Annotated in this window: 47 protein-coding genes, 4 pseudogenes and 1 riboswitch; of the genes and pseudogenes, 17 read left to right on the forward strand and 34 right to left on the reverse strand. The window is 30.3% G+C overall.

Annotated features, from left to right (window positions below; translation table 11 throughout):
- Both KPL44_RS20750 and KPL44_RS20755 read right to left on the reverse strand, forming a co-directional pair.
- The coding region (locus KPL44_RS20750) for a hypothetical protein (protein WP_216254214.1) at nt 1–342 on the reverse strand (342 nt) is incomplete at its 3' end.
- A 294-nt stretch (nt 343–636) separates the two neighbouring features.
- Nucleotides 637–1,398 carry an IclR family transcriptional regulator gene (locus KPL44_RS20755; RefSeq protein WP_216254216.1) on the reverse strand — a complete coding sequence of 254 codons (762 nt, stop codon included), beginning with the start codon at nt 1,396–1,398 and terminating at the stop codon, nt 637–639.
- Between the two features lie 242 nt (nt 1,399–1,640).
- On the opposite strand from KPL44_RS20755, the gene KPL44_RS20760 reads away from it, so the two are divergent.
- Both KPL44_RS20760 and KPL44_RS20765 read left to right on the forward strand, forming a co-directional pair.
- Nucleotides 1,641–2,210, forward strand: coding sequence for a nitroreductase family protein (locus KPL44_RS20760; RefSeq protein WP_216254218.1), 570 nt, complete (start codon nt 1,641–1,643; stop codon nt 2,208–2,210).
- Nucleotides 2,211–3,131: 921 nt separating this feature from the next.
- Nucleotides 3,132–4,493 (forward strand): homing endonuclease associated repeat-containing protein, encoded by a 1,362-nt coding sequence (locus KPL44_RS20765; protein WP_216254221.1) that lies wholly within the window; start codon nt 3,132–3,134, stop codon nt 4,491–4,493.
- A gap of 68 nt (nt 4,494–4,561) precedes the next feature.
- Here KPL44_RS20765 and KPL44_RS20770 read toward each other — a convergent pair whose 3' ends face one another.
- Nucleotides 4,562–4,993: a helix-turn-helix domain-containing protein gene (locus KPL44_RS20770; protein ID WP_216254223.1), complete on the reverse strand. Its 432-nt coding sequence runs from the start codon at nt 4,991–4,993 to the stop codon at nt 4,562–4,564.
- 154 nt (nt 4,994–5,147) lie between these two features.
- Here KPL44_RS20770 and KPL44_RS20775 point away from each other — a divergent pair, with 154 nt between their 5' ends.
- Nucleotides 5,148–5,543 (forward strand): (deoxy)nucleoside triphosphate pyrophosphohydrolase, encoded by a 396-nt coding sequence (locus KPL44_RS20775; protein WP_216254225.1) that lies wholly within the window; start codon nt 5,148–5,150, stop codon nt 5,541–5,543.
- Nucleotides 5,544–5,550: 7 nt separating this feature from the next.
- A complete protein-coding gene (locus KPL44_RS20780; protein ID WP_216254228.1) occupies nt 5,551–8,529 on the forward strand; it encodes a DUF3427 domain-containing protein in 2,979 nt (992 codons plus the stop codon).
- Nucleotides 8,530–9,114: 585 nt separating this feature from the next.
- Here KPL44_RS20780 and KPL44_RS20785 read toward each other — a convergent pair.
- The 10 genes and pseudogenes from KPL44_RS20785 to KPL44_RS26220 form a co-directional block, all read right to left on the reverse strand.
- Nucleotides 9,115–9,978, reverse strand: coding sequence for a TIR domain-containing protein (locus tag KPL44_RS20785; RefSeq protein ID WP_216254232.1), 864 nt, complete (start codon nt 9,976–9,978; stop codon nt 9,115–9,117).
- Nucleotides 9,923–11,188 carry a hypothetical protein gene (locus tag KPL44_RS20790; protein ID WP_216254234.1) on the reverse strand — a complete coding sequence of 422 codons (1,266 nt, stop codon included), beginning with the start codon at nt 11,186–11,188 and terminating at the stop codon, nt 9,923–9,925. Before KPL44_RS20790 ends, KPL44_RS20785 begins: the two co-directional genes overlap by 56 nt.
- Nucleotides 11,189–11,727: 539 nt before the next feature.
- Complete coding sequence (locus KPL44_RS20795; RefSeq protein ID WP_216254237.1) at nt 11,728–11,997, reverse strand: hypothetical protein; 270 nt, start codon at nt 11,995–11,997, stop codon at nt 11,728–11,730.
- A gap of 159 nt (nt 11,998–12,156) precedes the next feature.
- Nucleotides 12,157–12,444, reverse strand: a complete 288-nt coding sequence (locus KPL44_RS25490) for a hypothetical protein (protein ID WP_253201887.1) — start codon at nt 12,442–12,444, stop codon at nt 12,157–12,159.
- A complete protein-coding gene (locus KPL44_RS20800) occupies nt 12,395–13,318 on the reverse strand; it encodes an McrC family protein (protein ID WP_253201879.1) in 924 nt (307 codons plus the stop codon). The genes KPL44_RS25490 and KPL44_RS20800 overlap by 50 nt, the downstream gene beginning before the upstream one ends.
- Nucleotides 13,315–13,872 carry a hypothetical protein gene (locus KPL44_RS20805; RefSeq protein ID WP_216254240.1) on the reverse strand — a complete coding sequence of 186 codons (558 nt, stop codon included), beginning with the start codon at nt 13,870–13,872 and terminating at the stop codon, nt 13,315–13,317. The genes KPL44_RS20800 and KPL44_RS20805 overlap by 4 nt, the downstream gene beginning before the upstream one ends.
- A gap of 840 nt (nt 13,873–14,712) precedes the next feature.
- Nucleotides 14,713–15,267 (reverse strand): hypothetical protein, encoded by a 555-nt coding sequence (locus KPL44_RS20810; RefSeq protein ID WP_171298207.1) that lies wholly within the window; start codon nt 15,265–15,267, stop codon nt 14,713–14,715.
- Nucleotides 15,268–15,284: 17 nt separating this feature from the next.
- On the reverse strand, nt 15,285–16,511 hold the full coding sequence (locus tag KPL44_RS20815) for an exonuclease domain-containing protein (protein ID WP_216254243.1): 1,227 nt from the start codon (nt 16,509–16,511) through the stop codon (nt 15,285–15,287).
- A gap of 786 nt (nt 16,512–17,297) precedes the next feature.
- On the reverse strand, nt 17,298–18,344 hold the full coding sequence (locus KPL44_RS20820; RefSeq protein WP_216254246.1) for a hypothetical protein: 1,047 nt from the start codon (nt 18,342–18,344) through the stop codon (nt 17,298–17,300).
- A 701-nt stretch (nt 18,345–19,045) separates the two neighbouring features.
- Nucleotides 19,046–19,948, reverse strand: a pseudogene (locus tag KPL44_RS26220) (IS91 family transposase); the annotation flags it as partial.
- Nucleotides 19,949–20,213: 265 nt separating this feature from the next.
- Between KPL44_RS26220 and KPL44_RS20835 the strand changes: the two are divergent.
- Both KPL44_RS20835 and KPL44_RS20840 read left to right on the forward strand, forming a co-directional pair.
- Nucleotides 20,214–21,872 (forward strand): reverse transcriptase domain-containing protein, encoded by a 1,659-nt coding sequence (locus tag KPL44_RS20835; RefSeq protein WP_216254251.1) that lies wholly within the window; start codon nt 20,214–20,216, stop codon nt 21,870–21,872.
- A gap of 5 nt (nt 21,873–21,877) precedes the next feature.
- Nucleotides 21,878–22,006 (forward strand): annotated as a pseudogene (locus KPL44_RS20840) (carboxymuconolactone decarboxylase family protein); the annotation flags it as partial.
- Between the two features lie 97 nt (nt 22,007–22,103).
- On the opposite strand, the gene KPL44_RS20845 reads toward KPL44_RS20840, so the two are convergent.
- Nucleotides 22,104–22,358, reverse strand: coding sequence for a hypothetical protein (locus tag KPL44_RS20845; protein WP_216254254.1), 255 nt, complete (start codon nt 22,356–22,358; stop codon nt 22,104–22,106).
- Nucleotide 22,359: 1 nt separating this feature from the next.
- Complete coding sequence (locus tag KPL44_RS20850) at nt 22,360–22,815, reverse strand: hypothetical protein (RefSeq protein WP_216254257.1); 456 nt, start codon at nt 22,813–22,815, stop codon at nt 22,360–22,362.
- A gap of 594 nt (nt 22,816–23,409) precedes the next feature.
- On the opposite strand from KPL44_RS20850, the gene KPL44_RS20855 reads away from it, so the two are divergent.
- Nucleotides 23,410–23,883 carry a hypothetical protein gene (locus KPL44_RS20855; RefSeq protein WP_216254259.1) on the forward strand — a complete coding sequence of 158 codons (474 nt, stop codon included), beginning with the start codon at nt 23,410–23,412 and terminating at the stop codon, nt 23,881–23,883.
- 553 nt (nt 23,884–24,436) lie between these two features.
- Nucleotides 24,437–24,574, forward strand: coding sequence for a death on curing protein (locus KPL44_RS20860; RefSeq protein ID WP_216254262.1), 138 nt, complete (start codon nt 24,437–24,439; stop codon nt 24,572–24,574).
- A gap of 370 nt (nt 24,575–24,944) precedes the next feature.
- On the opposite strand, the gene KPL44_RS20865 is transcribed toward KPL44_RS20860, so the two are convergent.
- The 4 genes from KPL44_RS20865 to KPL44_RS20880 all read right to left on the reverse strand — a co-directional run bounded on the left by KPL44_RS20865 (nt 24,945) and on the right by KPL44_RS20880 (nt 28,691).
- On the reverse strand, nt 24,945–25,208 hold the full coding sequence (locus tag KPL44_RS20865; RefSeq protein ID WP_216254264.1) for a hypothetical protein: 264 nt from the start codon (nt 25,206–25,208) through the stop codon (nt 24,945–24,947).
- Nucleotides 25,209–25,574: 366 nt separating this feature from the next.
- On the reverse strand, nt 25,575–26,855 hold the full coding sequence (locus KPL44_RS20870) for an McrC family protein (protein WP_216254278.1): 1,281 nt from the start codon (nt 26,853–26,855) through the stop codon (nt 25,575–25,577).
- Entirely contained in the window at nt 26,852–27,388 is a 537-nt protein-coding gene (locus tag KPL44_RS20875; protein ID WP_216254281.1) for a hypothetical protein, read from the reverse strand. The genes KPL44_RS20870 and KPL44_RS20875 overlap by 4 nt, the downstream gene beginning before the upstream one ends.
- 439 nt (nt 27,389–27,827) lie before the next feature.
- Nucleotides 27,828–28,691 carry a glucosaminidase domain-containing protein gene (locus tag KPL44_RS20880; RefSeq protein WP_216254284.1) on the reverse strand — a complete coding sequence of 288 codons (864 nt, stop codon included), beginning with the start codon at nt 28,689–28,691 and terminating at the stop codon, nt 27,828–27,830.
- A 599-nt stretch (nt 28,692–29,290) separates the two neighbouring features.
- Between KPL44_RS20880 and KPL44_RS20885 the strand changes: the two genes are divergently transcribed.
- The 5 genes and pseudogenes from KPL44_RS20885 (at nt 29,291) to KPL44_RS20895 (ending at nt 32,931) form a co-directional block, all read left to right on the forward strand.
- A complete protein-coding gene (locus KPL44_RS20885; RefSeq protein ID WP_216254287.1) occupies nt 29,291–29,491 on the forward strand; it encodes a hypothetical protein in 201 nt (66 codons plus the stop codon).
- A 206-nt stretch (nt 29,492–29,697) separates the two neighbouring features.
- Nucleotides 29,698–29,982: a hypothetical protein gene (locus KPL44_RS25495; protein WP_253201881.1), complete on the forward strand. Its 285-nt coding sequence runs from the start codon at nt 29,698–29,700 to the stop codon at nt 29,980–29,982.
- A gap of 15 nt (nt 29,983–29,997) precedes the next feature.
- Nucleotides 29,998–30,081, forward strand: a pseudogene (locus KPL44_RS26095) (peptidoglycan-binding domain-containing protein); the annotation flags it as partial.
- Nucleotides 30,082–31,956 carry a glycoside hydrolase domain-containing protein gene (locus KPL44_RS20890; protein ID WP_253201882.1) on the forward strand — a complete coding sequence of 625 codons (1,875 nt, stop codon included), beginning with the start codon at nt 30,082–30,084 and terminating at the stop codon, nt 31,954–31,956.
- A gap of 153 nt (nt 31,957–32,109) precedes the next feature.
- Entirely contained in the window at nt 32,110–32,931 is an 822-nt protein-coding gene (locus KPL44_RS20895) for a leucine-rich repeat domain-containing protein (protein ID WP_216254290.1), read from the forward strand.
- A gap of 177 nt (nt 32,932–33,108) precedes the next feature.
- On the opposite strand, the gene KPL44_RS20900 is transcribed toward KPL44_RS20895, so the two are convergent.
- The 8 genes from KPL44_RS20900 to KPL44_RS20930 form a co-directional block, all read right to left on the reverse strand.
- Complete coding sequence (locus KPL44_RS20900) at nt 33,109–33,297, reverse strand: hypothetical protein (protein WP_216254293.1); 189 nt, start codon at nt 33,295–33,297, stop codon at nt 33,109–33,111.
- 41 nt (nt 33,298–33,338) lie between these two features.
- A complete protein-coding gene (locus KPL44_RS20905; RefSeq protein ID WP_216254296.1) occupies nt 33,339–33,779 on the reverse strand; it encodes a hypothetical protein in 441 nt (146 codons plus the stop codon).
- 126 nt (nt 33,780–33,905) lie between these two features.
- Nucleotides 33,906–34,607 (reverse strand): hypothetical protein, encoded by a 702-nt coding sequence (locus KPL44_RS20910; RefSeq protein WP_216254299.1) that lies wholly within the window; start codon nt 34,605–34,607, stop codon nt 33,906–33,908.
- A gap of 9 nt (nt 34,608–34,616) precedes the next feature.
- Nucleotides 34,617–34,850: a hypothetical protein gene (locus KPL44_RS20915; protein ID WP_216254302.1), complete on the reverse strand. Its 234-nt coding sequence runs from the start codon at nt 34,848–34,850 to the stop codon at nt 34,617–34,619.
- A gap of 445 nt (nt 34,851–35,295) precedes the next feature.
- On the reverse strand, nt 35,296–35,793 hold the full coding sequence (locus tag KPL44_RS25500; RefSeq protein WP_253201883.1) for an McrC family protein: 498 nt from the start codon (nt 35,791–35,793) through the stop codon (nt 35,296–35,298).
- 46 nt (nt 35,794–35,839) lie between these two features.
- On the reverse strand, nt 35,840–36,148 hold the full coding sequence (locus tag KPL44_RS25505) for a hypothetical protein (RefSeq protein ID WP_253201884.1): 309 nt from the start codon (nt 36,146–36,148) through the stop codon (nt 35,840–35,842).
- Nucleotides 36,148–36,447: a hypothetical protein gene (locus KPL44_RS20925; RefSeq protein ID WP_216254305.1), complete on the reverse strand. Its 300-nt coding sequence runs from the start codon at nt 36,445–36,447 to the stop codon at nt 36,148–36,150. Before KPL44_RS20925 ends, KPL44_RS25505 begins: the two co-directional genes overlap by 1 nt.
- Nucleotides 36,416–36,754, reverse strand: a complete 339-nt coding sequence (locus tag KPL44_RS20930; protein ID WP_216254308.1) for a hypothetical protein — start codon at nt 36,752–36,754, stop codon at nt 36,416–36,418. Before KPL44_RS20930 ends, KPL44_RS20925 begins: the two co-directional genes overlap by 32 nt.
- A gap of 716 nt (nt 36,755–37,470) precedes the next feature.
- Here KPL44_RS20930 and KPL44_RS20935 point away from each other — a divergent pair.
- Both KPL44_RS20935 and KPL44_RS20940 read left to right on the forward strand, forming a co-directional pair.
- A complete protein-coding gene (locus KPL44_RS20935) occupies nt 37,471–37,752 on the forward strand; it encodes a bacteriocin immunity protein (protein ID WP_216254312.1) in 282 nt (93 codons plus the stop codon).
- Between the two features lie 435 nt (nt 37,753–38,187).
- Entirely contained in the window at nt 38,188–38,724 is a 537-nt protein-coding gene (locus KPL44_RS20940) for a DUF2500 family protein (RefSeq protein WP_216254315.1), read from the forward strand.
- A gap of 346 nt (nt 38,725–39,070) precedes the next feature.
- Here KPL44_RS20940 and KPL44_RS20945 read toward each other — a convergent pair.
- The 4 genes and pseudogenes from KPL44_RS20945 to KPL44_RS20960 all read right to left on the reverse strand — a co-directional run bounded on the left by KPL44_RS20945 (nt 39,071) and on the right by KPL44_RS20960 (nt 43,504).
- Nucleotides 39,071–40,632 (reverse strand): IS3 family transposase gene (locus KPL44_RS20945; protein ID WP_216254317.1). Its coding sequence is split into 2 segments (ribosomal slippage): nt 39,071–39,975 and nt 39,975–40,632, totalling 1,563 coding nucleotides; the frame shifts between segments, so codons are not numbered across the junction.
- 105 nt (nt 40,633–40,737) lie between these two features.
- Nucleotides 40,738–41,324 (reverse strand): annotated as a pseudogene (locus KPL44_RS20950) (tyrosine-type recombinase/integrase).
- A gap of 313 nt (nt 41,325–41,637) precedes the next feature.
- Nucleotides 41,638–42,186, reverse strand: coding sequence for a TetR/AcrR family transcriptional regulator (locus KPL44_RS20955; RefSeq protein WP_216254320.1), 549 nt, complete (start codon nt 42,184–42,186; stop codon nt 41,638–41,640).
- A 151-nt stretch (nt 42,187–42,337) separates the two neighbouring features.
- Nucleotides 42,338–43,504, reverse strand: a complete 1,167-nt coding sequence (locus KPL44_RS20960) for an MFS transporter (protein ID WP_216254322.1) — start codon at nt 43,502–43,504, stop codon at nt 42,338–42,340.
- A 271-nt stretch (nt 43,505–43,775) separates the two neighbouring features.
- On the opposite strand from KPL44_RS20960, the gene KPL44_RS20965 reads away from it, so the two are divergent.
- Together KPL44_RS20965 and KPL44_RS20970 are read left to right on the forward strand one after the other, a co-directional pair.
- Entirely contained in the window at nt 43,776–44,066 is a 291-nt protein-coding gene (locus KPL44_RS20965) for a putative quinol monooxygenase (RefSeq protein ID WP_216254325.1), read from the forward strand.
- Nucleotides 44,067–44,242: 176 nt separating this feature from the next.
- On the forward strand, nt 44,243–45,280 hold the full coding sequence (locus KPL44_RS20970; RefSeq protein WP_216254328.1) for an oxidoreductase: 1,038 nt from the start codon (nt 44,243–44,245) through the stop codon (nt 45,278–45,280).
- 35 nt (nt 45,281–45,315) lie between these two features.
- Nucleotides 45,316–45,405: riboswitch (cyclic di-GMP riboswitch) on the forward strand.
- Nucleotides 45,406–46,174: 769 nt separating this feature from the next.
- On the opposite strand, the gene KPL44_RS20975 is transcribed toward KPL44_RS20970, so the two are convergent.
- From KPL44_RS20975 to KPL44_RS20985, 3 genes are all read right to left on the reverse strand, one after another.
- On the reverse strand, nt 46,175–46,858 hold the full coding sequence (locus KPL44_RS20975; protein WP_216254331.1) for a hypothetical protein: 684 nt from the start codon (nt 46,856–46,858) through the stop codon (nt 46,175–46,177).
- A gap of 4 nt (nt 46,859–46,862) precedes the next feature.
- The gene (locus KPL44_RS20980) at nt 46,863–47,186 is read right to left on the reverse strand and encodes a PadR family transcriptional regulator (protein ID WP_216254333.1); all 324 of its coding nucleotides are present in this window, start codon (nt 47,184–47,186) and stop codon (nt 46,863–46,865) included.
- A 578-nt stretch (nt 47,187–47,764) separates the two neighbouring features.
- The coding region (locus KPL44_RS20985) for a hypothetical protein (protein ID WP_216254336.1) at nt 47,765–48,079 on the reverse strand (315 nt) is incomplete at its 5' end.

The raw sequence follows: 48,079 nt of genomic DNA on the forward strand, positions 1-48,079 counted from the left end.
ACGTGCTGCAACGTGTATTACTGATGGCTTAAGCATACCTGCAATACGATACATTGTAGGTATCATTAAAAGCAAACCTTGTGAAGCTGTATAAGAAGTAGTTAATGCTCCGCCTTCAAGTGAACCGTGCATTGCTCCGGCAGCTCCTCCCTCTGATTGCATCTCAACGAGTTTTACCTTTTGATCAAAAATGTTTTTTTTACCATTAGCTGACCACTGGTCAACATATTCTGCCATTGGTGATGATGGTGTTATTGGATATATAGTAGCCACTTCCGTAAAAGCATACGATACATATGCTGCCGCTTCATTACCATCCATAGTTTTTTTCAATTTACTCATTTATATAAATCCTCCTTTATATCTAATATTGCGTTGTTTATATCAACACATTGTTTCTTATATCAACATTAGTAGTATTGTACAACCTTTTTGTAAACTATGCAATACATTTATTATTAATAATTTGAGCACATTTAAGGTATTATTTAAAATATGTTACAATTATTAACAAATATATCAAAGTTAATCCATTATCAAATTAAATGGATATTATCATTTTGCTTATAAATAAAAATAAAGAGACTGTTGAAATATTAAAATATTTCAACAGTCTCTTTATTAATTAGCTTATTATTAATTGTTGCTACCTATTTGAGTGGAGATTGTTTTTGCAGCAGAAATAATTTCGTATATTAAATCATCTTCATTCTCACTTATTCTGGATACAGGACCTGATATGCTAATAGCACCAACTACTTTTCCTGTAAAATCTTTTATTGGTGCAGCTAAGCATACCATTCCATCTAAAAATTCTTGATTATCCTTTGCGTATCCTTGTTTATTGCAAATTAAAAGTTCCTTTTTCAATTCAATTTTGTCTGATATAGTATATTGGGTTCGTTTTTCAAAATTAATTTTTTCTATTTGTGATTCCATTACTTCATCAGGTAAAAATGACATAAGTACCTTTCCTATTCCAGTGCAATATGCAGGAGCAACATATCCTGCAGGTATACCAACAGAATTAATAGGAAGGTGCATAAGCACAAATATTACCTTGGCATTATTTTGATAAATTCCTACATGCACTTCTAAAGACCATTTTTCAACTAAAGAATCTGCAATTTGGTTTGCATATGGTGTAAATGGTAATTTAAACCTGTACAACGTTCCCAGTTCAAATAATTTAACACCAATAGTATATTTATTTGTTAACTGATCACGTTCAATAAATTCATGTTCCATAAGTGTATTAATTAACCCATAAGCAGTGGTTCTATTTATATCTAATAACACACTTATTTCAATAGCACTTAAAGGAGTAGACGTCTTAGCCAAAATCTCTATTAGCTCTAAAGCTCTATCAACTGACTGAATAAGTCTCTTTTTTTCCATAAGCTATTTTTCCTCCGTATTTTATAAAATTTTTACAATATTCTAATAGAATTCTATCACCAATAAAATATTTAGACAATACTTTATTAAGAAAATCACCATAATCCATTGCATAAATGATTAATATATTGTAAAATACTGATAATGAGTTGTTGCAATACACAACATACTACTTGATAAAGGAGGCCAAATAATTTTCAGGAGATATAAATTTATTTAATTGTTTAAATAGGGGGTATAAAATGTTTAAAGATTTAGTTTTAAAAAATAGATCTTATAGAAGATTCTATCAGCATGAAACAGTAGACTTATGTACTATAAAAGAATTAATTGACCTTGCTAGACTCTCAGCTTCAGCCGGTAATCTTCAACCATTGAAATATATTATATCTAATGAGTCCAGTAAAAATGAAATTATATTTAAAACCCTGGGATGGGCTGGGTATTTAAAAGATTGGGATGGCCCTAGCGAAGGCGAAAAACCAAGTGCGTATATAGTTGTACTTAACGATTTATCTCTTAGTAAAAACCCATCTATTGATATTGGTATATCAGCTCAAAGCATATTACTTGGATCTATAGAAAAAAATTTAGGTGGTTGCTTGCTTGCCAATATAAATAAGAATGAATTAAGAAATGCACTTAACATAGATGCAAACTATGAAATCGTTTTAGTAATAGCTTTAGGAAAACCTAAGGAACAAGTTCTTATTGATCAAATAAATTTATCTACTGATGTCAAGTACTGGCGAGATGAAAAAACAGTTCATCATGTACCTAAGAGAGATTTACAAGAAATAATTTTAGAATAAGTCATGAAAAAAAATTCAAAATAGTACCTTTAAAAAAATTGCCTCTAATTATTTTTATATTTATTTGGTTTCTGGTGTAACCCTCTTGCAGAATATGGAAGCATATTTTACTTGCTACTAAAGCCATCACTCTCAATGAATAAGCAAAGTACTGTAGAAATTAATCTACAGTATTTTATATTGTTTTATTTGAGGGATACTGTATTGCCAAGAAACCTTGGCAATACCTATTAACTTGCTATTGGTGTGCATACCTATAATCTATGCATTAACATTTATATCATCCTCAACTGGTCCTACAACACCTTTATCATCAGTATTATTGGCTTTATTACTAATCATATTTATTAAAAGGAAATTCATTATTGAATTCCCTTTTATCTTGTTAAAAATTAGAACGACAGCTTATGCCTTTTTCTAAAATAGGCCTATCTTCTAGGCGCAATTTAATTTAACAACTTTTTTCATAAAAATCCCTTACCAATCATCTGAGATAGATAGCAGTTCACAATAATGTGTCCACCTTATTTATTCAGTCAATTCAATGCTACAATCTAATTTGCAACATTGAATTGTAACATTGATCAATTCATTACATAACTTAATACTTGTTAAATATTTTTATAAAGTTAATTTTCTTCTAAAAAATAGTAAGAAAATCTCCCCTTGTTTTTAGTTTTTACACCTTGCTCTTCTAACTCTTTCATAAATCTCACAACACTTGACGCAGTGCGTCAACTTTGTCTAATAACAGATAAAATATCTTGTTTTAATAACTAAATTATTCTTTAACATACTTATCACTTTCATTTTGTCAACTTAAAAGTATACTTATTTTAATTAGTACCATATTAACGTATACCAAACAACAAACTGCAAATACTAACCTTAAAGTATTAATAAAAAAGGACTGAGGTTACTATGGATTATAAACAATGTAGACACTGCAAAGAAACCAAGGAACTACCACAGTTTAATTTAAATAAATCTTCTAAGGATGGGCATCAAAAGTACTGTAAAGATTGTAATAAATATCTAAATAGAAAAAATAAAGAAAGAAAGGCCTCTAAAGAAGGCAGAGTTATGCTCCCTTATAAATCCATGAAATATTCAACTGTAAGTGATGAGGAATTACTACAAATTATAAAAGATTTCTTTAATGAATTTAAACGCGCACCAACAACCTGTGACTTTGATAATAATGATAGATATCCCCATTTCAAAACATATTATAGGCACTTTGTTTATTATAAACCAGATACTTTAGTGTCTAGTTGGAATGATATCTTGAGCTTGGCAGGTGTATCTCCTCTTGATTATAGAGACTTCTGGTCTGCATGGCAGTATCTTGTTGAGATATCAGCGTCAATTCTGGAAGGCGACTGTCTCTTTCAATATTGTGGATTTGGTTTAGACTTTAAACCAGACATTTATATTCCACTTAAGCATAAAGTAATTGATGCGGCTACTTCTAATTACGCATGTAAACACAAGGTAAAACAGTATAAAAAAGCTACTGCTAAAGGTGCATCTGTAGAATATTGGTGCTTAAACAAAAATAACAGGCCCGGATTAAACTTACCGAATCTGAAATATGTTTTTGCTGATGAAATTATTTTGAAGTTATCGGAACTAGGTTATCATAAATTATGTTATGATATCAAGAACCTTCATCTAGTATATAAAGACTTTAATGACACATATAAGGATCATAAAAAAGACTATATAATTAAAAAGCTAAAGGAATTTTATCTTAAAAATGGTAGAACTCCCTTTACTAGAGACTTTGTAGGCAACCCAGATTATCCCTCCTCATCAGCTATAACACATTTGTTTGGAACCTTTAATAATGCATTAATTGCATCCGAATTAACTATAAATACTTTTGCTAATTTACCCTTTGATGAAAAAATAGCTAAGGATGATTTAATGAATCTTATTAATAAGCTTGGAAGGTTGCCTAAATGGAGAGAACTACGTCCCCCTAATACTACTTTTACTCAAAAGGTTTATTATAAATATTGGGGTAATATTAAAAATTGTGTTACCGCAATTGGACTTGATTATACTCGCTTGAAAAATTCATCTATCGACCTCAGAGTTAACTCAAGACTAGATTCAATAATAGAATTTAAAACATTATACAATCGTATGCCAGCAATTAGTGAGTTTGGCGCTAAGAATGCCCTTCCTAGCTACCACTGGGTCTGTAATAATTTTGGGACTTATGAAAATTTAATAATACATTTAGAAAATATCATAGATACTTTTCCTAACATTTAAAACCATTTTCTCCACAATATTATGATAAAATAGTATACTTGTCCACAAATTAGGTGTGTACTATTTTATCATTCCTTCTCTGTTTCCCTTTTTACTAAACCATAAATAATATCAATACCATTTATTAATGTTCGCCTTTGCTTAGCATTTATTTCTATATTATTAAGAAGGATTTTTCCGTCTTCTGCTAAATTCTTTATTAATGTTGCTATTTTTTCTAGTTCAATAAATTCAGAATCATTAAGCATATTGTACTTTTGACCTAATTCCTTAACAACATGAATATCATTACACAACAAATAATCCAATGAAACATTAAAATATTTTACAAAATTCCTAATAGCATTCATCTCTGGTACTCTTTTATTATTCTCATATTGGCTAATAGTAGTTTTCGTGAATGCATATCCATATCGCTTATTAAATTCATTAGCAATTTGCTGCTGAGTTAATTTCTTAGACAATCTTATGCTCTTAAATCTTTCTCCAAAAGTATTCAAAATAAATCCCTCCACAATCATAGCTTTATTTATAATTATGGCCAGACATTCACTTATTTACTCGATGATATTATATTTAATGCCTGTAATTAAATATATCCCCTCGCTTTTACACTAACCCATTTTATGCTAAAATTAATTAGAGGTGTTTTATATGAAAAAACTAATAAAAGTTGTAGCAGCTATTATTGAAAATAAAAATAATGAGATCTTATGTGCCCTTCGCTCACCAATAATGTCCCTTCCAAACATGTGGGAGTTTCCTGGTGGTAAAGTAGAAAGTGGTGAAACTTTAAAAAAAGCTATTGAGAGAGAAATAAAAGAAGAACTCCATTGCGATGTTGAATTTATAGATATATTTAATGATAACACTTTTGAATATGATAAATTTATAGTAAATTTAATTACTATAAAGTGCCGCATAACATCTGGTACTCCTACTGCAAATGAGCATTCAAAATTGATATGGTTACATAGAGAAAATTTACTTTCACTAAACTGGGCTCCAGCAGATGTGAATGCGGTAAATCAGCTTTTGAAGGAAGTGTAATGCACGGTTGAAAACTTTAACTGAGATAGAGCAAAATAAAGATTTAAAATCTATTATAGACTTTAAACCAATTGATGAAGGCAATCATGATCAAATTAATATTGCCCAAGATATTTTAAATGCAAGTGAAACAGGATTAATAAATAGCTTCGTAAATTCTAATTTAGCATTGAGACCCAAACTTATTTTAAATGATTATAGTAAAGGCAGTAAAGTATTAAGTGATATTGTTGTAGAACTGATGAACTGCAGCGAATTTATGATATCTGTTGCGTTTATTACAAGTAGCGGTATTACCCCACTACTTGAGACCTTTAAATACTTAGAGGCCAATGGAATCACTGGTGAGATATTAACCACAGATTATCTTAATTTTAGTGAACCTAAGGCGTTAAAGAAACTTTTAGAGTTTTCTAATATTCACATTAAACTATATTCTAAAAATAACTTTCATACTAAAGGATATATTTTTAAACATAGTGATCATTATAAGCTTATTATTGGTAGTTCTAATTTGACTCAAGCAGCATTAACTAAAAATAAAGAATGGAATATAAAACTATCTTCTTTAGAGGAAGGGTCATTAACAAATGAAGTAATAACCGAGTTTAGATCTATGTGGAATGAAGCTGATAATTTAACTTTAGAATGGATCGAAGCTTATGAAAAGATATATTTAAAACAAAGAGAGTTTGCTCGAAAAAGCAAAGTTCCTAGACTTTCTCAATACACACTAAAGCCAAATAAAATGCAGGTATCTGCAATTCAAGCTTTAGACGCATCACGAGACAACGGAGCTAAAAAAGCTTTATTAATTTCAGCTACTGGTACGGGCAAAACTTATTTATCAGCTTTTGATATTAGAAATTTCAATCCGACACGGGCGTTATTTATTATACATAGAGAACAAATTGCAAAACAAGCCTTAAATAGCTTTAAAAATGTATTTGGGGATACTAAAAGTATGGGTATTCTTTCAGGTAACTCAAAAGATATTGATAAAGATTTTATATTTTCAACTGTACAGACTTTATCGAAAGACGAAGTATTATTAAGCTTTCCTAAAAATGAATTTGATTATATTGTTATAGATGAAGTTCATAAAGCCGGTGCCATTAGTTATCAAAAAATTGTGGATTATTTTGAGCCAAAATTTTTATTAGGTATGACAGCTACTCCAGAAAGATCTGATGATTTTGATATTTTTAAAATGTTTGATCATAATGTTGCTTATGAAATTCGTCTGCAACAAGCTTTAGAAGAAGATTTACTTTGTCCATTCCACTATTTTGGGATTACTGATATATCCATAGACGGTAATGGATTAGATGATACTACAGATTTTAAATATTTAGTAGATGACCAAAGGGTTAATCATATTATCAATAAAATTAGCTTTTATGGCTATTGTGGTGATCGAGTAAAAGGACTAATATTTTGTAGTGATAAAAAAGAAGCTAAAGAATTATCGATTAAGTTTAATAAATGTGGCTTAAAAACATTAGCATTAACAGGAGATAATACTCAACTAGAACGTGAAACAGCTATCGAGCGCTTGGAACAAGATGAACTCACTAATTGTTTGGATTATATCTTTACAGTTGATATTTTTAATGAAGGAATAGACATACCCTCAGTTAATCAAGTTGTTATGTTAAGGGCTACTAAATCAGCTATAATTTTTATACAACAATTAGGACGTGGTCTTAGAAAACATAATTATAAAGAATTTGTTGTCATCATAGACTTTGTAGGAAACTATGATAGCAATTTTTTCATTCCTATAGCACTTTCAGGAGATCGAACCTATAATAAAGATACCATTAGGAAATATGTTATGGAAGGAAATAGAATAATTCCTGGTTGCTCTACCGTTAATTTTGATGAAATTTCTAAGAAACGTATTTTTGAATCTATCGATAAAGCCAATTTTAATGATATTAAAATTATTAAAGAGAGTTACAAAAATTTAAAACAAAAACTAGGTAAAATTCCTAGCTTAAATGATTTTGATTTACATGACTCCATTGATCCTATACGGATTTTTGATAATAACAGCTTAGGCTCATATCATAAGTTTTTAACAAAGTATGAAAAAGAATATACTGTAGAGCTTGACGCTGTCCAAGAATCTTTTATAGAATTTATTTCTAAAAAGCTTGCTTCTGGAAAGCGAATCCATGAGTTAGAGATGATTAGATGTGCTATAAATTGTAAAGTTGATTTAATATATAGGCTAAGACATATTTTAAAAGAACGATATAATATAGATTTCAAAGATAGTACAGAGACCTCAATAGTAAATGTGCTTACAAATCAGTTTGCTAGTGGTACTGCTAAAGCAACTTATAAAGATTGTGTTTTTTTAGAAAAAGATGGTTTAGATTATAAAAACTCAGAGGTTTTCATTGAAAATCTAAAAAATGAAGAATTTAAGAATCTAGTTCTAGAACTTATAGAGTTTGGTATAGACAGATATAAAAGATTTTATAGTGACCACTATATGAATACAAATTTTCAATTGTACCAAAAGTATACATATGAGGACGTGTGTAAATTATTAGAATGGGAAAAATGCGAAGTAGCTCTTAATATTGGCGGTTACAGATTTGATAAGAAGACTAAAACCTATCCCGTATTTATTAATTATAACAAATCTCAAGATATTAATGCTTCTATAAATTATGAAGATAGATTTGAGTCCGCATCACAATTAATTGCAATATCTAAATCAGGAAGAACAGAAAAATCTGCAGATGTTGTACAAGCATATAATGCTGAAAAAGATGGTGTAGAAATGAGTTTGTTTGTAAGGAAGAACAAGGATGATAAATTATCAAAAGAGTTTTATTATCTTGGAAAAATTAATGCTGTAGGCACTCTTAACCCAATTATTATGGGAAATACTAATAAGACTGCTGTGGAAATTAGATATCAGTTATATACACCTATAAGAGAAGATCTCTTTGATTATATTATCTCATAGGTTTTTATAGTAGCAGGGGTATTTAATCTTTACATCTGTTCGCCTGTTTTCGAGTTAGGCTATGCACTTTCCATGTAATGTTAGCTAGTACCATTGAATGCAATCTAATCTTGCCTATTCAATGGTTTTAGCCACCTTTCTTTATATCTAATATCATTAAGTATCATATAAAAACATACAGTTTGTCATCAAAATGTTATCAAATTCTTCCCATTCAATAAGTTTAAGCATAATATTCAGTTTCTAATATGAATTATTCTAATTATATTAAAGTTTTTACAAATAATTATCTGTTACAACCTATTTTAAATTATTATATATCTAACCGTAACAAATATGACATGAATTATATCCCAACTCCGCACTAAATTTTAACATATAACTCGATTTATGACATATTTTGCTTTTGTAGCCTTTACCATCTATCTACCGTAAGTTGAAATAAACTTAGTCTATTGGATTGGAATCCAATCCTAAAATTGTTGTACTCTATTTGAATTTTTTATGCTCATAAGTATAAAAAACTTTTGTAATAGCTAGCAATAACAATTCATATCATATAATTATTGCTATATGCGAAATGCATTACTTACGTATTTTACTTAGCCAAGCATTAACATCTCTCTTTAAAGAAAAATCTCCCTTAGCTGCATCAAGATAAGTTACTCCCAGTAAATCAGTAGCTATTTTAGGTTTATTCTTACACATGAAAATTACATTTTCCCTTCCTCTCACCCCTGCAAATAACCCATATTCTAATAACACGTTATCTCTAACAGATTGTACAATATTTCCTCTATACCACGTCTCATCTTCACCATTAAAAACAAATATAGCAGCATCTACTCTATGTGCTACATTTATCAAACTTTCTAATGTAAAATCACCTGCCACACACACCGTTGGATCATCCCATACTATAACACTATTAAGACTTTCCTCTATCATAATAGCTAGCCTTTCCATGTCAACTTTTGCTTCTTTAGAACTTCCAATAAATATTTTCATCTTATTCTCCTTTATCATGTTTAAATCTATAATATTATCTTTAATATGTACAAAATTCTCACAATTCAATGTTCCTTCTATAAGATCAACATCATTTTCAATCTGAATGTTCATCATTTCATTTTTATCAATATTGTAAATCAGCCAGCTTTTTTTTATAATTGTAGCGTTTGAGATTTCATCTCCACAAAAATTGCAACAATACGGCGATTTTTTCAGTTTTCTTTCATAAGCAGTACATTCTTGTACACAATTAGGGCACTTAAACACATATTTATAGCTTAATACTCCTTCATCATGCAAATATTGAACAAATGCTTTAGTAGTAGCCTTATCAGTATGTAATATTGCCATCAATTTTTCTGGTTTAATATTTTTAAGTTCATTAACCGACAGATACTTTGCGAATTTTTGTAAATCTTTTAATAGACTTAGATTCATATTTTTTGTATATCCCCCAAATTTTATTGAAATCAGATTCATCATAATACTTTTGATTTAATATCATAATACTTAACTTATCCTTTTCGGAAGCGTCAAACTTAACCTCTATACTATCATTTTTTCTTTTGTAGGCTATGCTTAATGCTGATACATTTTGGACTGCTTCTATAGATCTTCGCATACTCATAAAAGTTCTTGAACATACTATAGCCTTTGTATTATTTTCGCCTGTAAGCCTTGCTGTATTTCGCTCTGTATCATTAAACTTAATGCTAGTAATTGCAGCAGAGACATTATTTTTACTAAATACATCTACATCTTCATTTAGAAAATAATCCGATACAATTAAATGTTGTAATACCTTTTTTAATTCATCCTTTAAATCTACAACGCCTGGATTAATAGTAACATTACCTTTTAAATCTTCTTCCAGGTTGCTAATAACAATATTTTTAATAGTATCTTTTATAAATATTTCTATAGATTTATCCATTTTATTAACATCGTCATAGTTAGGAATACTTTGATAAAGCTCCCTTAAAAGTCCTTTACTCATATTATAAAGAACCTTCTGATGGTTTTCACCATATTCCTTGGTTTCAAACCCCATCTCCATCTTCAGATTACATACAATCTTGTCTATTGAAGCTCTAGGTCTATGTTCTTTATTCACTATCCCGTACTGATTTCTAATTTTAATAATAAATAATTTATCATCTAAATTAAATTCCACAGCCAAATAGCAACATGAATTACTTTCTTTTCCATTTAAATTTATACATATATGTCTTACTAAAATCATTCTTAATCGTGTAATCTTTCCCTCTTCGTCAAATATGGAATTAATAGCTACAATCTTGACAGGAGTGTCTGAAGTTACCGTTGTAGTCATAATATTATTAAATTGTATAGAGTCAATATTATAAGTTTGAGATAGCCTTTCAAGCCATACCTCTTCATCTCTCAGATCCTTACAACTATTAATTTGAAAAACATTCACCATATTACTTTTTCCATAAAATAATTCTTCAAAAAAAAAGCTATTTAAATCTACTGATTTAACTTTATCATCGTCTAACAAATCACTAATCCAGAAACTTATATCCTTCCCTTTTTCGCCCTCTGTTTGAATACAGTTCTTCCCCCTTAAAAATCGTATCAATTTACTTTCATTTATATTCTTTATTAATGAACCATTAACATACATAGTATTTCTCCCTATTTAACCATATTTTAAATTTTATGTATAAACTTGTTTTATTATATCATTTTTCTTAGAGATACTCCACAAATATTGTTTATTTCTGTGTACATATATGTTAAATAAGGTATATGTATGTATATGTATCAAGTAATATTACTTTTATACTGCTCTCAAAGAAATATTGTAGTTCCTTTGTGATCTCATAAAACCTATTAGACCACATGATACACTTTCACAACCAATTGAGTGGATTTATATAGGTTATTATCAGTCTTTTGGAACGTATCATTTAACTATAGTTTATTGATACATATTAATTTTTTGTAATTATAATAATTTACGTGTAAAATGCCATATGTAAAATAAACTAAAGCAAATTCACTCCGCTCATAAAATCCCCCGGGGTACGTGAACAAATTGTAGCCACAATTTGTTTTGCTATTAATTCTCAAATCTTTTATAATATCCTACCTCATTATTCCTGTCTAATATATTCTCAACATCTCTTAGCCAAAATCATTAATTCTTAAAAAAAGCACCTATTATTTAATAATGTTATTTACCAATTTTGCAAATTCAATTTTATTTAACCCGCAATAATTTTTATAAACTTCCACTGACTGTGCTGATGCATGATCTAATCCTTTACCCTTAGCTATTGATTTAAAGTTTGATATTTTCATTTTTAAACTAGATAAACTCATACCAAGTTTATCTGATATATTTTCTATTTTCTTGTCCAACATATTCTCTTTATACAAATACAAATAAAGTCCTGCAATATCGTCATTTTCTGTCCATTTATGCTTCATATTACTCCTCCTCATACAATATTCTTTAGTAAATAATTTTATAAAGCTACTTACTTATTAATGATAGTCTTTCTTTCAACTTATGATTTTCATTACATAACCCCTTAACGCCTCTAAATCACCAGAAACAAGGTCAGCCATTTTTCCAAGATTTACCGGTCACAATATAACGCTAGCTATATTCCGACATGATATGGGATCATTTATATTTATTTTTGCGGTAGTGGGGATATCTGAAAGTGTAGGATATAAAATAGTTGCAGTCTTGTCCCCTATTCCGCTTACTGCATAAATTGCTAGCTGATATAACATTTTAGCCGGCAAACTTCTTTCCCACAAATCTCTGTATTTAGCATCTAGCAGTTTCACCACCCTGCCTTTCTTCGTAAGTGCAAAGTCAGGTCTTGTTGCAAGGGTTAAACCCTGATGTATAAATGAACATATCATGTAAGCTATACTGGTCTTTTACGGAGTAGCCTTCACTACAGTTCTGCAGCAATCTTCCTATTAGTGTTTCAAAGAATACATTCATATCAAAAAAATACCCTCGTAAATTAATATGTTTAGAACTTCCCTCTAATTGAATACCTTGTGATTCATACAAAATGTTAATGACTTCAATGACCGCAGAGTAACTTCTAGTTAATCTATTAATACTATTTCTTGCACTCTTCAAACTTGCTCTTGTCAAAGTAATATCGCTAATATTTTCATCTAAACTAAAGCATATCTTTTGTAGTTTAATTTTTAGACCAATTTCTAACACTAGTTTTAATCCAAGTTTTAAACCTGCAAGCAAAGTTTTATTCAATATATTATTTTCATCTCTATTAAAATAATTGCACGGCAATGTATCCTTTGTAATTCCGCCTTGACCACAAAGTTTATTAATATCAATTCTGCCTCTAGGTGATGATAAGTTCTCTCCCCGCTTAATATAACTCTTTTGAATTCCTCTATGTAGCAAGTCCTCTGCTTCAACATAAAGCTCATAGATAAGTAAGTCAAAGAACTTAAAATTACCTATATCATGCTCAGCCTCATTAAATAACTTAAGCTCTCTTAATCCATAAGCATACCTTAGCAGTTTATAAAGTGGCATACCATTTATCTTTGGGTGCATGTTTATTTGTAACACTCCTAGTCTAATTCTACCAACATAAGAGTTAGTGCTTATAGATAACCCGCCTTTAAGTTCTATGATTTCTATAATTCCTTTATTATTAAGCGCTTTTGCTATATCACGAGTGTCGTTATCAGGCAACTCTATATCCTTCAACATTATGCTGTCCCACTCTTTTAAATTGACAGTTTGATTCATGATATTTTATCTCCACTATCACTCTCATTGACCTTTTCAGTTTCTTCCTCTATTTCATCATCCTCTGCTACTTTTCCTACTTCGCGTATTGTTGGACATGGCGAAAGCAGTGCCGTTACCAGGTCAGAAATATCTGATGTATTAAACAATTCAAATCTAATAGTTTGTTTTTTCACATCAACAATACCTTCACCCAAAATCTTAGAAATCAAAGCATAGTCACCATAACAATATTCTTCAATAAGAGGAATAATATCTTCCCTAATAATTCTTTTAAACTTTTCATTTTCCATAATAGGTTTCTCTTTTTCTAAAAAATACGAATGGCCAATTTGTAAGTTTCGAGCATCCGTGCCTATGCACTCGCATATTCTAGCGTTTAATTCTTTAAGCCATTTATCTAGTGGCAATCCCTCAAATACAGTCTTATCAAACAAAGCATAATTCATCATTAATTCAATGAACCCAAAACGTCTTCTAAGCGCTACATCTAAAAGAGCAATAGAACGATCATCAGTATTCATGGTTCCTACAATATATACATTTTCAAGCACGTCTGCTTTACAATTTTAATAAGTTGACCTGACATAGTATACAATTCGTTTTCTTGCACAGGTTTACTATTACTGTAAATCAATGCGTGTTTTTGCCACCGAGTAGTATGAAAAGCATCAATTTTATTTGGATATAACCTGTGATAATACTTATGAACCCACCCAAGATTGGACATATTATTTATTAAAATGCTATTAAATTGTTCTTGTAGTTTAGCATGCTCCTGCACACTTGCATCTTCTGATACCTTATCAATTAAATCAGCACCTTCTGTTAGAGAATTTTTAGATCTCTCCCTAAATTAACGGCTACCTCTGTTGTCAAAATCATAGGGTTTTTAGGATTCCTAGTAACCCACTTGCCATCGCTGTCCCTTTTGTACATTATAAATTTAAATGAACTTCCCCCAGCAATACTCCCATAGCTATTAGTGCTAGTCCTAAATTCATCATCATTTTAAACTTACACTTACTTTTATACACATTATATCCTATTTAACTTATTAAAAGGATTAATATCTATTTTGTGTAACAGAATAGATCAAAAAAGCTAATATTAAAATCTAAAGCTATAAATATAAAAGTTGATTATAATCCATATAAAATATTAGTAGAATCGGCTGAATATGCAGAGTTACCTATATCAAACTTTCCTATAAAAACTACAATGTGGATTTCAACTAACCACATAGCCGTGTCTTATGGATATACTGCAAAGACAAAATATTTATGTGCTATAAATAAAGTTAGAGATCAAGCCAATAAATAAATAAATAAATAACCTACAATTTTTCTATAAATCAAACGATAGTTGTAGGGTGAACACAAAAGATGTGAAAATTAAATTTCACATCTTTCTGCTTTTTTCAAACCGTAGAATATTTGGCCTGACTCAAGATTTTTTCTGTAATAACACCCTTTAGCATATAACTTGTTTTCATGTAAGCAGCGTTTTGCATCAGAGCATTCATTATATTTGCTACAACAACCAAAAGTATCACTGAATTCGTAATTATTAATACAATAAATGGTGTGAGCTTTTATATAATTATGCAGTATTTCACTCTCTTTATCAAATACTACATGAGTAAATTCTTTGTCAGAATTGACACCCCTAATAATGGCATCACTTGGAACAGTTATTTCTTTAAATTGTTTATTCTTTATAATCAACTCAATATTATTATTAACTGAAATATTCAGTATGATAGCAGATTTAGTTTGTGTATTGTTGCTATGTGGAATTTGGGGATACTCAGGTTTACTTATACAAAGAGATTTAGAAGTTTCTTTACCCTTTCCTTTATTTGAATGTATATATAATGAATTCGTGGGTAATTCCATTTCTATAATGATGTCTTGAAAAATATGTTCTATTACATTTTCTAAACTCAAGCTTATAGCCTCCTAATTTATTCGTTCTTTAATATTTGGTAAAATGTAGTTTCGGGTATTATTTGAATATCTAAACCATTTAAAATCATATCTTCAGCTTTTTTTTGCTTAGAGCTTTTTCCATCTTTAATTGATGCACAATAAGAGTTGTCACCTAAGATCAAATAATTTGTATCCTTGGTAATACCGTTTTTACATATGCCACCTACATTTGCGACATATTGCATGGCAGTAGTTCTATCAAATTGATCTAACACTCCGGTAAATACACATTTCTTTTGATATAAGGGGTGTGTTTCATCAAAAATATCTGTAGCGGGTACAATATCTTTTGCTGAAACAGGAACCTTACGGTTAGACTTTAGCTTTTCTACAATGTGAATATTTAAAATTTCACATATTTGTTTTTCACTAAATACTTCTAGAGAACCTTCTTTTTGTCGTTTTTTTGCTTTTGATAGCCACGGCTCCCAAATTTCATCAAAAGTATCTTGTGAACAAAAACGGACGTAAGTTCTATCATTAATGATAAGACATTCACTTGTTGAATAAAATGCATTATACACTTTACAATTCATATCTGTAAAAATACATTCCAATAGTCTTGTATTAATGTACTTTAATTTAGTCTTAATTGAAATTTTTTTATTATTAAACTGTTTTCCAAATTCGGTGCTTTTTTGAATCTGTATTTTATATTCTTCACGATAATTATTATGGAGGTGAGATAAACATTTTACGAGTTCATAAGTCATTTGTACATCATTAGTTGCTCTGTGCTGACCAACGTTAGTGATTTTAAAATAATCAACTAATGTCCCAAGCTTGTAATTTGGAATATCAGAAATCAAATTTTTTGCTAAATGAACTGTATCAACTCGTCCATTTTCCATAGTTTTACCCAAATATTTTTCGCTATTATGATTTAGAAAACGATAGTCAAAAGAAATATTATGTCCAACAAGAGACAGTTCTTTTGAAAAATTCAGAAATTGCCTTATCGCAACATCAGCAGATAATCCTAGTGCAACATCATCGTTAGATATTCCTGTTAAGTGCTTAATAAAGGGTGGTATAGGCGTATCTTGCTTTATGAATGTATGAAAGGAATCTCCAATGTTACCATTCTTAATTTTAATAGCCCCAATTTCTATAATATTACAATAATCAACGGAAAAGCCAGTAGTTTCTATATCTACAATAATATATTCATTTGATGCTATGATTGATGTTTGATTGTTCATAAATTATCTTTAGTGACAGAATGTATACTAAGTATCAAATCATCACTAAAATTCATCTCCTTTATATATCTCATTTACAAGCCTAAAGCTCTTGCTGAGTCGCAATTACTGTAGAATCCAATATTACTTATCTTACAGTTAACAGTTACAAGATTAAGATTATTAACTGTAACTTCCACATATATATGTATAATCCTTTAAAATATTCAACAATATTGGTTAATTTTTAAGATAAAAATTGTATAATCTAGTTATCTATTTTGTTCATAAGGATTTTTACACTTCACTAAATTTCCTGAAAACCCTATAATTTCATAATCTAACCTCACTCAATATTAACTAAATTATGCTAGCACCTCAAATAATCCACGCCCAAAAATGAGACCCATATAGACTTTAAATCCATATATATTTTATATTTTATGTGATGTAATTCTACGCACTTTTTTTATTTAAAAAATATTTTAGCTGCAATATAAATTAATAAAATATTAAAATTTTGTATGCACCATATTAGCTAGTACAATATTCACTAAATATACCACGTCCCAAAGTTAGACTTTTAAAATTGTGGTGATAGCACATTTTATGAATTAATATCAGCTGCACAATAATAAGCCACGTCTATATGTGACATCTATAGAAATAATAATATAATTCACACTACATCTCTAGGACATTATCAATGTTCACATTGATAGTATTATTTATAAAAACTTTTCAATTAATTCCCAAAACATGCAATATAACCTTTATTATCTTGAATGAAAAAACTAAGGTATAGATTTAAATATTATTAATTTTATTAATAAATCCTACCCAATTATTTTTGTTTTCATAATATTTTAGATACTGATCAGCCATTGTAGATAAACCTAATGCCCCCGTTGATATAATTGCCATGGGTTTATTTGCGACTGATACGGAGTATAATGACGCAGGTGTAGCCAGAACAGTCGTCAAATTAGTCCACCTTTTCATTTTAGGAAACACCTTTTTAATAAGCTTGTTAATTTTTTTTTGTTTTTCATAAAACTCTCGCTTAACTTCTAATGGGTCTATATCCGTTCCAAATTTTTTCTTTATATCTATTATCTTTTGAACTTCCTCTTTCGCTCGTAAAATTTCATCATATTCTCTCCATTTTAATATTTTGTATAAGTTATCTTCTATTTCTTTCAAGTATATGTCGCTGCAGCTATTTATATTAGTACATGTATTACACTTACAATCATCTACAAAAGCATAATTATGAAAAACTAACTCATTAGGTATAATTACTTTAAATACTTCTTCCATACATTTTATACTATCGTCGTTTGTAATCAATTTTGTGGCTATTCCATATTTATAATACAAATAATTATAATCCGCTCTATTAAATAAGCAGTTAGCATTTATTCCTTCTGCAATTTTCATACTAGCATATATAGCTGAAATATATGGGATGCAATACCCTCTCCCCTTAATTGTAAGTTCGCTAGGATTTTCTTCGTTCGAGAATTCTGGAAACCTCTCTCTTAAAAGATCACTATCATATTCTGCTTCTGCTATTATTTCTTTTGGTATTACATCATTAAAAATTTCTTTTGGATTGATTATTTCGATAATCCCTTCATTGGCGGCAATTTCCAATATTAAGTTAGTAGCTTTATCCATTTTATCGGTAACTTTATTCTTTTGAAAATTCCATGCACCTTCTGTTAAAATAATCTTATCTGACCAAATTAATGTAGAAGGACTATTCCGAAGCCATGAAAAGTCTAAATTACATGCACCACACACACCAATATCATTTCCAACTCCTAACCCAGTAACTAATACTTTATTCATATATATCCCCCCATTGATAGCTTTTGTTATTTTATTTACTAAGACTTTAAAATTCGATAATAATTGATAATTCCCTCTTTTTTATTGATATTTGTGACTTTTATTGAAAATATCAAATATATATTTTACACATTCCTCTAATAAATACTACACAGTATGTAAAGTCCATTATAATCATCAGTTATAGCAAAATTGATATAAAATCAATTGGCAAGTTATTTTTCAGCAAATTTAAAATCTTAATGGTCCCTCAATCATTATTATTTTATTTTTTTATATTATATAAAAGCTGTAAATCATGCATAAATGGAGTGTATATTCTCAATTAGACAGCTTTTATGCAGTAAAATAGAGCTGTGTTGCATATCAAAAGAACATGAATGAAGGTATATGCTATTTATAGGTACATAAACAACGTCGTGAAAGGAATAGGTTTGCTTTCAGATGTTGAGCCGATAAAAGCTATCATCCTAAGTATTTACTTAAACTATGATAGCTACGAAAACTGCTCGATGTCTGAAACGAACTCTTGAACGATGCCGCGTTAGCACTGCTATGGCGATTCAATCTTTCACCTCTTTCTGAAATTAGATTTAAATTTACGACCGTTACTGTAATTTCCATTAATGTATCTATAACCCTCATAAATAATGATTATTTTAAAAAATAGACGTATTTCCCCCCTCTCCTAAATCAAGACTTTATGCTATTTTATTTGTTTCTCTTGGAGGAGAATAGTTTTGGCGATCCAACTTCTCCTTTGTAATCATTTTACCTTTTCCACAGCAAGAACAGATATTTATATCTATTCCTGTCAGCTTAAGAAGAAGCTCGGCCGCACTTAACTTAACATTTGAATTTTCACTTTTACTTTGGACTGCATCTGTAAGTTTTTTGCATTTTTGAAGTCTGGTTGATCTGTTTCTATTGCTTAATATTCCATAGTGTCTAATTTAACAAACTTCCTTGGTAAAACATGCATGAAAAATCTTCTCATAAGTTCAGCTACAGTAAGAGTCATAAATTTTTCTTTATTATGGTCTTTATAATCTCTCCACTTAAATGTTACATATCCATTTTCTAAATTCACAATCCTATGATTGGATATAGCCACTCGGTGAAAATATCTACCAAGGTACTCAAGCACGTGCTCTGTACTCCCGAAAGGGGGTTTACAGTATACAACCCATTCTTTTTTATATAACCTTACCTATAAAGCTTAGAAATATGTGTTTTTCTGTTAATTCTTCAATTCCAGTAGAATATTTGAGAGCATTACTATAATAAGCTTTTTTAAGATAAAATAAGAATTTCGCTCTAAATTTTCTTGATAAAACTTTCACTGGAATAAAAAAATCTTTATTTGAGTTTATCCATCTTGTGCCATCAGAAGTTAATCCACCACTTGGTACTACACAATGTATATGAGGATGATTCATAAGGTTTTGACCAAAAGTGTGAAGAATACTCATAAAACCAATTTGGGCTCCTAAATATTTTTTATCTTTTGAAAGTTCAAGTAATGTTTCTGAAACGGCATTAAAGAGGATAGAATACATCTCCTTTTGGTTTGTAAGAGTTATATAGTTAAGTTCTTGATGTATATTACATAATTTGACTAAATATAAATAAATTTATGATTGCAAGTGGATTTTATACTTATTTGTAAATAATTATGGTAAAATATAAATGTATATAGAAGAATTGCTTTTCGTTAGCGATACGCAACGCAATTATTTCAAGTGAGGGACATATGCTCCTCGTGTTTACTTTTATAAATTATGTTGAAATTTTCTTCATTTTTTATCTGTGAGTTTTTGGCAGAATGTTGAATTCTTCTATATACACATTTTTAAGGACGTGATTTAGATGTTTAAAAAAACTGATCAACAAATAAAAGATTGTTTTTATAAATTAAAAAATAGATCTGATGTGTCGGATCTATTAGAAATAGAAGATAAGAGTTTAAGATATTTTTTGTATGTCAAAAGGCCAGAAAATTTATATGTTACATTTACTGTATTAAAGAAAAATGGTAATAAACGTATTATCAATGCTCCTCAAGCGGAATTAAAAAGTATTCAAAGAAAACTAGCCTATATATTAAACCTAGTTTACAAAATAAAACCTTCTACCCATGGATTTGTAATTGGGAAAAATATTGTTACAAATGCAAATAATCATTGTAAACGAAAAGCTATTTTAAACATAGATCTAAAAGATTTTTTTACACAGATTCATTTTGGAAGAGTATTAGGGATGTTAGTAAAAGGACCTTATGATATAAGTAAAGATGCTGCTATAGTTATTTCGCAAATTGCATGTTGCAATGCTGTTTTACCACAAGGAGCACCCTCATCTCCGATAATAACAAATATGATTTGCAGTCCACTAGATACTAGATTAACTAGACTTGCTAAAAAAAATAATAGTAAATATACACGATATGCTGATGATATAACATTTTCAACCTTTGATAAACAGTTTTCTAGCAATATGATAAATAGTGACATACTTAATTTAAAACTTGGCAAAGATTTAAATAAAGCGATAAAAGATAATGGATTTGTAGTTAATGAAGATAAAATATTTTTAAATACTAAGAATACTAGACAAGAAGTAACGGGATTGGTAGTAAATAAATTTACTAATATAAAAAGAGAATACTTAAAAAATATTCGTGCAATACTACACAATTGTGAAAAAGATAATGTTTATAATACTGCAAAAACATATGTAAAAAAAGGATATTGTAAAAATGGACAAATCAAAGCAAATATAGATGATAAAAATTATGAAACACAAGTGGTCTTATGGTTTAAAGCCGTTATTAAAGGAAAAATTAATTTCATTAAAGACATCCGTGGTAAAAATGATTTTATCTATTTAAAATGTGCTGAAAAAGCTAATATAATATTTAAAGATCAAATTTTTAACATTAGTAAATTAAAGGATTTTAAGGACAAAATAATTAGCAATGTGTTGGTATTGAAAGGCGATAATAACGGCGTTCAGGGTTCTGGTTTCTTGCTTAAAGATTTTGGTTTAGTAACTTCCTTTCATGTTACACAGGATAACGCTTTTTATAAGGCATATCATTATAATGAATATGAAGAAACTAGCCTTTGTGTTATATCTAAAGAAATTAATGAAATCAAATCTGATCTCAATATTGATTATGCAATTTATAAGTTTAATAAAGATAATGAAAATTTTTTAGAAGCAGGTAGTTCTGTAGAAGTTGGTGATAAAGTAAAAATCATAGGATATCCGAATTTTATGAAAGGAAATTCTTACAATGTTCAGACATGTTATATTACAAGCCGTAAGTATTATATGGGAGCGATTTTTTTTACCGTAGGTGGTACTGTTTTTCATGGAGCTAGCGGTGGAGTAGTATTAAATGACCAAAACAAAGTAGTTGGTATTATAAAAGGTGGCGTTGTTAGTAATACAGAGAGCGAAACTAACGAAAATCAGGGGTTCGTTCCACTCGATATAGTATTAACCCATTTTCATCAACAATGATTTTTATAAGAGGTGCAAAGGCACATGCTGTTGCTGCCATAGAAGCAGGCTTAACTATGGAAGAATTAGTAGAAGCTTTTGTAATTGTAACTATTGTTAAAGGTATTAATGTGTTGTGCAAAACGGGTGTTTAAGCAATAAGAGCAGCGGAAATAAGATTTAAAGAAATAAACGTAAGCAAAAAAGAGTAACAATAAAAATTAGACTATGACGGAGTTAGCAAACATAAGCTTACAGTTTATGTAACTGCCTCCGAGGTCGTAGTAAAAACTGTAAGTTTTTACTTTGTATTCTATTTCCAAGCTTTAGCATTTCTGTTAATGTAGTAATTATTTTTTGTGATTCGATAAATGCACTATTAGTATTTGCATATATAGTTAGTTGTTTGCTATTTTGATAGTAAACATTAGATTTATAAGCACCAATTAATGAAAAAATGGTACCGACCGCACTTATAGCACTTATAATATAGTCCCACCACTTCACGTTATATACCCCTTATCTTTTTATAGTAACGAAGAATTACACATGAATTTTCGTACTCGTTACCTAATTCATAAGCCTGGTCTTCATCCCAAGCAAAATCACCCATAACACCATTGAACTCATCCGACTTTTTCCCCAAATAGTTTTCATCTTGCAGGAATTTTGCTAATACAGAGTAATCAAAGGTTTTACCATCATCAACAGTTTGACAAATAAAAGCAAACCATCTTTCTTGATCGAGTGGGTGAGAAGAACCCGTAGATTTATTTGCTGACGAGCAAAACGCTTGTAGCTTTTTTAATGCTTTATCAGAAATTACTGATGTAGAATCAAATATATCCTCACTTGGTTTTGAAATAATTAATTCCGTATCACATTCTTTATATGGCTTTATGACATTATCATAAAACCTAACTAGTACAGCATTATACTCATCAACACTTAGTTCTGTTTTCACCAACGGAACAATATTCCCTACCCTGAGTTCAACTTTTGTTATTTTGTCACCTATATGGATAGAAACACAAGCTTTATCGACAAGTTCTCCATTATAATCAAAAAAAAGATATTCTTTTCATGGTTCCGACTGTTTCCTCAACTTCCAATCACCTACTGCATACTTTCCAATTTGGTTAATAAATTCAGACAACTGATTCACGGTACCTTGAAAATGTAACTCTCTATACGTTTTCACTATTCCCCCCCCTATAATTGTTTAAAAAATTAAGTCCTTTTACGTCCTTTATATGTCATATTTGTACAAGTTTGACATAACCGATTTATTTAATATTACCATTTAATCCTATTAAAATTAATAATAAACATATAGCTGTAATCATATGTTTATTATAAATTTTAAATCAGTATAAGGTGATAAGACAAAGATTTTGTTCATTATATTGCTACCTAGTAATAAGTCTATAGGATATCTTCGCGCAAGAACTCAATATAAGCGTTCAAGAGACTGATGCTTCTCCAAGCCTAAATTCCTTGACTATATGAATAATTGTTATATACTGTTAATGATAATTCTAAAATTTGGGGGATAAAAATGAAAAAGATTAAGAAGAGGAATTTTGTTATACTTGGAATTATTATTGTAGTAGCTTTGGTTATTATGATTAAAAATACAAGTACAGGCACTGCAACTACAAGTTCAACTACAACTACTCCAGACACAAGTACAAGTACAGATACTACAACTACTCCAGATACAAGTACAAGTACAGATACTACAACTACTCCAGACACAAGTACAAGTACAGATACTACAACTACTCCAGACACAAGTACAAGTACAGATACTACAACTACTCCAGACACAAGTACAAGTACAGATGAACAAGTGTGGCAGTATTGCCAAGACAGGTGGGCTTACTACGATAAACTTAATGGTAAATATTCAGCAGACAAATATGATACAGAAGTATTTAATGACGCCTCAGCAAATTTTGGTATAACAGCTAGTGAGGCACAATCAACATGGGATAAAGTTGATATGGTAAAAAAAGGAGTAACTAACTAAAATAGTGCATCAACATAGTAATACAAATAAAGCACCTACAAATAGTAGATGCTTTATTTACATTTTGATCTAATATGATTTATATTTAGTAAATATAAATAGTACAAGTATCAGTGTTTTACTATAAAAGCAAAGTAAGTGTATAAAACGTTTATCTTATTCACTTGTTTAAACCTCTCCAAGCTAGTCATAGAAACATTGTTCAGTGTTTTGTATTTCTAGTCATCATAATTTCTATAAAAACATCCAAAATAAAAGAACAAAAATGTGAAAGATTTACCCCACCTCCCCTACTTATATTCAAATTTGCTTCATAGTATCGCTTCGATAGAGCCGTTGGTATGACTGCGTTTAGCCCGTTTTAGCCACCAATAACGCCCATATAACCCTATCACTAGAGACCACGAATGAGGCTATAACCACACCCTATCGATACAATTTTATTTTTCTCAACAAAACGTAGTCATTAGCAAACATAAATTTACAGTTTATGTAACGGCCTCCGAGGTCGTAGTAAAAACTGTAAATTTTTACTTTGTAAGGAATTAGCTAAATGAAATATATATCAGTTGAATATATTCTGAAGTTACATGAAAAGTTGATAAGTACAACTTGTGGTTCAGATGGAGTAAGAGGTATAGAACTTTTAAAATCGTCAATTGAGAACTCAAAAGTAACATTTGACGAATAAGATTTATACAAAACAATTGAAGAAAAATGATCTAATTTGGGCCTGTTATCATTTCCCTTAACTCGTATAAAGTGCTAACCTGTTAACTTAATGATTAGATGTGACTAGAGTTTACTTGAAGTTACCTTTCTTCTACGATAATTTTTAACAAATTCGCTTCACTCATAAAATCCCCCGGGGGACGTGAACAAATTATAAATACAATTTGTTTTGCTGAAATCCTAATGTATTCGGAATAGCTCATAATATTATTCTTGTTACAACACGAAAATACCGTAAAATTTCATTTCTGAATAATACGGTATTTGAATAAGTTTTATATATTCCAACACTCATAGCCTTCATAATATAATAATGGATAATTTTTGTTTTAGGTTTCACTTAATACATTTTTAATCATATAATCTTTTACTTCATTATATGTATATTCATTAGAATTATATAATACTCCGGAATAATCACGATAACCCGAAAGAGCTATTTCAGCGAGCATTACTTCAGTATATCCAAGTTTTTTAAACTCATCTTCAAAACGTCTAGCAATAGTTCTAACATCAAGAGATCTTACATCTTTTCTTGTAACAATCCCTTGTTTAATATAGAATCTTACTGCTTCTTCAATTTCCTTTAACATATTCTGATACCTCCATATAATAAAATATAAGTTTCATAGTATTACACAATTTTAACCAATTATACAAAATTATATCATATGTTTACTTATCATACCTATATTGTTAGCAAATTCACTTCGCTCATTAGAACCTCCGTTAGTCACGAATAAATTGTCACCAAAATTTGTTTTACTATTAATTCTCAAATATTTATATAATATATTTGCAACATCTCTTAGACCAAGTTATTAATTCTTAAGAAAAGCACCTTTTATTTAATAATGTTATTTACCACCCTTATAAATTTAGTTTTATTTAACTCACAATATTTTTATAAACTTCCACTGATTGTGCTGATGCATGATCTGATCCTTTACCCTTACCTATTAATAATAGCATCTCTTTAGCCTTATCATTTCCATGATATAACCCATTAACTCCCCTAAATCACCAGAAACAAGTTCGGCTACTTTTTCAAGATTTACAGGTTGCAATATAACACTAGCAATATTTCCACATGATATAGGGTCATTTATATTTATTTTTGCATTAGTTGGGATATCTGAAAGTGTCGGATATAATATAGTTGCAGTCTTATTCCCTATTCCGCTTACTGCATAAATTGCTAACTGATATAGCATTTTAGCTGGTAAACTTCTTTCCCACAAATCTCTGTATTTAGCATCCAGTAGTTTCACTACCCTGCCTTCCTTCATAAGGGCAAAGTCAGGTCTTGGAGTAGGTGATTTCCTGTGGCAGGGGTTAAACCCTGATGTATAAATGAACATATCATGTAAGCTATACTGATCTTTTACAGAGTAGCCTTCACTACAGTTCTGCAGCAATCTTCCTATTAGTGTTTCAAAAAATGCATTCATATCAAAAAAATATCCTCGTAAATTAATATGTTTAGAACTTCCCTCTAATTGAATACCTTGTGATTCATACAAAATGTTAATTATTTCAAGTACCGCAGAGTACCTTCTAGTTAATCTATTAATACTATTTCTTGCACTCTTCAAACTTGCTTTTGTCAAAGTAATATCACTAATATTTTCTTCTAAACTAAAACACAGCTTTTGAAGTTTAATTTTAAGACCAGTTTCTAACACTAGTTTTAATCCAAGTTTTAACCCTGCAAGCAAAGTTTTATTCAATATATTATTTTCATCCCTATTAAAGTAATTGCAAGGCAATGTATCCTTTGTAATTCCGCCTTGACCACAAAGTTTATTAATATCAATTCTGCCTCTAGGTGATGATAAGTTCTCTCCTCGCTTAATATAACTCTTTTGAATTCCTCTATGGAGCAAGTCCTCTGCTTCAACATAAAGCTCATAAATAAGTAAGTCAAAGAACTTAAAATTACCTATATCATGCTCAGCCTCATTAAATAACTTAAGCTCTCTTAATCCATAAGCATACCTTAGCAGTTTATAAAGTGGCATACCATTTATCTTTGGGTACACGTTTATTTGTAGTTCTCCTAGTCTAATTCTACCAACATAAGAATTACTACTTATAGATAATCCACCTTTAAGTTCTATGATTTCTATAATTCCTTTATTATTAAGTACTTTTGCTATATCACGAGTGTCGTTATCAGGCAACTCTATATCCTTCAATATTATGCTGTCCCACTCTTTTAAATTGACAGTTTGATTCATGATATTTTATCTCCACCACTACTGCTCTCATTGACCTTTTCAATTTCAATTTCTTCCTCTATTTCATCATCCTCTGCTACTTTTCCTACTTCGCGTATTATTGGACATGGTGAGAGTAGTGCCGTTATGAGGCCCGCGATATTTGATGTATTAAACAACTCAGATCTAATGGTTTGATTTTTCACATCAACAATACCTTCACCCAAAATCTTAGAAATCAAAGCATAGTCACCATAACAATATTCTTCAATAAGAGGAATAATATCTTCTCTAATAATTCTTTTAAACTTTTCATTTTCCATAATAGGTTTCTCTTTTTCTAAAAAATACGAATGGCCAATTTGTAAGTTTCGAGCATCCGCGCCTATGCACTCGCATATTCTAGCATTTAATTCTTTAAGCCATTTATCTAGTGGCAATCCCTCAAATACAGTCTTATCAAACAAAGCATAATTCGGCATTAATTCAATGAACCCAAAACGTCTTCTAAGTGCTACATCTAAAAGAGCAATAGAACGATCAGCAGTATTCATGGTTCCTACAATATATACATTTTCAGGTACTTTAAAAGGTAGATTTGATAATGATAGGATAATCTCTTTTCATAGCTACTAAAATTAGGTTCTTTAATAATTTCCTTTTCCAATAAAATTTTCTCCCCTCAAGCTGCAATGCAAACAAAGCTTTTTCGTTTTTAGCGTACGCTTACTTTTATACACATTATATCCTATTTAACTTATTAAAGGGATTAATATCTATTTTATGTAACAAAATATATCAAAAAAAGCTAAAAGGCTGCATTCCTTTAATTTAAATTAAAAGGAATGTAGCCTTCTCATGTATATGAGGGTAACATCGGAAGTATGAACTATATTATAATTTCATTTCAGGTAGTTATAATTGCATAGGCTCAGGGTCTGGAAAAATCACAACAACATTACTACAAGCTTATTTACATATATTATTGTAGGTTTAAGAGAGTAAGCTTTGCCAAGTACCGTTACCTACAATTCCATCAATCACTAATTTATTGCTTCGTTGATATTGCTTAACAAATCTTATAGTCTCATTTCCATAAATACCATCGATAGCGCTGCCAGTTCTCCATTGAATATATCTTATAGCTGTTTTATCTTCCGTAGAATTAATACTACATAGAGGCTTTTCCATAATAGCTTTAACTCCAGATAATACTTCGGGTCCACATATACCATCGATAGAAAGGTTAAGTATTTGCTGAAGCTTTTTAATAGTACCTATGGTTAATGGTCCACTGGCTCCATCTACAACTAAAACATTATTATTTATATCTCTTATTTTCATAGAGTTTAGGCATTTTTGTAGATATTTAATATCTACAGAAGTTGTGTTTTTAGTAATTTCAGATCTAGGAGCAGAGTCATAAACATAAAGTTTATTTTGTTCAATTATAGCTATTAGTTTTTCAGGGTACTCATCATCAGTACAGTATCCTGAGTTATAGACGTTCTGGCAAGCTTCCTTGTAGTTTTTAGATGTTATTACAGATTTGTACCGGTTAAAGCTTAAAAGCTTTCCATGGTCCAGGATGCTGTCACCCAGCGTATCATACTTTCTAAACATGCATACCATGGGAGTGCTCACTCCATTTATAAATTCATGAGTATTAAATTCTTGAACTTCATATCCGCAACCTTCTGTCCATTTGATTCCAAAGATGTTATTACCTTTAACATATTGCAACCAGCCTGTTTCGAGTATTGCCTGAGCTATGGTTAGGGATGGTAGTATGTTGTATTTTTTATAGGATAGTAAAGCTCCTGGGATTAGGCTTTCTATTATTTGGGTTTTGTCCATTGGTGATTCCTCCTTTAGGGTTTTACTTATATATATGGAGGAATGGAGAGGTTTTTAGATTTGGGGAAGATTATTTTATTAAAGCATTGGTTTATATGGGTTGTTAAGCACTTAGTTAAATTTAACTGAGTGCTTACGCTTTTGAATAGATACTTTTGATACAATATAACATCTTATTATATTGTATGAAACTTAATATTATTATCTTAAAGCGCATTTTCGCTATATATAGACAGGGTTAGCTTTGATACTTTGGCTAACCAACGGTTTAAATGTAAATTTGCTTGTTATTTTATGATAATACTTCTGTTTATGTAGAAAATTGTATGTTTCATGCAAATTATATTACTTTTATTAATAAAAGTAATATAATTTGCATTGTAAGAATTCTTACAATAAGTGATCGCTTATTTGATAAAAAATTAATATTATGTATTAGAGGTGCATCATGTTTTGATACCTACACCTCCGTAATTATTATGATTAAGAGATTTCCATTCAAAAACAAGCACTCTGCCAATTAATATTAGTATTATTAATTGGCAGAGTACTATTGCAGAGACTTCTAGTAAACTCAAAACATTATAGTGGGAATTAATATGAATAAAAAAGCGAAATTAAAATTATGTGCATTGACTTTAGCTACAACACTAGGTGCGTTAACCGCATTAACCTCAGTTCAAGAGGTACAAGCCGCTGTTGTTTCAAACGGAATTTCTTCTACAGCTACAGCAAATACAGAAGATATAAAAATAATAAATGAGGATACTTTTGCACGAAAAGAGAGCACTACCCCTTAATTAACTGTAACATACATTTTTACCTTTAATATCTTTGGCAATCATTAAAAGTAATCTAAATAGGGTAGTTTTTGACCCTCCCCCGAAAACGGGTAATAGGCAAAACTACCCAGATTTTATAATAAATATTTTATACAGGTTTACAATTACAGCTATTTTTTCTTTGTAGTATATGTATATAAAAATAAGGAAAGAGGTTTTATAAAATGGATAAAATGGTTTTGCAAACTCAAAAATGGGCAAATGAAACATACTCGGGAAATAAGTCATATACTAAAATTGCAGAAGATGGAGTTACTGGATGGGGTACGATGAAGGCGTTAATAACAGCTTTACAAATAGAACTCAAGCTCCCATCACCTAATGGTAATTTTGGACCTGGTACAAAAAATGCTTTTACAAATTTGTCTGTTAGTTCACCAGTAACAGATAGTAATAAAATAATTATTCTTCAAAGTGCCTTATTTTGTAAAGGATATAATCCCAACTAATTTACGGGCGTTTTTACATCACTAACTAAAAATGCAATCATAAGATTTCAAACTGATGCAGGATTAACTAATATTGATGGAATTGTAAATGCAACTATAATGAAATCTTTATTAGCTATGGATGCATTTACATTGCTGAATTATGGATGCTATACTGGTGTAGCTAAGATACGTGAAATTCAACAAAGATTTAATCATGACTATATTTCAAATCAATACTTCAATGATAATATTGGATTAATCCCTTGTGATGGCATATACGGACGTTCTACTAATAAAGCACTACTTTATGCTCTACAAATAGAAGAAAAAATTGATGTCCCTAATGGAGTATTTGGACCATCTACAAAAAGTAAATGTCCCATATTATCAGTAGGAAGTACTCAAACTAAATTTATATACTTACTACAATACGCTCTATATTGTAACGGATATGATTCAAATGGATTTAATGGACAATATGGAGATGATGTTAAAATAGCTGTAACTAACTTTCAAACATTCTCATGCTTAACTGCTGATGGTGTTGCAGGTATGCAAACTTGGGCTTCATTATTAGTAAGTACTGGTGATACATCTAGAAAAGGAACTGCCTGTGATTGTTCTACTACTATAACTGATAAAAAAGCACAAACTCTTAAAAATAATGGCTATAAATTAGTAGGAAGATATCTTACTGGTAGATATAAAATGACATCTAATGAATTAAATACTATTTTTGCAGCAGGACTTAATGTATTCCCTATCTTTGAAACTGGAGGAACCCAATTATCATACTTCAATAGAATTCAAGGAAATAAGGATGCAAAAACAGCAATTGCATTAGCAAGTGGTTTTGGATTTGATTCAGAAACTATTATATACTTTTGTGTAGACTTCGATGCTTTAGATGGTGATATAAATGGAACGATTTCTCCTTACTTTAGTGAAATATTTGAGGTTTTTAGAAGAACTAATACAACTTATAAAATTGGAATATACGCACCTAGAAATGTATGTAGTAGTATGCAAAATGCAGGCTATTCATGTAGTAGCTTCGTGTGTGATATGTCATCAGGTTTTAGCGGAAATCTCGGATATCCATTGCCTAAAGATTGGGCCATAGATCAAATATCAACTATTACTATTGGAAGTGGAGATGGAGCAATAGAAATAGATAATAATATTAGTTCTGGTATAGATAAGGGTGTATCAAAAATAAACTTAAGTAATACTGCAGCAGGTATCCCAGATCCATATGTTCCAGCTATACCTGATCCAGATAAACCTCATATTCCTTTAACGAATGGTTTTGAATATATAGTTTTATCCGGAAAAGAAGATGATAAGGATCGTTATAAATACAACTTTATTGAAACTGCTTTAAGAAAGTTACATGAATATATACTTGATCGAGATAAAATGCCAGTAGGTTCAAAAAGACTTATAGATACAATTACTTGGATAATTGATTTAAAGATGTATTCTGAAAAGGATATTGTAAATTTCGAATCAATTTCAGCTATCTATGACTTTATAAATATTATATTTGTGCGTACTAAAAAAGAACTACTCAACTATCTTAATACAGCAACAATAAACGGTACTGGTAAAAGGACCCAAGCAATTAAAGAATTTACCCTATTTGGGCATGGATATAAAGGCTTTTTACAATTTGGTGACGACTATACAATAGATATTATTGATATAAATGGCATACACTCTAATGTTTTTTATATGTGTAACTCTGTATTTTATTCCTGTAATACTGGAACAAACGGTGAGAAAAGCTTTGCTTATGCATGGCAGCATCATTTAGGAGGTAAAGTTAAAGCTTGTGTTAATAAAACTGATTATGAGAAGATTTGTAGTGCAGATGAATTTGAGAAAGTACAGGCAAAAATAGAAAGATTGACGACTGGTTATGTACAGAAAGGTTCTTATAGATATCCTGTTCCAAGTAAGACGGCAAAAGCTTATTGGGTTTATTTCTAAACTATATAAAAAAATCCTCATAGTTTAAAATATGAGGATTTTTTATAATTAATTTAAAACTCTAAATTTTTCAGTTTATATATGCTTGTTTTTGATGTAAATATGTTAGAATTTACAATAGGATAATTGTTTTATAAAAATAATTTATAAGAGGTGTTTTATACGAAAAAAATATTATTATTAGTTTTTGTTATTGTGATTATATTTAGTTCATTAGTTTATTTTAATAATCCTAACGTTGTTGCATCAAGAAAAGTTATTACTTTTCCTGATAAAAATTTAGAAAAAGTAATAAGAGATAGAATCAAAAAACCTACCGGAAATATCTTAAAGGGTGATATAGATAATCTAGAATACCTAGACGTTGATTCTCAACAAATTATTACAAATCTTTCAGGGATAGAAAATTTGACTAATTTGACTCGTTTGTATTTAGGATATACTCAGTTAAGCAACATAGAACCTTTAAAAGGATTGACTAACTTGAAAGATTTATATTTAGATTATAATCAGATCAGTAATATAGGAGCTTTAAAAGGATTGTCTAACTTGACTAGTTTAAAATTAGATCATAATCAGATCAGTAATATAGGAGCTTTAAAAGAATTGTCTAACTTGACTAGTTTAGATTTAGCTAACAATCAAATCAGTAATATAGGAGCTTTAAAAAAGTTGACTAATTTGAGTGAGTTGCATTTAACTGATAATCAGATTAGTAATATAGAACCTTTAAAAGGATTGACTAACTTGACTAGTTTATATTTAACTGATAATCAGATCAGTAATATAGAACCTTTAAAAGGATTGACTAACTTGGCATATTTAAATTTAGATCATAATCAGATTAGTAATATAGAACCTTTAAAAGGATTGACTAACTTGGTTAGTTTGTTTTTAACTGATAATAAGATTAAGGATTACACTCCAGTTACAGTTAATTCTTATTATAATAATCTGCAGACTAAAGATTTTTGATTGCCATAAAAAATTAAAATCATTCAAAAGAATATACATCGGGCACAGCCGACATACATGGTGCGTCCCGACAGGGCGTATATTGGTGGTTGTGTGGTAACGGGACAGAACTAGCAATGAGATTACCATATTTAGGAACTGAGTTTTCAGTACAGAACAGCTATGTTCTTCATGGGCCTAATTTGAAGAATCTAATATATATCCATATTCTTCTGCAACTTCCTTATATTTATTATTAGCAATCATTGTAGGTTCTTTATCATTTTCAACATAAAGATATGAATTCTTAACAACATTATCATTCAGTATGTCCAACCTAATAGCAAATTCGCTTCGCTCATTAGAACCCCCGTTGATCGCTAACAAATTGTAAACACAATTTGTTTTTCCAAAAATCCATGCTCGATTTACTTTGCTATTGGATATCTAGTTCTAAATTCATTAAGCTGAGATGATAAACTAGAATCTAATGTACTAATTTTTTGATTGTAACCTGTAAGCGAACCATTTGGAGACTCAACCATACCTTCAAATTCATTATATGAGTTATATATTTTCATAAGTGATTCATAAGCATCTTTATGCTTCGTTGGTGGATTAATTAGTGTTTCCATTAATGCCTGTATGTCAGTTCTACCTTTAACAATTGCATCCATTTCTCCATTTTTTTTGAATTCTTCATTTTTATATTTAATCGCATCATCAAAAGTATATGCCTGATCTCCATTAACATTAACAGGCGAGTTAAAAATAGCATCATGCCAAACACTTGAAATTGACTGCGCATCTGTTTCAATTTTAAGAGCTTGAATTGAAATTAAAAGCATCCCTTTATTTAACTTCATCATATATGCTACTTCAGCTTTCTCAGCTTTTATGACCTTTTGTTTATTTGAATATATAATACCTCCACCTGCAATAGCGCCTATAAGTATTGTGATAATTATGACTTTAACTGGTGTAAAAAGCTTTTTTTAAACTGCAATTTTAGTTGCCTGATCAATTTCTTCGCGAACTACATTTTCAGGTTCTATCTTTTTTTGATTTTTATAAATTCCTTTAATATTTTTAATGATTTTAATATTTTTAATAACCATAATAATTAATGGACATATCAGAATAAAACTAATAACCGGTATTAAATATCTTAGATAAGAGTAGATTCCCACAAGCTCGTATCCATTATTATTTGTAAATTGTAAACCAATATAATATAAAATAAATAATACAGCCCCCAATATTGGAAAAATAAAAATCTTTTTCATAACAAAATGTGTTTTTCTCTTAATATTAGTTTGGTCGACGATGTTGTCAGTATCACCCTTAACTTCTTTGATAACCTTACTTGAACAATTATCCCAAACTATATTTAAAACTTTTGCATTTTCATTATTCGAATCAATACTTAATACTAAATTAACATCATCTATTGCACCTTGATAATCTAATTTAATAGCTAAATCTTTTGCTTGAAGAAATACATCCCTTGAATATGAATTAAAGCATTCACTAATCTTACCTTTAGCAACAACAAATCTTTTTACATCTTTCGAGCTTACACTTTTAAATGCATTATATGCTCCTAAATAATCTTTATTATTCTGTAGTTCAGTTCCGTTCCTAAAGTCTTTTAATGAAGATTGCAATTCATTACATAACTCTATTTTAGAGTTCACACTGCTATCCTACTTATATGTTAATGCGATTTGATAATCTTTTATTGCTTCACTAAATTTCTCTGCTTTAATATTCTTTTGTGCTTCACTAATATTCATATTATAATTTTTGTTATTACTATATTGTTGATATTTAGTAATACCTATAATGCTAATAATTATTAAAATGATTCCTATTATACCTACCCATTTATATTTTTTAATTATAATATTCTTTTTACTTTCAACAGGGCTCTCTTCCATTTATACCATGTTAATATTTTAGAGCACTCAGCATTGATAAATTCTTATTAATAGTATTCATCTTATTATGTCCCCCTTTAATATCAATTAGGTATAAGCCTATGCTTATACCTAATTTAGCATTTAATACTATATTTGTATGTATTAACACTCTTGTATTAACATCGAATAAAAGTTATCTTTCTTTACTCTTTAATTAAATTTTATTTGCAATCATAAAGAACCTTGCAAGAATTTTTATCCACATAAAGTAAAAAAAGCACCTATATTAGGCTGCTTTCATATCAAGTAAAATAAGACATTCCATCTTTTTTTATCTCTTCTAAGCAATATATCTTGTCCGTTTCACTTCCAATCTCTGCAAGGGGTCAGACCCTTGGGTAATTGTAGCAAATTCGCTTCGCACATAAAATCTCTCAGCGACCTTGAACAACTTGTAGTTACTTTAACCATTTATTTTTACATTTATTAAGTTTATGATGCGACCTATAAAATATAGAGGCATATGCGCGGTAGTTGGTATATCTGAAAGTGTCGGATATACGATAGTTGCAGTCTTATCTCCTATTCCGCTTACTGCATAAATCGCTAGCTGATATAGCATTTTAGCTGGCAAACTTCTTTCCCACAAATCTCTGCATTTAGCATCTAGCACTTTCACCACCCTGCCTTCCTTCATAAGTGCAAAGTCAGGTCTTGGAGTAGGTGATTTTCTGTTGTAGGGGTTAAACCTTGATGTATAAATGAACATATCATGTAAACTATACTGGTCTTTTACAGAGTAGCCTTCACTAAAGTTCTGCAGCAATCTTCCTATTAGTGTTTCAAAAAATGCATTCATATCAAAAAAGTACCCTCGTAGATTAATATCAATTCTGCCTCTAGGTGATGATAAGTTCTCTCCACGCTTGATATAACTCTTTTGAATTCCTCTATGGAGCAAGTTCTCTGCCTCAACATAAAGCTCATAAATAAGTAAGTCAAAGAACTTAAAATTTACCTATATCATGCTCAGCCTCATTAAATAACTTAAGCTCTCTTAATCCATAAGCATACCTTAGCAATTTATAAAGCGGCATACCATTTATCTTTGGGTATACGTTTATTTGTAGTTCTCCTAGTCTAATTCTACCAACATAAGAATTACTACATATAGATAACCCACCTTTAAGTTCTATGATTTCTATAATTCCTTTATTATTAAGTGCTTTTGCTATATGACGTGTGTCGTTATCAGGCAACTCTATATCCTTTAATATTATGCTGTCCCACTCTTTTAAATTGACAGTTTGATTCATTATATTTTATCTCCACTATCACTCTCATTGACCTTTTCAATTTCAGTTTCTTCCTCTATTTCATCATCCTCTGCTACTTTTCCCACTTCGCGTATTGTTGGACATGGCGAGAGCAGTGCCGTTATGAGGCCCGCGATATTTGATGTATTAAACAACTCAAATCTAATAGTTTGGTTTTTCACATCAACAATACCTTCACCTAAAATCTTAGAAATCAAAGCATAGTCACCATAACAATATTCTTCAATAAGAGGAATAATATTTTCTCTAATAATATTTTGGATACCTAAACAACTCACACATTGAGTTCATTACATAGCTAGAAGAAAGTCCCGTCTGCTTTACAATTTTAATAAGTTGCCCTGACATAGTATACAATTCGTTTTCTTGCACAGGTTTACTGTTACTGTAAATCAATGCGTGTTTCTGCCACCGAGTAGTATGAAAAGCATCAATTTTATCTGGATATAACATATGATAATACTTATGAACCCACTTGCCATCGCTGTTCATTTTGTACATTATAAATTTAAATGAACTTCCCCAAGCAATGCTACCATAGCTACTAGGGCTAGTCCTAAACTCATCGTCGTTTTTAACATACACTTACTTTTATACACATTATATCCTATTTAACTTATTAAAGGGATTAATATCTATTTTATGCAACAAAATATATCAAAAAAAGCTAAAAAGGCTGCATTCCTTTAATTTATATTAAAAGGAATGCAGCCTTCTCATGTACATGAGGGTAACATCGGAAGTATGAACTATATTATAAATTTATTTCAGGTAGTTATAATTGCATAGGCTCAGGGTCTGCAAAATCACAACAACAAAGCCTTCTAGTCAAGATCAGAGTGTAACTGTATATGCTAGTAAAACGGGAACCAAATACCACGTAGATGAATGCTCATCTTTAAGTAAAGGTAAAATACCAATAAGAGGTAGGTGTACTTATTCTTGCTAACAATATGATTATTATTGATCTTAGCTAGAACTTAGGTGTATTTAAAGCATTTTGTTGAGTATTTTAGATGTATATGGTAAGCTAATCTCAGAAAAAGTTCCTACCCTTGACATTATAGGAACTTTTTGAGACTAACTTGTAATAATTTTTTATATAAACTCTATAAACTAATTTAGATGATAAGATCAGATTAAGGTTATGAAAAAAGAGAAACCATTGCTATATATTTAATTTTAGCAATTAACGAAGCCCAAAAGGTTTATAATGAAGCATTTATAAACCTTTTAATATAAGATGTTACTTCTGGTTACAGCTATGTTCTTCATGTGCCTATTAAGGAGGTGTTGTATAAATGAATGAAAATTATCTCTTATTAAATGAATTAAAAGATGTTTTGAATGATTCTGAAGTTAAAAATAATCAAGATTTAACTAATGTTCTTATTCCATTTAAAATAAAACTTGAACGTGACGAAGAGTACAACCTTATTTGCACAAAACTAAGTAATGCTATAACATTATACCTAGTCACAAATAGATTTAAAGCTCCTAAATCAGTTTTAAATTTATATAATAATATATCTAATGTTGCATGTAAATATAGAGGTTTCCCTTCTTTTATTAATTGGTTTTAAGCCATTTATAAAGGTTGATTATGTTAATAATAGTTTATTATATAAACTATCTTTTTTTTAGAAAAGGGACTAAAAACAAAGTGATAAATAATGCATAAAGAGGGTGCATATTCTCAATTAGACACATTTTATGCATTAAAATAGAGCCTTATTGCATATCAAAATAGCATGAATGATGGTATAGGCTAGATAAGAGCACATAACAAATGACGTGGAAGTCTGCTTTCACATCATTGTGTTTTTTTGATTTCTAATATATAACCTGCTTTTTATCTTATATAACAAAACATATTTCATTTTCTTATATGTAATGTCTGGATAAAATAGTATAATTAGCTAAATATTCATGTTTAATTCGTAGAAAACTGCGAAGTATTTTAATAATGGCTGTACTAGATGTTCCTTTTTTAAAGTTATCTTCTTGGAGGGATTTAATTGTCAGATGGAATAAAGCGTTTATTTTCTGTTAAATTCATAGCACTAATATTAATGTTGTACAGTATGGCTATATTTATATACTTTAAGTGGTTTTATAAACCACTTGAAATGTTACCTGGTAATGTGGACATTCCTGTAATAGTTTCAGCAAATGAGACTCTTAAAGCCATAAATCATGATAATATGATATTCTTTTTTTTACTTTCATTTTTATTTTGTATTCTTATTGGCCTTATTTTGTCAATGATATATGCGGGAATAGTATTCTACTATACACCCGTTATTTCTAGTAATGCTAGATTGAAGTCAAAAGAATCAATTCAACAGAATGGAAACTATATGGGATATATGGGTTTTTCGTCAGTAGGTTATACATATAATTTAACTTTCGAAACTGATAATGGACTTGTGCTAAATTTTAGTGTTAATCCTAAACATTATATAATAATCTTTGAAGGGAATAAGGGACTATTAAATTATAAACATGGCGTAGCAAATAGATTTATATCCTTTGATATTACAGCAATTGAATAGTATTCGTATCTAATATGCACATTAATTAAGTTAATATAGGGAGAGTTCGTTATTTATCTACATACGCGAACTCTGGCTATATACATAGCTTCCATGACCTCGATATAAAATAAGCGAACTTTAAGCTGACATAACACAAATTTTTACTGTTTTTTAATTCATTTTATCATTATTATTCTGATTTTTGGATAAGGAAATAGAGTAGTATAGTTGAATAAATATTTTATGTAGGAGGAATTATAAATTGAAATTTTTTAGTTATTTACTATTAGGGGTTATAGTTTTTGGGGTTGTTGAATTCTGAACTGCTCCCTGTCAAGTAAACAGTATAAATAATAAAAATTACTCAGACGGCTAACGCCCTAAATTCCAGAGGACTAAGGCTGTTTAACTTTTTCTGTAATCTTTTAGTATTGTAGAAAATAATGTATTTATCAATTGCATTAGAGAGTTCCTCATATGAACTATATTTGTGTAAGTAGTACTCTTCACACTTAAGAATACCCCAAAAGCCTTCCATAGGGCCGTTGTCGATACATTTTCCAACTCGTGACATGCTTTGTGTCATTCCTGCAGCATCCAGTTTTTCCTTAAATTCATCGGAGGTATATTGGTAACCTCGATCACTATGAATCATCGGGCTTGCGCCAGGAGAGGCATTTAGAACTACATCTAAATTTTTAAACACAAGGCGGTTATTGTTAGAATGCCCAAATACATATCCTACAATAGAGTTGTCGTATAGATCCAATATGGCACTTAGATACGCTTTACTGGAATTACCGTACTTGAATTCAGTAACATCTGTAAGCCACTTTTGATTTAATTTATCAGCGGTGAATTTTCGATTCAAAATGTTCTCTGCAACTTGCTGTGGATTAGATTTGACGTAACGTTTCTTTTTTCTACGGATAACTGCTTGTAACCCTGAGAGCCTCATAAGTCTATAAATACGTTTATAGTTATAATTCGTCTTTAGCTTACTATTCAAGTTCATGGTTATTCTTCTATAACCGTAAATTCCATTTACTTTATTATAAATAATTACAATTTCTTTCATCACTATCTCATTTTCAGACTCTAGAACAGATCCTTTATGCGTTAGCCACTTATAATATGAAGACCGTGGAATCTTCGCTAATTTACATAACAAAGAGATAGAAAATTTTTCTTTTTCATGAAGTTGTGAAATTATAATATACTTGTCTAGTTGCCTTGTACGCCTTAAGTACGCCTCCTTTCGAGTTCCTCCAATTTTTTTAAGAATGCATTTTCCGCCCTTAATCTTTCATTTTCTACTTCCAATTTCTTCATTGAAAGTTTTGCTCTGTCTTCAAGTGTTAGTTCCTCTTCAGGCTTTTTCCTGCCTCGCCTATCCTTCAATGCACTTTCACTACCGGCCTCATATTTTTTAACCCACTGGTATACTTGCTCGTAGGATACGTTATAATTATCAGCAGTTTGCTTATAGTCGTTATTTTGAGCAATACAGTAATGTACAATTTCAATTCGTTCTTTCAAAGAAGTAACTCTTCCATTTGTCATAGATTGGCTCATTCCCTTCGGTGTTGCCTTTATTTCTCTATGACCATTATACTTGTTTGCCCATCCTTGCAGTACCGATATATTCGATATTTTATATTTATTTACAACTTCTCTCTGTGAAAATCCTCCTGATAAGTAGTCTTTTACTGCTAGTTCCTTTAGCTCCTTTGAATATCTTTTGAATGATTCCGATTCTTTTAATCTATCTATTCCATATTTACTATAGTTGTATCTCCAATTATATAAAGTTACTCTATTGATCTTATACTTTCTAGCAATCTCCTTCATTGTTCCAATTCCATTATCATATTCATTTAGAATTGCATACTTTTCTTCTGTTGTATATTTAGTTCTTCTAGACATAAAAATACTCCCCTTTCTAGTAACAGATTTTTATTATTTAATCTGTCTACTTTATTGGGAGCATATCATTGACTTGTAACTTTCAATGTATTATAAATCAGTTATTTAAACCATCTGATTATTTTTTTGAAGTTTTGCATACATTGTTTCCTGCTGCTTTGTAGTAAACTGAAAATATATTAATGTGTTTGTTACAGATTTATGGCCCAAATAGTATTGCAGCTCTTTTATATCAATTTCAGATTCTGCCAAATGCACTGCAGCCGTATGTTTTGAAGTATGAAAATGGTATCTTTCTATATCACTTATTTTAGCTAAATGGCAATACTTCTTCATCAAAACATCTAAATTCTTGCGTGAGATTGGTTTTTTCTCCTGACTTAAAAACAAAATTTGTTGATTATCACAAATCTCATTTTGCATAATATATTTGTTTAAGATCTTAATAGTTTCTTGATCCAATCCTATGGGGTTATTATTACTCCCCTTAAGCCTGTGACAATACATTTCTCCTCTTGTCTTGTTATAATTAACCCAACCTCAGAGGCTCTTAAAGCACATCTGTATGCTACTCTAAAAATAGACAAGTTTCTTAATGCATGTATGCTATTATCCTTTTCTATAACTTTAAAAACTTTTTTCATTTCCACCTGAGTAAGATATTTTATTTTCTCTTCATTTTCTTTTATAATATTTAAGCACCTCATTTCATAAAGATAGACATTTTAAGTATTATGTCTATCTTTAAAATGCCATGTTAGCCATTGATAATGAAAGCCTTAATCCACTTTCATAAAAGTATAATAGTATAAGTTGGACATTACATCATGTTTTTATGTGTTTATTCAAATTAAATGAAACACTTTTATGACCTATTAATTTAAAACCTAAAGTTTAAATAGGTGCTAAGTGCTAGCACCAACAAAAACATATAATAATCTTCTTTGTTTTAAAGTTACATTAGAAATAAATTAAGAACGTTATAATACATTTAAAATGAAATTTTTAAAGAGCCAAAGAGTCCCACACTTTCATTATTTGAGTTACTGCATTATTGATTGTATCAAATTTTACCCCATCCCTTGCCTGAGTTGAAATACCAAATAAAAAAGACTGGAAAACAGTCGTTAACATAGCAACATCTGTTGTTTCTTTAAGCTGACCTTTTTCCACAGCATTTTGTATACACGCTGTTAACCAGTCTCTTGTGAGTTTGCGTTGTTTACTAAGCATATCACGAATATGTGCATTCTCCACAGAACAAGTAGTGGCAGACAGTACTAAAAAACATCCAAGGGGATGAGCGCCATCAGTTTGCATTTTAGCAGACTGTCTTAATGCTTGTTCTATAGCTTGCTTTGGTTCTAAAGAACTATCCTTCAAACAAAATGTCACCTGTCCAAACGTATCCATGTACATTTCAATTACTTCTTCAAATAAAGCTTCTTTTGATTTAAATGTAGAATAAAAACTACTTGCCGAAATATTCCCCATAGTCTCTCGTAATTGAGATAAGGAAGTTGACTCAAAACCTTGCTCCCAAAACAACAACATTGCATTAAAAATTGCTTCATCTCGATTAAACTTTCTTGGACGTCCTGTTTTAGGCATAATATCACTCCTCTAAATAAATTAATCCTATATAATAATAGTGATTATACACTTAAATTTGCAAATATTAAAGATACCTTAAATTCAAATTATCTCATTTCTGAACAAAACCATATTTTTTTGATTTCCATGATATTAACAATGCAATAATTAGTAAAACAAATATACTCCACGGAAATAAGGATGCATCAGCCTTTTTTAATATTATTCCTCCTACAACGCTTCCGCAAGCGATAGCCAAATTCCACACAGTTGTATTTATTGACATAACTACATCTACAGCTTCATCTTCTATCGATTCAGCAAGAGCAGTTTGTAGCAATGTAGCGGCTCCGCCAAATGTTAATCCCCATAAAGCTACCTCTAGATTTAACGCAATCGGATATCCTCCGCTTATACCGAACAAAATAGAATCTATCGCAAAAGCCAAGATACTAATTAATACCAAGACCCTCAAATGACTGTCAATTAATAATCCTATAATAACTATACTAATTAAAGCTAAGATACCAAAAATAAAAAGTGAAAAATCAACACGGCCTACACCTTTAGAAATTAAAAATGGATATATATACGTATAAAGTATGTTGTGAGCCGTCATCCAACATAATACAACCGCAAGTATTGGGCGTACTCCTGGAGTTATAAATACTTTTAAAATAGAAACCTGATTCTTGGAATCTTGACCGGGGAAATCTGGAACTTTTATTAAAATCCAGCCTATTAGAATAATAGCCAATATTGACATAATTACAAATACTAAACGCCACCCAATAATAGAACCTAGAAAGGTACCAATTGGAACACCAAATGCTAAAGCAATTGGTGTTCCAATCATAGCTATTGCCATACCACGTCCTTTAAATTCATCGGACACCATACGTCTTGCATAACCTGCAATCAATCCCCATGCCACTCCGGCAGATACTCCTGCAAAAAAGCGAGCCACTAATGTTAAAAAATAATACGGTGAAATTGCTGTTATAGAATTAAAAATTAAAAACCCAATGATGGCTGATAAAAGTAATGGTCTTCTTCGCCACTGTCTAGTCAATGCAATAACAGGAATTGCTGCTACTAATGAACCTATCGCATATAATGTTACCAGTTGACCCGCTAAGCTTTCTGAAACATTAAGCCCTTCACTGATATGTGGCAACAAACCGGCCGGAATAGTTTCAGTCATAATTGCTAGGAAACCAGCCATTGCTAAAGCTAATAATCCAGATAGCGGAAATTTATTTTTTGTATTGTCTTTCATTTTTATCTCCCTTTAAAATAGTTTTGTAACGATCGTTCCATAATTATCATAAGGGAGATTTTGAATTTTGTCAACAGCTTATGAAATGAAAAAGTAGAAAGTAATTGCAGAACTGTTTTTTCTCTCTATGACTTAATGAAGCGGAAATATGCATCAATTGTTCCATAAATCCTTGACAAAGACCGGATAAATAATTATAGTAATAATGGATCGATTGTTCCAATATTACTTACATGGTTTCAGCGACGAAATATGAGAAGGAGGAAAAGTAATGGCTTTTATAATTGTGGCACAGCACGAACTTAAAAATGATAAAATTAACGATTTTATTCATTCACTCAAACCACTTATTGATGAGACTAGGTGTTCTCATGCGGGGTGTGTAAATTACGAACTGTTTCAGGATTTGGACAATCCTGCTTTGATGACTATGATTGAGGAATGGAAAGACCAAGATGCTCTTGATAAACATATGCAATCTCCACTTTTCAAAAAAACCATAGCGGAGTTTGTAGAATACTTAAAAGCTCCAGTGAGAATCAATAGATATCAGAGGGTATGATAATTGTGCCTAAAAGATAATTCATTGGAGCCAAGAGAAGCTGTTGAACAGGCATTAAGGCAGACTGCTAAAATGCAGACGGACAGCAGATTTCATTTGACACCATTGATGCTGCGATTACTCAAATTATGAGTATATGGGATTGCATAGTGATTTTATAGATAGGAAGTGAGTGTATGTTGAAAGTATTTAATCCATTTCAAATAAATAATATCTTTTTTCGCAATAGAATTGTAATGGCACCAATGGTTCGCTTTGGATTTCCAAGCTATGATGGAATCATGGGAGAAGAACTTATGCAAGATTATTTAAGTAGAGCCGATAAAGGGATTGGGCTGATTGTGACACAAGCACTTTCTGTGTCAGCGGATAGCAGTAATATAAGTGGATCTGGAACATCAGGTGGTGCAGGTGCGTTCTCTGACAGGCATATTAATTACTTGAATAGAATAACGGAAGAGTATCATAAGAATGGAACAAGAATTTTTGCACAACTTTCTCTTCCAGGATACGGCTTTTATGATAGAAGCTCTATGAATATCAATATACTATCTAAAAAAGATTTGATTAAAATTAGGAATGAATTTGTAAGGAGTGCAGAAATCTGTAAAAAGGCGGGCATGGATGGAATTGAGCTGCATGGAGCGCACACCTTCTTTTTAAATATGATGGCATCATCCAACTCCAATTTGCGCCAGGATGATTATGGCGGAACTTTAGCCAAAAGACTGTCATTAGTAAAAGAAATTGTTGAAGGAATAAAAAGTTTAGCTGGATCTCCTTTTATAATTTCATATCGAATGGGCTGGGGAAGTACTTTAGATATGGATGTACAAACTGCCCTTGCTTTGGAGAATATGGGAATTGATATGCTGCATATTTCAACGGGAATACCACAAGATCGAAAATTGGTATTGCCAACCGATTTTACGTATAATGATACAGTCTACACGGGATATTTTGTAAAAAATCATGTAAATTTACCCATTATTTGTGTCAGCGATATAAAGACGCTGGAAAGGGGAAATACGCTGATAGAAAATAATGATTGCGATTTTATAGCGTATGGGAGGCCCTTTTTAGCTGATGCAAATTTTGTGGGAAACTCATTAGATAATATAAATTATAAGCCGTGTTTTGAGTGTCGAGTATGTAAATGGTTAACAAATAGTAAAAAATGCCCTGCACAGATAATTAGCAAAACGAATTCTTGATTGATGCAAACAGTGAAAACTAAAACGGATTTTAATTTAATAAAGGGCAAATCCATTGAAAAATGCTGGTGCAAAGCCACAGTGTCTAAGGTGCTTTCGAGTGTTATGATAGCCTGGTTGCCAAAATAACTTGTGTGTCTAAAAACTGCCCGTTTATTCGTGGCAGTTTTTTTTGTGAGAGAGGACTTATATTTTGTGTTTTTTGACGTGATATAAATAAAATCCCCATTAGTCTTTAAGGATGTATTTAATAAAACGACATGATGTCTCAATTGAATAGGGAGAAATTTGTATGAAACGACAATTCCAGCGATGTCAAATAATACAAACTCAAAACATAATATTGTTGAAATTATTAGGGGCCTTAGCCCTTTAGAATTTAGGGCGTTAGCCGTCTGAGTAATTTTTATTATTTCGACTGTCTACTTGACAGGGAGCAGTTCAGTGTAATCACCTCTTTATACTTATTATATTAAATCGTTCGTTTAAAGTCCATATATTATATGAACGATTTGTATTCATATTCACCACCATATAATGCCACTTTCGAGCCTGTTAGTTCACGTTCGTCTGCGGTATACTCCAAATGAACACTTTATTCATTTCATTAAGCATTAAAACTCGAAAATTATAAAAATAAGCTGCTCTACAATTTCATTGTCCAAGTATATGGCTCACCTTTCATCACTCTACTCTTATTAAATTAAAGCATAAGAAAATCACAACTAATTAATAATTAATTGTGATTTCCACTGTCTAATCACTCTAATTTTGATACAATTTAGCAACTTTTTTATTAAGGCTATTGATTTTAATATCGCTAAATTATATAGGATTTCTGTTGAAAAGTGCACATCCTTATTTCTTGTTTTTTTAGGTATAGTGAGTATTGATCTATTTTAAATCATCAATATAATTTTTTTTGCCTTTGGCTAATCTATTAATATTTATTACATTCAAATATTTTACAATTAAATACACTATTGCGGATATCAAAATTATGTATCCGGCATTGATTTCTATAGTGTACTGATTATCATTTAGAAAATATATAATAGTCGAAAAAACTAAAAATAGCACTATTGAAAAGACTGAGGATAATTTCTTCTTAAGCCCTTTTTCAGTAATAAATAATGGAGTTATCATACCTTCTGTTACAAATATAATTAATACCGCCCCAATATAATAAAAATATATAATCGGATTTGCTTCCCATGATAATCCTCCATAGGCTACAAATGACAATCCAGTAAACCAAGCAAAGAAATATCCAGATAGTTTAAGCAAAAGATTTAGTAAAATTTCTCTTTTACATGGTCCACTACTGTTATTGATAATCTCATTAGTAAACCCTTTAACATCATCCCCTATAGCCTCTTGTAAGCTGGAATTTCTTAATTTCAATTCTTGTGCCATTCCTATCAAGTCCCTTTGAATTACTTGTGCATCATATGAATTAACCTTAAACATACTCATACTTTTCATAATATTTTTAATGTTCCGCTCATCATCTTCCCTTAGTTGTATTGACTGTTTTTTATTTTCTTCTTTTAACAAGATTACTTCATTTTGAGTCATATTCTCATTCTCCCTTCATTATTTGATCCACAGACCTCTTTACATCATTCCATACAATTTCAAATTCTTTTAAAAACTCTTTTCCAATATCAGTTAAAAAATAATATTTTCTCTTTGGTCCTAGGGGGGACTCCTTATAAATAGATGAAATTATTTTCTTTTTTTCAAGTCGTAATAGAATAGGGTAAGTTGACCCTTCTCTTACATCCTCAAATCCATAATCTTGTAATCGTGATACTATTTCATATCCATATGTTTCTTCCCCACTTATTATCTTAACTATACAACCCTCTAATGTTCCACGCATTAATTGTGAACGATCTACCACATTATTTACCTACCTTTCACCACATAGTAGTTTACCTATATTGTACCGCCTAGTAGTTTATCTGTCAATAAAATTTGTCAATAAAATAAAATATTTACACTAAATATAAATTCCCCCAAACTATAAGTCTGAGGGAATTTATAAAATACTCTAAATCTGCTCTGTCAACACAAGACTAATATTCCTTGTCTGAGAAAACTTATCAAGGGTCATATATATAATTCCGCTAAAAAGTGCACACCTCTAAAATCAAAATCCATAGACACGTCCAACATAAAATTCTATTCTCATTTCAACACAAAAACACCTTTTCCCTACAACATTTGTAAATTCAGACAAAAAAACAAAGTATAGTGCTAGATTTATCTACCCTCACACTTAAATTATTTACTTGTAAGTCCTCTTTATAACATGAACTATCTGTCTTCATATTAAAGTAATTGCAAGGCAATGTATCCTTTGTAATTCCGCCTTGACCACAGATTTTATTAATATCAATTCTGCCTCTAGGTGATGATAAGTTATCTCCACAACCACTCTCATTGACCTTTTCAATTTCAGTTTCTTCCTCTATTTCATCATCCTCTGCTACTAATAGGTTTCTCTTTTTCTAAAAAATACGAATGGCCAATTTGTAAGTTTCGAGCATCCGTGCCTATGCACTCGCATATTCTAGCATTTAATTCTTTAAGCCATTTATTTAGTAGCAATCTCTCAAATACAGCCTTATCAAACAAAACATAATTCATCATTAATTCAATGAACCCAAAATGTCTTCTAAGTGATATGCTCCCCTTATGGTAGACAGTTAAATAATAAAACTGTTTACTATAAGGAGAGCTATTTTTTATGGGAAGAAAATCAATTATCTCAGACCAACAAAAAATCAAGGC

The sequence above is a fragment of the Clostridium sp. DSM 17811 genome, assembly GCF_018861905.1.
GTDB lineage: Bacteria > Bacillota > Clostridia > Clostridiales > Clostridiaceae > Clostridium_AD > Clostridium_AD frigoriphilum.

What these genes read in the sequence shown, in the direction of transcription:
- KPL44_RS20755 (WP_216254216.1), bottom strand. Translation starts at nt 1,398, where the DNA reads ATGGAAAAAAAGAGACTTATTCAGTCAGTTGATAGAGCTTTAGAGCTA.
- KPL44_RS20760 (WP_216254218.1), top strand. Translation starts at nt 1,641, where the DNA reads ATGTTTAAAGATTTAGTTTTAAAAAATAGATCTTATAGAAGATTCTAT.
- KPL44_RS20765 (WP_216254221.1), top strand. Translation starts at nt 3,132, where the DNA reads ATGGATTATAAACAATGTAGACACTGCAAAGAAACCAAGGAACTACCA.
- KPL44_RS20775 (WP_216254225.1), top strand. Translation starts at nt 5,148, where the DNA reads ATGAAAAAACTAATAAAAGTTGTAGCAGCTATTATTGAAAATAAAAAT.
- KPL44_RS20785 (WP_216254232.1), bottom strand. Translation starts at nt 9,978, where the DNA reads ATGAATCTAAGTCTATTAAAAGATTTACAAAAATTCGCAAAGTATCTG.
- KPL44_RS20790 (WP_216254234.1), bottom strand. Translation starts at nt 11,188, where the DNA reads ATGTATGTTAATGGTTCATTAATAAAGAATATAAATGAAAGTAAATTG.
- KPL44_RS20795 (WP_216254237.1), bottom strand. Translation starts at nt 11,997, where the DNA reads ATGAAGCATAAATGGACAGAAAATGACGATATTGCAGGACTTTATTTG.
- KPL44_RS25490 (WP_253201887.1), bottom strand. Translation starts at nt 12,444, where the DNA reads ATGATATGTTCATTTATACATCAGGGTTTAACCCTTGCAACAAGACCT.
- KPL44_RS20800 (WP_253201879.1), bottom strand. Translation starts at nt 13,318, where the DNA reads ATGAATCAAACTGTCAATTTAAAAGAGTGGGACAGCATAATGTTGAAG.
- KPL44_RS20815 (WP_216254243.1), bottom strand. Translation starts at nt 16,511, where the DNA reads ATGAACAATCAAACATCAATCATAGCATCAAATGAATATATTATTGTA.
- KPL44_RS20820 (WP_216254246.1), bottom strand. Translation starts at nt 18,344, where the DNA reads ATGAATAAAGTATTAGTTACTGGGTTAGGAGTTGGAAATGATATTGGT.
- KPL44_RS20835 (WP_216254251.1), top strand. Translation starts at nt 20,214, where the DNA reads ATGTTTAAAAAAACTGATCAACAAATAAAAGATTGTTTTTATAAATTA.
- KPL44_RS20855 (WP_216254259.1), top strand. Translation starts at nt 23,410, where the DNA reads ATGAAAAAGATTAAGAAGAGGAATTTTGTTATACTTGGAATTATTATT.
- KPL44_RS20860 (WP_216254262.1), top strand. Translation starts at nt 24,437, where the DNA reads ATGAAATATATATCAGTTGAATATATTCTGAAGTTACATGAAAAGTTG.
- KPL44_RS20865 (WP_216254264.1), bottom strand. Translation starts at nt 25,208, where the DNA reads ATGTTAAAGGAAATTGAAGAAGCAGTAAGATTCTATATTAAACAAGGG.
- KPL44_RS20870 (WP_216254278.1), bottom strand. Translation starts at nt 26,855, where the DNA reads ATGAATCAAACTGTCAATTTAAAAGAGTGGGACAGCATAATATTGAAG.
- KPL44_RS20875 (WP_216254281.1), bottom strand. Translation starts at nt 27,388, where the DNA reads ATGAATACTGCTGATCGTTCTATTGCTCTTTTAGATGTAGCACTTAGA.
- KPL44_RS20880 (WP_216254284.1), bottom strand. Translation starts at nt 28,691, where the DNA reads ATGGACAAAACCCAAATAATAGAAAGCCTAATCCCAGGAGCTTTACTA.
- KPL44_RS20885 (WP_216254287.1), top strand. Translation starts at nt 29,291, where the DNA reads ATGAATAAAAAAGCGAAATTAAAATTATGTGCATTGACTTTAGCTACA.
- KPL44_RS25495 (WP_253201881.1), top strand. Translation starts at nt 29,698, where the DNA reads ATGGATAAAATGGTTTTGCAAACTCAAAAATGGGCAAATGAAACATAC.
- KPL44_RS20890 (WP_253201882.1), top strand. Translation starts at nt 30,082, where the DNA reads ATGAAATCTTTATTAGCTATGGATGCATTTACATTGCTGAATTATGGA.
- KPL44_RS20905 (WP_216254296.1), bottom strand. Translation starts at nt 33,779, where the DNA reads ATGATGAAGTTAAATAAAGGGATGCTTTTAATTTCAATTCAAGCTCTT.
- KPL44_RS20915 (WP_216254302.1), bottom strand. Translation starts at nt 34,850, where the DNA reads ATGGAAGAGAGCCCTGTTGAAAGTAAAAAGAATATTATAATTAAAAAA.
- KPL44_RS25505 (WP_253201884.1), bottom strand. Translation starts at nt 36,148, where the DNA reads ATGAATCAAACTGTCAATTTAAAAGAGTGGGACAGCATAATATTAAAG.
- KPL44_RS20935 (WP_216254312.1), top strand. Translation starts at nt 37,471, where the DNA reads ATGAATGAAAATTATCTCTTATTAAATGAATTAAAAGATGTTTTGAAT.
- KPL44_RS20955 (WP_216254320.1), bottom strand. Translation starts at nt 42,186, where the DNA reads ATGTTGTTGTTTTGGGAGCAAGGTTTTGAGTCAACTTCCTTATCTCAA.
- KPL44_RS20960 (WP_216254322.1), bottom strand. Translation starts at nt 43,504, where the DNA reads ATGAAAGACAATACAAAAAATAAATTTCCGCTATCTGGATTATTAGCT.
- KPL44_RS20965 (WP_216254325.1), top strand. Translation starts at nt 43,776, where the DNA reads ATGGCTTTTATAATTGTGGCACAGCACGAACTTAAAAATGATAAAATT.
- KPL44_RS20970 (WP_216254328.1), top strand. Translation starts at nt 44,243, where the DNA reads ATGTTGAAAGTATTTAATCCATTTCAAATAAATAATATCTTTTTTCGC.
- KPL44_RS20975 (WP_216254331.1), bottom strand. Translation starts at nt 46,858, where the DNA reads ATGACTCAAAATGAAGTAATCTTGTTAAAAGAAGAAAATAAAAAACAG.